The sequence below is a fragment of the Streptosporangium subroseum genome, assembly GCF_900188345.1.
GTDB lineage: Bacteria > Actinomycetota > Actinomycetes > Streptosporangiales > Streptosporangiaceae > Streptosporangium > Streptosporangium subroseum.
The window spans coordinates 1-46,731 of record NZ_FZOD01000011.1 but is presented as its reverse complement, the minus strand read 5'-3'; the positions used below and the strand labels follow the sequence as shown (position 1 = coordinate 46,731).

General features: G+C 68.9%; 42 protein-coding genes, 2 tRNA genes, 1 rRNA gene and 1 pseudogene. 9 read left to right on the top strand and 37 right to left on the bottom strand.

What is annotated here, in order from left to right:
* From CHC08_RS50680 to CHC08_RS13805, 3 genes and pseudogenes are all read left to right on the top strand, one after another.
* Positions 1-448: pseudogene (locus CHC08_RS50680) on the top strand (hypothetical protein); the annotation flags it as partial.
* Between the two features lie 856 nt (positions 449-1,304).
* Positions 1,305-2,690 carry a selenium-binding protein SBP56-related protein gene (locus CHC08_RS13810; RefSeq protein ID WP_089207662.1) on the top strand — a complete coding sequence of 462 codons (1,386 nt, stop codon included), beginning with the start codon at positions 1,305-1,307 and terminating at the stop codon, positions 2,688-2,690.
* A 37-nt stretch (positions 2,691-2,727) separates the two neighbouring features.
* Positions 2,728-3,372, top strand: coding sequence for a hypothetical protein (locus CHC08_RS13805; RefSeq protein ID WP_089207661.1), 645 nt, complete (start codon positions 2,728-2,730; stop codon positions 3,370-3,372).
* A 90-nt stretch (positions 3,373-3,462) separates the two neighbouring features.
* Here the strand turns inward: CHC08_RS13805 and CHC08_RS13800 are convergent, their stop codons facing one another.
* On the bottom strand, positions 3,463-4,299 hold the full coding sequence (locus tag CHC08_RS13800; RefSeq protein WP_089207660.1) for an SCO6745 family protein: 837 nt from the start codon (positions 4,297-4,299) through the stop codon (positions 3,463-3,465).
* Positions 4,299-4,451, bottom strand: coding sequence for a hypothetical protein (locus CHC08_RS48230; RefSeq protein WP_179282030.1), 153 nt, complete (start codon positions 4,449-4,451; stop codon positions 4,299-4,301). Before CHC08_RS48230 ends, CHC08_RS13800 begins: the two co-directional genes overlap by 1 nt.
* Positions 4,452-4,643: 192 nt before the next feature.
* On the opposite strand from CHC08_RS48230, the gene CHC08_RS13795 reads away from it, so the two are divergent.
* The gene (locus tag CHC08_RS13795; RefSeq protein ID WP_089207659.1) at positions 4,644-5,462 is read left to right on the top strand and encodes a MerR family transcriptional regulator; all 819 of its coding nucleotides are present in this window, start codon (positions 4,644-4,646) and stop codon (positions 5,460-5,462) included.
* A gap of 30 nt (positions 5,463-5,492) precedes the next feature.
* Here CHC08_RS13795 and CHC08_RS13790 read toward each other — a convergent pair whose 3' ends face one another.
* The gene (locus CHC08_RS13790) at positions 5,493-6,416 is read right to left on the bottom strand and encodes a diacylglycerol/lipid kinase family protein (RefSeq protein ID WP_089207658.1); all 924 of its coding nucleotides are present in this window, start codon (positions 6,414-6,416) and stop codon (positions 5,493-5,495) included.
* Between the two features lie 167 nt (positions 6,417-6,583).
* Here CHC08_RS13790 and CHC08_RS13785 point away from each other — a divergent pair, with 167 nt between their 5' ends.
* Positions 6,584-7,087, top strand: coding sequence for a hypothetical protein (locus CHC08_RS13785; RefSeq protein ID WP_089207657.1), 504 nt, complete (start codon positions 6,584-6,586; stop codon positions 7,085-7,087).
* 510 nt (positions 7,088-7,597) lie between these two features.
* On the opposite strand, the gene CHC08_RS13780 is transcribed toward CHC08_RS13785, so the two are convergent.
* The 7 genes from CHC08_RS13780 to CHC08_RS13750 all read right to left on the bottom strand — a co-directional run bounded on the left by CHC08_RS13780 (position 7,598) and on the right by CHC08_RS13750 (position 13,437).
* Positions 7,598-7,670, bottom strand: a tRNA-Ala gene (locus tag CHC08_RS13780).
* A 19-nt stretch (positions 7,671-7,689) separates the two neighbouring features.
* The gene (locus tag CHC08_RS13775; RefSeq protein ID WP_218825309.1) at positions 7,690-9,120 is read right to left on the bottom strand and encodes an MFS transporter; all 1,431 of its coding nucleotides are present in this window, start codon (positions 9,118-9,120) and stop codon (positions 7,690-7,692) included.
* A gap of 344 nt (positions 9,121-9,464) precedes the next feature.
* The gene (locus CHC08_RS13770) at positions 9,465-10,265 is read right to left on the bottom strand and encodes an SAM-dependent methyltransferase (RefSeq protein WP_089207655.1); all 801 of its coding nucleotides are present in this window, start codon (positions 10,263-10,265) and stop codon (positions 9,465-9,467) included.
* 234 nt (positions 10,266-10,499) lie between these two features.
* Positions 10,500-11,669 (bottom strand): CynX/NimT family MFS transporter, encoded by a 1,170-nt coding sequence (locus tag CHC08_RS13765; RefSeq protein ID WP_245878298.1) that lies wholly within the window; start codon positions 11,667-11,669, stop codon positions 10,500-10,502.
* Positions 11,670-11,955: 286 nt separating this feature from the next.
* The gene (locus CHC08_RS13760) at positions 11,956-12,642 is read right to left on the bottom strand and encodes an SRPBCC family protein (RefSeq protein ID WP_245878297.1); all 687 of its coding nucleotides are present in this window, start codon (positions 12,640-12,642) and stop codon (positions 11,956-11,958) included.
* 55 nt (positions 12,643-12,697) lie between these two features.
* A complete protein-coding gene (locus CHC08_RS13755; protein WP_089207652.1) occupies positions 12,698-13,078 on the bottom strand; it encodes a hypothetical protein in 381 nt (126 codons plus the stop codon).
* Positions 13,075-13,437: a hypothetical protein gene (locus CHC08_RS13750; protein WP_089207651.1), complete on the bottom strand. Its 363-nt coding sequence runs from the start codon at positions 13,435-13,437 to the stop codon at positions 13,075-13,077. Before CHC08_RS13750 ends, CHC08_RS13755 begins: the two co-directional genes overlap by 4 nt.
* Before the next feature lie 86 nt (positions 13,438-13,523).
* Here CHC08_RS13750 and CHC08_RS13745 point away from each other — a divergent pair, with 86 nt between their 5' ends.
* Entirely contained in the window at positions 13,524-14,024 is a 501-nt protein-coding gene (locus CHC08_RS13745; RefSeq protein WP_089207650.1) for a 2-thiouracil desulfurase family protein, read from the top strand.
* Between the two features lie 116 nt (positions 14,025-14,140).
* Here CHC08_RS13745 and CHC08_RS48225 read toward each other — a convergent pair whose 3' ends face one another.
* On the bottom strand, positions 14,141-14,845 hold the full coding sequence (locus CHC08_RS48225) for a hypothetical protein (RefSeq protein ID WP_143653212.1): 705 nt from the start codon (positions 14,843-14,845) through the stop codon (positions 14,141-14,143).
* Between the two features lie 59 nt (positions 14,846-14,904).
* Here CHC08_RS48225 and CHC08_RS13730 point away from each other — a divergent pair, with 59 nt between their 5' ends.
* Positions 14,905-15,582: a response regulator transcription factor gene (locus CHC08_RS13730; RefSeq protein WP_089207647.1), complete on the top strand. Its 678-nt coding sequence runs from the start codon at positions 14,905-14,907 to the stop codon at positions 15,580-15,582.
* Entirely contained in the window at positions 15,579-16,919 is a 1,341-nt protein-coding gene (locus CHC08_RS13725; protein WP_089207646.1) for a sensor histidine kinase, read from the top strand. The genes CHC08_RS13730 and CHC08_RS13725 overlap by 4 nt, the downstream gene beginning before the upstream one ends.
* A 412-nt stretch (positions 16,920-17,331) precedes the next feature.
* On the opposite strand, the gene CHC08_RS13720 is transcribed toward CHC08_RS13725, so the two are convergent.
* From CHC08_RS13720 to nadD, 4 genes are all read right to left on the bottom strand, one after another.
* Positions 17,332-17,404 (bottom strand) — tRNA-Ala (locus tag CHC08_RS13720).
* 125 nt (positions 17,405-17,529) lie between these two features.
* On the bottom strand, positions 17,530-18,162 hold the full coding sequence (locus tag CHC08_RS13715; RefSeq protein WP_089207645.1) for a histidine phosphatase family protein: 633 nt from the start codon (positions 18,160-18,162) through the stop codon (positions 17,530-17,532).
* Positions 18,159-18,575, bottom strand: coding sequence for a ribosome silencing factor (gene rsfS, locus CHC08_RS13710; protein WP_089207644.1), 417 nt, complete (start codon positions 18,573-18,575; stop codon positions 18,159-18,161). The genes CHC08_RS13715 and rsfS overlap by 4 nt, the downstream gene beginning before the upstream one ends.
* A gap of 442 nt (positions 18,576-19,017) precedes the next feature.
* Positions 19,018-19,638, bottom strand: coding sequence for a nicotinate-nucleotide adenylyltransferase (nadD, locus tag CHC08_RS13705; protein ID WP_089207777.1), 621 nt, complete (start codon positions 19,636-19,638; stop codon positions 19,018-19,020).
* Positions 19,639-19,712: 74 nt separating this feature from the next.
* On the opposite strand from nadD, the gene CHC08_RS13700 reads away from it, so the two are divergent.
* A complete protein-coding gene (locus tag CHC08_RS13700) occupies positions 19,713-20,738 on the top strand; it encodes a M48 family metallopeptidase (protein WP_179282029.1) in 1,026 nt (341 codons plus the stop codon).
* Between the two features lie 348 nt (positions 20,739-21,086).
* Here CHC08_RS13700 and CHC08_RS13695 read toward each other — a convergent pair whose 3' ends face one another.
* The 22 genes from CHC08_RS13695 to rrf form a co-directional block, all read right to left on the bottom strand.
* On the bottom strand, positions 21,087-22,928 hold the full coding sequence (locus CHC08_RS13695; protein WP_089207643.1) for a serine/threonine-protein kinase: 1,842 nt from the start codon (positions 22,926-22,928) through the stop codon (positions 21,087-21,089).
* A gap of 240 nt (positions 22,929-23,168) precedes the next feature.
* Positions 23,169-24,458 (bottom strand): glutamate-5-semialdehyde dehydrogenase, encoded by a 1,290-nt coding sequence (locus tag CHC08_RS13690; RefSeq protein WP_089207642.1) that lies wholly within the window; start codon positions 24,456-24,458, stop codon positions 23,169-23,171.
* A 17-nt stretch (positions 24,459-24,475) separates the two neighbouring features.
* On the bottom strand, positions 24,476-25,600 hold the full coding sequence (proB, locus tag CHC08_RS13685; RefSeq protein WP_204358379.1) for a glutamate 5-kinase: 1,125 nt from the start codon (positions 25,598-25,600) through the stop codon (positions 24,476-24,478).
* Positions 25,601-25,761: 161 nt separating this feature from the next.
* Entirely contained in the window at positions 25,762-27,114 is a 1,353-nt protein-coding gene (gene obgE / locus CHC08_RS13680) for a GTPase ObgE (protein ID WP_089207641.1), read from the bottom strand.
* Positions 27,115-27,218: 104 nt separating this feature from the next.
* Positions 27,219-27,476, bottom strand: coding sequence for a 50S ribosomal protein L27 (gene rpmA, locus CHC08_RS13675; RefSeq protein WP_089207640.1), 258 nt, complete (start codon positions 27,474-27,476; stop codon positions 27,219-27,221).
* A gap of 19 nt (positions 27,477-27,495) precedes the next feature.
* Entirely contained in the window at positions 27,496-27,798 is a 303-nt protein-coding gene (rplU, locus tag CHC08_RS13670; protein ID WP_089207639.1) for a 50S ribosomal protein L21, read from the bottom strand.
* Between the two features lie 180 nt (positions 27,799-27,978).
* Positions 27,979-30,678 (bottom strand): ribonuclease E/G, encoded by a 2,700-nt coding sequence (locus CHC08_RS13665; RefSeq protein WP_089207638.1) that lies wholly within the window; start codon positions 30,676-30,678, stop codon positions 27,979-27,981.
* A 96-nt stretch (positions 30,679-30,774) separates the two neighbouring features.
* Positions 30,775-31,551: a TIGR03936 family radical SAM-associated protein gene (locus CHC08_RS13660; protein ID WP_089207637.1), complete on the bottom strand. Its 777-nt coding sequence runs from the start codon at positions 31,549-31,551 to the stop codon at positions 30,775-30,777.
* 106 nt (positions 31,552-31,657) lie between these two features.
* On the bottom strand, positions 31,658-33,568 hold the full coding sequence (locus CHC08_RS13655) for a TIGR03960 family B12-binding radical SAM protein (protein WP_089207636.1): 1,911 nt from the start codon (positions 33,566-33,568) through the stop codon (positions 31,658-31,660).
* 18 nt (positions 33,569-33,586) lie between these two features.
* Positions 33,587-34,483 carry an aminoglycoside phosphotransferase family protein gene (locus tag CHC08_RS13650; protein WP_089207635.1) on the bottom strand — a complete coding sequence of 299 codons (897 nt, stop codon included), beginning with the start codon at positions 34,481-34,483 and terminating at the stop codon, positions 33,587-33,589.
* On the bottom strand, positions 34,480-35,907 hold the full coding sequence (locus tag CHC08_RS13645) for an NsdA family TPR-like regulatory protein (RefSeq protein WP_089207634.1): 1,428 nt from the start codon (positions 35,905-35,907) through the stop codon (positions 34,480-34,482). Before CHC08_RS13645 ends, CHC08_RS13650 begins: the two co-directional genes overlap by 4 nt.
* Positions 35,908-36,009: 102 nt before the next feature.
* On the bottom strand, positions 36,010-36,234 hold the full coding sequence (locus CHC08_RS48220; RefSeq protein ID WP_143653211.1) for a hypothetical protein: 225 nt from the start codon (positions 36,232-36,234) through the stop codon (positions 36,010-36,012).
* Between the two features lie 121 nt (positions 36,235-36,355).
* Entirely contained in the window at positions 36,356-37,516 is a 1,161-nt protein-coding gene (rodA, locus tag CHC08_RS13640; RefSeq protein ID WP_089207774.1) for a rod shape-determining protein RodA, read from the bottom strand.
* A gap of 40 nt (positions 37,517-37,556) precedes the next feature.
* Positions 37,557-39,620, bottom strand: a complete 2,064-nt coding sequence (mrdA, locus tag CHC08_RS13635; RefSeq protein WP_089207633.1) for a penicillin-binding protein 2 — start codon at positions 39,618-39,620, stop codon at positions 37,557-37,559.
* Between the two features lie 106 nt (positions 39,621-39,726).
* On the bottom strand, positions 39,727-40,254 hold the full coding sequence (mreD, locus tag CHC08_RS13630; RefSeq protein WP_089207632.1) for a rod shape-determining protein MreD: 528 nt from the start codon (positions 40,252-40,254) through the stop codon (positions 39,727-39,729).
* 3 nt (positions 40,255-40,257) lie between these two features.
* The gene (mreC, locus tag CHC08_RS13625; protein WP_245878296.1) at positions 40,258-41,145 is read right to left on the bottom strand and encodes a rod shape-determining protein MreC; all 888 of its coding nucleotides are present in this window, start codon (positions 41,143-41,145) and stop codon (positions 40,258-40,260) included.
* 23 nt (positions 41,146-41,168) lie between these two features.
* Positions 41,169-42,200, bottom strand: coding sequence for a rod shape-determining protein (locus CHC08_RS13620; RefSeq protein WP_089207630.1), 1,032 nt, complete (start codon positions 42,198-42,200; stop codon positions 41,169-41,171).
* Between the two features lie 191 nt (positions 42,201-42,391).
* On the bottom strand, positions 42,392-42,802 hold the full coding sequence (ndk, locus tag CHC08_RS13615; RefSeq protein ID WP_089207629.1) for a nucleoside-diphosphate kinase: 411 nt from the start codon (positions 42,800-42,802) through the stop codon (positions 42,392-42,394).
* A gap of 145 nt (positions 42,803-42,947) precedes the next feature.
* On the bottom strand, positions 42,948-44,570 hold the full coding sequence (locus tag CHC08_RS13610; RefSeq protein ID WP_089207628.1) for a hypothetical protein: 1,623 nt from the start codon (positions 44,568-44,570) through the stop codon (positions 42,948-42,950).
* A gap of 11 nt (positions 44,571-44,581) precedes the next feature.
* A complete protein-coding gene (locus CHC08_RS13605) occupies positions 44,582-44,920 on the bottom strand; it encodes a DUF4233 domain-containing protein (protein ID WP_089207773.1) in 339 nt (112 codons plus the stop codon).
* A gap of 57 nt (positions 44,921-44,977) precedes the next feature.
* Positions 44,978-46,270 carry a bifunctional folylpolyglutamate synthase/dihydrofolate synthase gene (locus tag CHC08_RS13600; RefSeq protein ID WP_089207627.1) on the bottom strand — a complete coding sequence of 431 codons (1,293 nt, stop codon included), beginning with the start codon at positions 46,268-46,270 and terminating at the stop codon, positions 44,978-44,980.
* Positions 46,271-46,500: 230 nt separating this feature from the next.
* Positions 46,501-46,617, bottom strand: a 5S ribosomal RNA gene (gene rrf / locus CHC08_RS13595).
* Positions 46,618-46,731: the final 114 nt, after the last annotated feature.

Genomic DNA, 46,731 nt, shown 5'->3' with positions numbered 1-46,731 from the left:
CCCGCAGGACCGGCTGGCGCTGACGGCGCCGAAGGACCGGCAGGCCCCGCAGGTCCCGCAGGTCCCGCAGGCGCTGACGGCGCTCCCGGTGCTGACGGCGCCACTGGCCCCGAGGGACCGGCAGGTCCCGCCGGCGCTGACGGCGCACCCGGACCCGAAGGACCGGCAGGACCCGAAGGACCCGCAGGACCGGCTGGCGCTGACGGCACCGACGGCGCACCCGGCGCCGACGGCCCGGCAGGACCCGAAGGCCCAGCAGGACCCGCAGGCGCTGACGGCGCCACTGGCCCCGAAGGACCGGCAGGACCAGAAGGCCCAGCAGGCGCTGACGGCGCACCCGGTGCCGAAGGACCGGCAGGCCCTGAAGGCCCCGCAGGACCTCAAGGGCCTAAGGGAGACAAGGGAGACCCGGGAGAGCCCGGCACCCCAGGCGCTGACGGTGCCGTAGGCCCGGCAGGCGCTGATGGCGCTCCCGGCGCCGAAGGACCGGCTGGTCCTGAAGGACCGGCAGGCGCCGATGGCGCCGCAGGACCGGCTGGCGCTGAAGGACCGGCAGGACCGGCTGGCGCTGACGGTGCCGTAGGCCCGGCAGGCGCCGATGGCGCCACCGGACCGGAAGGCCCCGCAGGCCCCGCAGGCCCCGCAGGCCCCGCAGGCCCCGCAGGCCCCGCAGGCCCCATAGGATCTCAGGGTCCGGTCGGCCCGCAAGGACCGATCGGTCCGCAAGGACCCGAAGGACCGCAAGGGCCCCCCGGGCCTCCCGGGAACGCCGTTGCCTCCGGTCCGGTCAATGCTCAGACAGCATGCCCGACCGCTTTTCAGGCACCTTGCCCAACCGGCTGGATCCTTCAGGCCAGCACACCGTGCTCCGTTATGTGCTAGCCACGGTCGGAAACCGGTAGGCACAGTCGAGTAGGACAGGTAACCGATAGGCAAGGCAAGAAGCACGAAGAGGTGCGGGACCATCACCGGCCCGCACCTCTTCGCTTGTCTGGAAGCCGTTCGCCGGTACGGGTTACATCACAGGATTCGCGAGAACCCCGCCGATACGATCTCACTTGACCAGATTTAGCACGCCTATTCGATAAAAATGAGCGTTACCGCGTGTTGTTATCCTGTTTCGAGGAGTTTCACCATACGCGACCGCGCCCGGAGGGCACTCTCGTACGGGCTCTTGCCTCCGGTCGGCACGCCGGAGCGCCGGCCCGCATCCCGGGTAGACGATTACACAATCCGCCCTATGGACAACAGAGAGTTTTCCCACAATGTTAGTAGGGATATTGGTTTCGGCTTAGGAGTCCACCATGGCGCTCATCCAGCCCGACCCCACCTTCTACCCGTCCGCCCGCGAGGCCATGCTGGCCCCGCGGGAAGAGGTCGCCTACGTCGCCCTGCTCGACACCGCCGGCGAAGGCCGGCCGGACGCGCTCGCCACGATCGACCTGTCGGATGGGTCAATCGTCAGCGTGCACGACATGTCCGTCCCCGGGGACGAGCTGCATCACTTCGGATGGAACGTGTGCAGCGCGGCCCTGTGCCCGTACGCCCCGCATCCACATGTGGAGCGGCGTTACCTCATCCTTCCCGGCCTGCGGTCGAGCAGGATCTACGTCTTCGACGTCAAGGACGATCCCTGGCATCCCAAGCTCGTCAAGACGATCGAGCCGGAGACGATCTTCAAGAAGACCGGTTACAGCCGGCCGCACACCGTCCACTGCGGCACCGACGCGATCTACGTCAGCGCGCTCGGCAACGTGGACGGCGACGCGCCGGGCGGGGTGTTCACGCTGGACCACGACACCTTCGAGCCCAAGGGGCGCTGGGAGGCCAACAGGGGGCCTCAGGAGCTGCACTACGACTTCTGGTGGCATCTCGGCCACGACAGGATGGTCACCAGCGAGTGGGGCACACCGAACCAGATAGAGGCCGGGCCCTCGCTGGATCTGCTGGTCGGCCGGAAGTACGGCCACCGGTTACACGTCTGGGACCTGTCCAAGCGCAAACACCTTCAGGAAATCGACCTGGGCGACCAGCACCAGATGGCCCTGGAGCTCCGCCCCGCCCATGACCCGAACAAGACTTACGGCTTCGTCAACACCGTGATCAACGTCGAGGACCTGTCCGCCAACATCTTCACCTGGTACCTGGAAGGCGAGGTCTGGAAGGCCCGCAAGATCATCACTATCCCCGCGGAACCGGCCGAGGCCGACCTGCTGCCCGAACCGCTCAAGCAGTTCGGTGCGGTGCCACCGCTGGTCAGTGACATATCGCTGACCCTCGACGACCGGATCCTGCTGGTCTCCTGCTGGGGGACGGGCGAGCTCAAGGCCTATGACGTCTCCGATCCGTTCGCCCCGCGCGAGACCGGCTCGATCAGGATCGGCGGCATCGCCCGGCGTGACTCCCACCCCGCCGCCGCCGGTCGGGCGCTGAACGGGGGACCTCAGATGGTCGAGGCCAGCCGGGACGGGCGGCGGGTCTATTTCACCAACTCGCTCTACCGCTCCTGGGACGACGTCTTCTATCCCGACGGCATCTCCGGCTGGATGGCCAAGGTCGACATCGCCGACGACGGCTCCATCTCCCTGGATCCGGGCTTTTTCGTCGACTTCGCCGCCGATGGCCGCCGCGCCCATCAGATTCGTCTGCAGGGTGGCGACTCCTCCTCCGACTCATACTGCTTCTCATGATCCGGCTCTCTTCCACGGCTTGGCCGGAGAGGGTGCGATGGACCTGACCTCCGCACTGATCCTGGCCGGGCTCGGCGCCTTCCACGGCCTGAACCCGGCCATGGGCTGGCTCTTCGCGGTCGCCCTCGGCCTGCAGGAGCACTCCCGCAACGGGGTGCTCCGTGCGCTGCCACCCATCGTGCTCGGCCACGCGGCCTCGGTGCTGGTCACGCTCGGGCTGGTGTCGGCAGCGAGCCTGGCCGCGCCGCCCAAGGCCATCTCGTACGGCGTGGCAGCCCTGGTGTGCGGGTTCGGGGTCTGGCGCCTGGTACGGCGACGCCATCCTCGCTGGGTCGGCATGAAGGTGACGAGGTGGCAACTGGCCGGATGGTCGTTCCTGATGGCCACCGCCCACGGCGCCGGTCTGATGGTGCTCCCGGTCGCCCTGCACAGCGAGCACGAAGGTCACATGGGACACAGCGCCCCCGGGGTCCCCAGCGGACACGACGTCGCCGCGCTGGCCTCGCAGAGCCTGCTCGCGACGGGCATCCATACGCTGGCCATGCTCGCGGCGACCACCGTCCTGGCGCTGCTCGTCTACGAGCGGCTGGGCGTCGCGGTGCTCCGTAAGGCGTGGTTCAACCTCGACTTCGCCTGGGCCGTGGCCCTCATCGGCGCGGGCGCCTTCGCCGCTTTCACCTGAGAACACCCGGAAGCCCGCGATGCCCTGACCCGCCCCGATGCGAACGGCGCAGGTCAGGACGGAGGCACGTCAGACGCGCCTCAGGAGGGATCAGGAGGAGGCGATGCCGAGCAGGCCCGCGTCCACCACGGCTCGGCCGAAGATCCGGGCCAGCTCGGCCAGCCGGGCGAGCTCGTCGTCGGAGAGCGCGGCATAGGCGGGCAGGGCCAACTCGTCGGTACGGTCCTCGATCCGCTGTCTGAGCGCCTGTCCCTGTTCGGTGAGCTCGTCGCCGACCAGCAGCCCACGCTCCCGCAGTCTTTCCTCCGCCGCGGCCCACTCCCCCTCCGGCCAGCCCCGGCTCGCCTTCAGGAAGATCACGGGGACGTGCCCGGTCGCGCCGTGCAGGATCAGCGCGTCCAGGGGGCCGACCCCTTCGCTCAGCAGGGCCGCCACGTGCCCGTCCCCCCGGAACTCGCGCAACAGGGTCTGGGCGTGCCAGAGCTGCAGCAGCGGCTCTGAAGGCCACGGCAGCGCGGCGTGCGCGGCGAACAACGGCCGGCCCTGAGGCTGCTCGCACGCCTTCTCGGCGGCGCGCCTGGCCAGCGCTGTCGTCTCGGCAAGGACTTCGATCTCGTGGATCCCGGCCCGGCGCAGGGCCGCGTCGGCCGCGTCCAGGCGGGCCTCGATCACCTTCTCCGGTGTCACGACCTTCCAGGCCGCAGGAAGCGCCTGCCGTACCACGGCGGGGCAGAAGTTGTAGAAGGTCGCGATGACCAGTTCCGCGGAGGCGGTCCCGAAGGCCGCTCCGCGGGAGGCGAAGTAACCGGCGTGGAAATCCAGGCCGAGTGCGGTGTAGCGCTCGGTGGCCTCGGGCACGAAATAGATCATTCCGTGGACGGGCTCCAGCCGACGCCAGGACTGGCGGGCAAGCTGAATGTCGGTCATCACGCCTCCCGGCAGTCGACGGAACGGGTCGCGCCGGTCATGCCGATCTCGTCGATGCCCGCCGCCATCACCCCGGCCGCGTAGCGCAGGGCCATCGCCGGTCCGATCCCGGCGGCCCCGGTCATCACAACGACCCTGTCGTGCACCCGCATGGAAGCTCCCTTCAGCAGCAATACCGACCAGTCGGTATCCGGGAAACCTATTCGTACCTTCAGCGCCCGTCAACGATTCACCACGGCCGCCGGACGATCGGTCATCCGTCCCGGGGACGGGGAGTTGCTCCTGACACGGTGTCAGCCCCTATACCTGAAAGCGCAATCTTCCAACGTCTACCCGGAAGCACAATGTTCAGCATCGGAGAGTTCGCTCAGCTCGGCCGCGTGTCGGTGCGCATGTTGCGCCACTATGACGCGATCGGCCTGCTCCAGCCCGCCCACGTCGACCCGGCCAGCGGCTACCGCTTCTACCAGGCCGACCAGCTGGCGCGGCTCAACCGTGTCATCGCCCTGAAGGATCTCGGCTTCACCCTGCACCAGGTCAGCTCGATCCTGGACGGGCGGATCGACACGGCCGAGCTCTACGGGATGGTGCGGTTGCGCCGCGCCGAGCTGGAGGAACAGATCGCGGCGGACACGGCGCGGCTGCTCCGGGTGGAGGTACGGCTCAAGACCATCGCAAAGGAAGGTCACATGCACACCGACGAGGTTCTTCTCAAACGGATCCCCCCGACGCGCGTGGCGGAGCTCACCGCCGTCGCGGCGAGCTACGACGGTGAGGACATCGGCCCCGTCATCCAGCCGCTCTTCACCGAGCTGTGCCGGAGAGTCGAGAACGCCGGGGTGGAGATCACCGGCTACGGCATCGCCTGTTACGAGCCCGAGGCCGATGGCCGGGTGATCGTCCGTGCGGGGGTGCAGGTCGCCGCTGAGGCGAGCGACGACCACGACTTCGCGATCGTGGACCTGCCGGAGATCGAGTCGGCCGCCACGATCATCCACCGCGGCTCGATGGAGCAGGTGGGCCCGACGTTCCAGACCCTGGCCCACTGGATCGACGAGCACGGTTATCGCGGCGTCGGGCTGGCCCGTGAGGTCTCCATCGACTGTCCTGAGGACCACGAAAAGTGGGTGACCGAGCTGCAGATGACGGTCACGACCGCGTAGTCGCTCGCCACCTGCCGTGTCCGGCGCCGGTCACGACTCATCGGGGTCGGCGGCCTTCTCGACGGGGACTCGGACGGTGATGCCACCGGGGACCACCTTGGCCTTGAGCTCGGTGACGACGCCCTTGGCGCCGCCGTCCAGCTCATAGGTCATCGGGGTGCCGAGCTTGACGGTGATCTTACGGGCCCGGGTCATCCGGACGAAAGGCGACTCGTCGGACCGCCCGGCGCTCATCCTGCCGAGCACGCGAGCCCACTGGATGGGCCCCTGCGCCGTGGTCACGCCGATCTCCAGCCACCCGTCGTCGGGACGCGCGTCGTCGAAGGCCTCGATGCCGCCGGTGATGGTGCCCACGTTGCCCAGCAGCAGGCAGCTCGCCTCCCCCTCGAACCACTTCACCCCGTCGATCTTGACCTCCATCCGCACGAGCTCACCCCGGACGTGCCGCAGTCCGGTCAAGACGTAGGCCGCCCGGCCCAGCTTGTCCTTCAGCCCGCTGTCGGCATCCTTGATCATTTCGGCGTCGAAGCCGACCCCCGCCATGACGGCGAAGTGCTCCCCGTTGACCTTGCCCAGGTCCAGCTTCCGGCTCTCACCGTGAAAGGCGATGCGCACGGCCTCGGGCAGGTCCTCGGGAATGCCGAGGTTCTGCGCGAAGAGGTTGGCCGTTCCCGCGGGGATGACGCCCACGGTCACGCCGGAGCCCGCGAGCGCGTCCACGCAACGCTGCACCATGCCGTCTCCGCCCCACACCAGGACCAGCTCGGCGCCTTCCTTGAGTGCCTTGCGCACCTGCTTGGGCGCCTTCTTGCTCTTGGGCACCTCGTACCAGAGCAGCTTCCCGACTCCTTCGTCGGCGAGGAGCCTGCGCAACTCGTCGAGTCCGCCCCCGAGCGACTTCTTCTGATGGGCGATCACCGCGACCGTGCCGACGCTCTGCTTCTGCCGCAGCATGTAGACCCTCCCGTTAGCACCGTGTTGAATATCGTCAACGGCTGCCCCCGTGCCGGATCTGCAAACGCCCGGCCTTATCCGCGCGGGCCCCCAGGCATACCGGCCCTTGTTGGTGTTCCTGACATTTCACGGATTCACCAGTCCCCTGAGTCACTATCGTCGCTGCCATGGAGCAACTGGCATTCGACTCGGCCACCTTTGTCACCTTCAAGGACAGGACTGACCGATGGGTGGACGTGAAGCACTTCCAGGTGTGCGCGCGGCCGGAGGATGACGAGCAGTTGCTCACCACGCTGATTTCACATGAGATGTACCGCGACGACTATCTGGGCTCGGACTCCTGGAAGGACACGGAGTCGTCCGTGCACGGCCCCTACCGTCTTGACGCGCTCTCGGCCACGGCTTTCGAGGGCATCGACCAGGCCACCGCCTTGGCCACGATCCGCACGTGGGCCGAGAAGTACAGGGAGCTGTCCGAAACGGTGGCCCAGGACCTGGAGAACGAGGTCCACCAACTGATCCGGACGGCCACTTCCTGTTACCGGTTGAAGGAACTCGACGAAGCGGCCCGCGACGACCGCCTGGGCTGGATCCTTGGCGAGTTCCACGAACTGGTGCTCATCGACCAGCACGAGGGGTCGCTCTCCCTGATCGTCGCCTCCGACGATTGACTCCCCGTTTTCCGCGCGCGCCGCATCATCGCCGCTCGAAGCACCAAGAGAGCCAACCTCGCGGGCAATCACCCCAGGCCAAACGGGGTTCAGGAATCCTGAGTCGGCAACTCACAAAAACCGCCAAGAGCGCGAGAATCACACCGGATGTTCCGGCCAAATCACGCGGCCGACCAGAGCCCCTACCTCACCCTGCTCCGAACCGAGCGCAGCGAGGCCCCGTCCCGAACGGCGAGCGAAGCGAAGCCCCGCATTGGGCCAAAGCGCAGCGAGGCCCGTCCGGGCGGCGAGCGAAGCAAAGCCACGTCCCGAACGGCGAGCGAAGCGAAGCCATGCGTGGGGCCAAAGCGAAGCGAGGCCCCGTCCGGGCGGCGAGCGAAGCGAGACACCGGGGGCGCGGGGGCAGAGCCCCCGCACCGGGGGGCTCGGGGGGTCGTCCCCCCGTGTAAATGACGAAGGGGCCCACCGCGAGCAAGCTCCCGCTTGCGAACAGCAGACCCCAGCCACAAGTGGAGCTATGGGGATTCGAACCCCAGACCTCCTCCATGCCATGGAGGCGCGCTACCAGCTGCGCCATAGCCCCTTGCGGTGCAGATCAAATCTTAACCGACTCCGGGCACCTCCCGCGCCATCATTCCGGAGACAAGGGCGACCACGGCGGAGCCCACGGCGCTCGCGGTGATGATCGCGAAGGACAGGACGTAGGCGCGGCGGGAGGGGATGGAGGTTCCCGCGATGGTGATCGAGGTGAGAAGGGCCGCGGTGGCCGCGCCGGAGACGCTGCCGCCGATGGAGCGGACCAGGGAGTTGATGCCGCTGGCGATACCGCTCTGGTCCATCGGCACGTGCTGTACGGCCAGCGCCCCCAGCGCCGCGAAGCCGACTCCGAAGCCCAGCCCCTGCAGGGCGTTGGAGCCGATGAGGTGGAGAACCGAGTCGTTGAAAAGGGTGAACCAGCCGAACCCGGCCGCGCACAGGGCCGCGCCGAGGGCGAGGGAGTAGGCGGGGCCGAGGCGGGTGGACAGGCGGCCGGCCATGAAGGACGCACCCAGCATGGTCACCGTGCTGGGCAGGGCGTAGAGGCCGACGTCGAGGACCGATCCGCCGAAGCCGTATCCGGCGGACGACGGGGTCTGGATGAAGCTGGAGACCAGGGCGAACGAGCCGAACATCGCGAAGCCCAGCAGCATGGACGCCAGGTTCGCCTGCAGGGAGTAGCGGCCGACGAGCAGCTGGAGCCGTACCATCGGCGCCCGGAGCCGCAGCTGGCTGAACACCCACACCGCGCAGCACACCGCCGCGGCCGCGAAGAGCCCCAGGACGCGCCCGGAGCCCCAGCCCCAGTCATTGCCCTTGGAGAGCCCCAGCATCAGGCAGATGAGCCAGGCAGACAGCAGCACGGCGCCGATGAAGTCGGGGCGCCCCCCGGCGCGGTTTCCGCTTTCGCGGGTGCTCACCGAGATGAGCGCCATCGCGATCACGGCGATCGCGGCGGTGATCCAGAAGACGGGGTGGTGACTGGGGGTCAGGTCGGCGATGAGACCGGTGACGATCATGCCGAGGCTGCCTCCGACGCCCATCGTGGCGCTGACCACACCGATGGCCATCATGACCCGGGTGCGCGGGAAACTGTCCCTGATCATGCCGATGGCCAGCGGGATCAGCGCCGACGAGGCTCCCTGGAGGGCTCGCCCGGTGATCAGCACCGGGAGGGAGCCGGACAGGGCGCAGACCACCGAGCCCAGAACGAGCAGCCCGACGGTGAACAGGATCATTCGCTTCTTGCCGTACATGTCACCGAGGCGGGACAGCAGCGGCGTGGCCACCGCGGCCGCGAGCAGCGAGGCGGTGAAGACCCAGGTGACCTCGGAGACCGACACCCCGAAGGTGGACATGAGCCGGGGCAGCAACGGGATCACCACGGTCTGCTGGACAGAGACGACCATCCCCGCCATGGAGAGCGCCAGCAGGGTCAGCCAGAGCTGCCTGCCCTGTTGTTCGGTGCCCGGCTCGACGACGGTGACGCCTGTCACGGTCCCCCCTTTGCTGCTTGCTGCCGATCTTGGCAATCGCATGGTAGATCCTGGTCGAAAATCACTTTTCGCCGGGGCATGTCACGCCAAGGGTGCCGGGATATTTCTACGGTCCCATGGCCGCCGAACATTTCGAAGGATCCCGCGACTCGCGCACCGGATCCCGACCGCTCTGGCGGACGCGGAAAACGCGGAAAACATCGTCCAGGAGGCACGGCCCGCTCCGGTCGGGGGCGACGCGTCCGGGATCGGGGATGACGGGCCCGTCCGGCCGGGGTGCCGGCACGGCTCTCCACCGACTGGTTCACGCGTCTTCGCGCGAAGAAGCCGGCACCGGCCGGATGTCAGAGTTTCCTGCCGACCCCGCTGTATCCCATGCTCGCCAGTTCCGGGCTCACGGACTCGGGCGGTTCGACGAGCGGCCAGAAGTTGACCAGGCCGGGGCCGATCATCTCGAAGTCGCCGAAGAAGCCGGAGATCGCCTCGCGCCCCCTGGGCACGAACGGCGAGTTCGCCCGCTCGTAGATCGCCGAGATGCGGGCCATGGTCTCGGGGCGTGCGTCGGTGCCCGCGTGCGAGATGGCCAGGTAGCTGCCGGCCGGGAGAGCGGCCCTGTAGGCGGCGACGATCTCCTGCGGCCCGTCCTCGTCCGGGACGAGGTGGAGCAGGAACATCATCAGCACCGCGACCGGCTCGCGGAAGTCGATGAGCGCGCGGACCTCGGGCGAGTCGACGATCTCCCGGGGCGTCCGCAGGTCCCCCTGGACCATGATCACTTTCTCGGGCTCGGCGAGGAGCGCGCGACCGTGGGCGCAGGCGACCTCGTCGTGGTCGACGTAGACCACGCGAGTGTCCGGGGCGATCCGGTGAGCGATCTCGTGCACGTTCTCCTGGGTCGGCAGGCCGGAGCCGATATCGATGATCTGACGGATTCCCATCTCGCCGACCAGATGCCGTACGACGCGGGCGATGAGCTCACGTCCCTGCCGCGCGACCTCGCGCATCTCCGGCGCCACGCTGAGCACCATGTCGCCGACCACGCGGTCGGCGGCGAAGTTGGTCTTACCGCCGAGGTAGTAGTCGTACATTCGCGCCGCGTTCGGGATGTGCGGATCGACGCCCTGGGGTGCCGTTTCTTCGGTCACAGTCACTCCTTGCCGATGATCGCCCACTCAATCGCGATCATAAGCCGACCGATCAGCAGAAAGTACTGCTGATTTCCCCGATAACGGCTTTCTCCCCCGAACTCCCCCGAATGCCGAGCGGGATCCGGCGAGGCCTTCCGTGATCTTCCGGCGCCGCCCGTGAAGCCCTTTCACGCCGGTACGGCTTGCGCCGCCCCCGAATGGGCGCAAGCCGTACCGGCGTGAAAGGAGATGTCAGCCCGCGAGGATCCGTTCGTCCTCCAGGTAACGGGAACGACCCGCGTACCATCCGGCCACCAACTGCACGGCGATCACGGCGAGCAGGAGCAGGAACGGCAGCGTCCAGTTGCCGGTCGACTCGTACAGCACGCCGATGAGCAGCGGCCCGGCACCCGCGATGAGGTATCCGGTGCTCTGCCCGAAGGCGGACAGCGCGGCCGTCGCCTCGGGAGTGCGGGTGCGCAGGGCGAGCATGGTCAGCGCGAGCGGGAACGATCCCATCCCCACGCCGACCAGGAGCGCGAAGATCCAGGCCAGGGAGGCGGGCGCGAGCCAGAGGCCGAGGAAGCCGACCGTGTAGAAGGCAACGAACGCGACCACCATGGGCAGCTGGTCGGAGAACTTGGACGCGATCCAGGGCACGACCAGCGAGACCGGGATGCCGATCGCGGTGAAGACGCCCAGCACCAGCCCGGCCTGCCCGGTGGTGTAGCCACCGTCGATGAGAATCTTGGGCAGGAAGCCGAACATGATGTAGGCGACCATGCTCTGCGTGCCGAAGTACGCGGCGACCGACCAGGCCAGCTTGCTCCGGATAAGTGTCCGGGGACCGATCAGTCCCCCGCTTGCGCTGTCCCGCTCCGGCTCACTGCGCGAGAGCGCAAGCCACGGAATGGCGGCGACAGCGGCCAGCGCCGCCCACACCCCGAGGGCAACATGCCAGTTGCCGTCGGCGGCCCGCTCGATCGGCACGGTCGCGGCGGCCGCGAGCATCGTGCCGACCGCGAGGGCGGTGGTGTAAACGGTGGTCATGGTCCCGGTCCGGCCCGGGAAGTGGCGCTTGATCAGGCTGGGGATGAGCACGTTGCCCACCGCGCCGCCGGACAGCGCCAGGGCGCTGCTGTACAGGAACACCTCGGCCGAGGCCACCATCGAGCGGATCAGCAGGCCGGCGCCGAGGACGACCAGGGCGAGCAGCAGCAGCCGGTGCTCCCCGATCTTCCTGGACAGTGCCGGGGTCACCGCGCCGACCGTGGCGAAGATGAGCACGGGGAGGGTGGTGAGCAGCCCGACCCCGACCCCGGACATGCCGAGACCGGACGAGATGTGGTTGAGGACCGGTCCGACGCTGGTGACCGCGGTGCGCAGGTTCAGTGCGGCGAGGACGATTCCCAGTACGAGCAACCAGGCGAGAGATCCAGTGGATCCACCGGTGCGGCCCCTTGTCTCATGGGTTAGCACGCTCATACGGGGCTCAGTCCTCCATCGATAGGTCATCCAATCGTAGGATGATTGGCCGACCTTGACCCTAACAGGACCGAAACGTCACTTTGTTCCTGATCACCCCAAACCCCTGACAACGTGAAAACCGGGCCACCCTCTGTCTTACAGGGCGTGACCCGGTTCTCTCATACGTCGGTCGAGGACGTCGGACACCGGATGACCAGCGCACGGACCTCAGACGCGGGTGTCAGAGGCGCGGCCCCGGGGTGGGCGGCAGTTCCTCCCCCGGGCGCCTGCCGGCCGGCGGCAGCGGGCCGCTGCCGGGCGGGGGGAGCGCGGACTCCGGCGGATACTCCTGGCCCACCGTGCGCGGAGGCGCGGGCTCGTCGAAGCCGTAACCGCCTCCGGTGCCGGGACGCTCGCCCAGATCCCGGTTTCCGAGCCCCTCATCGGCCGGGCCCTCGCCCCGCTCGTGCGGGCCGGGCACCTCGCCCCGCCACGCGCCGGTCTCGCCACCGTGCGCCTCGATGAAGGTCTTGAAACGCTCCAGGTCGCCGCGGATCCGCATGCGGACGATCTGCAGCCAGTCCCCGACGGTTTCGAGGAAGCCCTCCGGGTCGTACTCCAGCTGGAGGGTGACGCGGGTGGACTCGGGAGTGAGGTGGTGGAACGTCACCACACCGGCCTGGTGCGGCCCGTCCACCGACTTCCAGGCCACTCGCTCGTCGGGGTGCTGCTCGGTGATCTCGGCTTCGAAGTCGCGGCGGACTCCCGCGATCTCGACAACCCACGCCGTACGAGTGTCACTCAACTGCTTGATCGACTCGACGCCCTCCATGAACTCGGGAAAGCTCTCAAACTGGGTCCACTGGTTGTATGCGGTCCGGATCGGGACATTAACATCGATGGACTCTTCGATCGTGCTCACAGTCATGCCTCCCTTTTCGCGGGTTCGCGAAGCATGCCTGCCCGAGGAGATCCGGGCCTAACTACCTGCGGCGCAAAAGCCAGTAAAGGCCAAGGAGTGGCAGAACCAGGGGAATGAACAGGTAACCGCTGCCGTAACCGGACCAGACCGTGGCGCGCGGAAAAGCCTCGGAGTCCACCATGCTCAGCGTCCCGATGATGAGGACCCCGGCCAGCTCGACGCCGCAGGCGGCCAGCGCCAGCGTCCGGTTCCCCCTGACCAGCGCCACGGTGAGAACGATGTAGACGGCGGCGGCGAACGCCGACAGCGAGTAGGCCAGCGGGGCCTCCCCGAACTTCGTCGCGATCTGGACGGCCGCGCGGGACCCGGCCGCGAGGGCGAACACCCCGTAGACCGCGACCAGCGCACGCCCCGGCCCCGCTCCGATCGCCGGCTCGCTCATACCGTCCCCTGCCAGATCTGCAACATGCGCCCGATCATTCCAGGGATCGCGAAACCCGCCACCGCGATCACGGCCGGACCCCAGCGCGAGCGCTCGCCGACCCCCCAGAACACGGCCACCGGTGGGATCACCAGGGAGCCCGCGACATAGCCGATGAGAGTGGCGGTCTCGTCCGGCCCCTCTCCCCGGACCATCCCGGCGATCACGAACCCCGCCTGGACGAGCAGGCCGAGCTCCAGCACCCCGAGCCCGACGAGGAGCACGGTGCCCATCGCCCTGTTCCGCATGCTGGCCAGGAGACTGACCAGTGCGATCACCAGCGACAGCACGATCAGGCCTGTCGCGAGCGGGCCGATCATGGAGACATCAGTGGATCAGAGAACATGAGCAGCAGGGTACTGCCCGCCCTCCTCGCCCTCATCCTCGCGGCACGTAGTCTGAACCCGTGGAGAGGATCCTGGTCAGCGCCTGCCTGATGGGGCGGAAGGTCCGTTACGACGGAGCCGCCAAGGCGAGCGGCGACGCATTGCTGGCCGCCTGGCGACAGGAGGGGCGCCTCATCCCGTTCTGCCCGGAGGTCGAGGGCGGACTGCCCGTCCCCCGCCCGGCCGCCGAGATCGAGGGCGGTGCCGGGGGCGCGGCCGTGCTCGCGGGGGCGGCCCGGGTGCTGACGACCGGAGGGGCCGACGTCACGGAGGCTTTCCTGTCCGGGGCCCGATCGGCGCTCGCCGTCGCCCGGTCCTTCGACGTGAAGATGGCGATCCTGAAAGAGGGCAGCCCCTCCTGCGGCAGCCTGACCGTCTACGACGGCACCTTCAGCGGCCATCGCATGCCCGGCATCGGCGTCACCACCGCCCTTCTCGAACTGCACGGCATCACGGTGTTCGACGAGGAGCACATCACCGACGCCGGAGTACGGCTGCGCGAGCTCGGCGGAGACCGCTGAACCCCGCTGGTCCCGTTTTCCGCAGGTGCCGCATCATTGCAGGTCAGCAGCTATATCCCATCCAACGCTGTGAATGATCGCCCCAGGCCGATCGGGGCCACGTGCGGAATGCGGGGCTAGTACTCCCAGAGGTCGGTCCGGTTCTCCCCGCCGATGCAGAAGACCGACGAGCCGTGCGCCCCCTGGACGAGATCCACCCGGATCCAACCGGCGTTCTGCGACACCTGGGCCGTGTAACCCGCGTTGGGAGCGGCGGTGATCAGCCGGCACGCTCCGTCTTCTATGACAAACGAGACCGAGCCGCCCTTCACATTCACGACCCGCACGTTCTCGTTCGAGGCCGCCGCCTGGTTCTCCAATTTGGGCGCCGAGGACGACCGGGTCGCGCGGGGGGTCGAAGACGCCGACGGCGACGTGACCGCCCGGGGAACGGGGGTCGGCCGGGTCCGGACAGGATCGGGGGTCTTGGAGTTCCGCGTGCGAACCGGCGCCTGGGCGGTCTTCGCCGGGGAGCGAACCGGCTGCGGCCGAGCCGTGTTCCGAGCGGACGAGGTCGGCGTGGCACGAGGGGTCGGGCTCCGCCTGTCCGACGAGGACGAGGTGGCCGACGTGGTCGGTGTGCCGAGGGCCAGCGGTCCCGTCGGCGCCCCCTGTGGAAGCGGCGCGTTCCTGACCCCGGTGAGCGCCGCGCTGATCGGTTCGATCTTCACGTCGTCGAAGACCTGGCTGCGCAGCACGTCACGAACGCCGAACCAGGCGACCGAGATCGCCAGGACGGTGGCTCCGCACCACACCGCGATGAAACCAAGCGTTTGGCGCATGCGGTGAATTATTACCTCTGTGTCTCAATATGTCTCAATGTTCACTACGGTTACGTCGCATGGCGACGGTTCTCGTGGTGGAAGACGACGAGTATGTACGCTCCGCGATCATTCAGGAGCTGAGCAGGCGCCAACACGCCGTGCGCAGCGCGGGACGTGCTCTCGATGCGTTACGGGAGATCACTCAGGATCCTCCCGATGCGGTGATCCTCGATCTCGGTCTGCCCGACCTGGACGGGGCCGAGGTGCTGAAGATGGTCCGCAGCATCTCCAGCGTCCCGGTCATCGTGGCCACCGCCAGGGACAACGAAGCGGAGATCGTCCGGCTGCTCCATGCCGGAGCGGACGACTACCTGGTCAAACCGTTCTCCGGCGATCATCTGAACGCCCGGCTGGACGCCGTACTGCGCCGGGCCCGGAGCACGACCCCGCCGCCGGTGCTGTGCATCGGCAAGCTCGAGGTGGACCTGAACCGGCGTGAGGCCGCCGTGGACGGTGCGCCGCTCACCCTGACCCGGCGCGAGTTCGATCTGCTCGCCTACCTCGCCGCCCGCGCCGACCGGGTCATCTCCCGCAAGGAACTGCTCACCGAGGTGTGGCAGCAGTCCTACGGCGACGACCAGACGATCGACGTCCACCTGTCGTGGCTGCGCCGCAAGCTCGGCGAGAGCGCGTCCGCGCCCCGCTACCTGCACACCGTACGCGGCGTCGGCGTCATGTTGGTCACCCCGTCATGAGACGGACCCTGGCCCTGCTCGCCGTCGCCGCGACGTCGATGGTCGCCCTGGCCTTCCTGATCCCCCTCGGGCTCATCGTCAGGGAGATCGCTCACGGCCGGGCCATGGCCGAGGCCGAACGGCAGGCCTCCGCGCTGGTTCCGGTGCTGGCCATCACCGTGGACCCGGCCCGGCTGACCCACGCGGTGCTCAGCACGGGAGCACGGGACCGGATCGCGGTCCATCTGCCCGGCGGCGGCTCGGTGGGCAGGGTCAGGGCCGGCGCGGAGACCGTGGCGGCGGTCTCCCGGCTGACCCGGGCCATCACCTCGGAGACGAGCACCGGCTACCTCCTGCTGCGCCCGGTCGCCCTGGACGGAGACCGGACCGTGGTCATCGAGATCTTCGTGCCCTCGAGCGACCTCAGCCGGGGCGTCGCCACGTCGTGGGCGGTGCTGACCGGGGTCGCGACGGTGCTGGTCGTGGGCTCGGTGCTGGTCGGCGACCGGCTGGGGGTGCGGGTGGTGCGCTCGGCCCGGCGCCTCGGCCGGGCGGCGAGCTCCCTGGGCGCCGGGGACCTCAGCGTCCGCATCGAGCCCGAGGGCCCACCCGAACTGGTCGCCGCCGGGGAGGCCTTCAACACCATGGCCGACCGGGTGATCCAGTTGCTGGCCGCGGAGCGGGAGATGGCCGCCGACCTGTCGCACCGCCTGCGCACACCTCTGACCGCGCTCAGGCTGAGCCTGGACCACCTGGGGCCCGAGGCCGAGCAGAGTCGCAGGTCCCTGAGCCGGTTGGAGTCGGAGGTGGACGAGATCATCGCCGCGGCCCGGCGTCCCTCCCGAGCGCCGAAGTTCGTCTACTGCGACGCCGCCCAGGTGCTGCGCGAACGGCTGACCTTCTGGTCCGCCCTGGCGGAGGACCAGCAGCGCCCGTGGGAGCTGATCGGCGCGGACGCACCCATCCGGGTCCCGGTCGCGGCCGGCGAGCTCAACGCGGTGGTGGACGCCCTGCTCGGCAACGTCTTCCGGCACACCCCGGAAGGGACGGCGTTCACGGTGACCCTGCATCAGGGCTCCGGCACCGTCGGCATGCTGATCGCCGACGCGGGCCCCGGAATCTCCGACCCCGAGACGGCACTGCGGCGGGGGGCCAGCGGCTCGGGGTCCACCGGACTCGGCCTGGACATCGCCCGTCAGCTCGCCGAGTCCTCCGGCGGCGCGATGAGGATCGACGCGTCCTCCCTAGGAGGCGCCAGGGTGCAGCTCTGGTTCCGCACCGACCAGCGCGACCCCACGCCGCGCGCGACCCGGCGACTGGTCGGCAACCGCTGGTCACGCAAGAAGGCGACCCGCTGAAGACCCCCGCCTGCGTCTTCCACCGCGTATTTCACAACGGGAACGCCCCCGAGCGAAACAAGGCCCGTGTCGAACCAAAGCAAAGCGAAGCCATGTCCCGGACGGCGAGCAAAGCGAAGCCCCGCATCGGGCCAAAGCGCAGCGAGGCCCCGTCCGGGCGGCGAGCGAAGCGAAGCCCCTCGTTGGACCAAAGCGAAGCGAGGCCACGTCCCGGACTCCGAGCGAAGCGAGGCCATGCGTGGGGCCAAAGCGAAGCGAGGCCCCGTCCGGGCGGCGAGCGAAGCGAGACAACGGGGGCGCGGGGGCAGAGCCCCCGCACCGGGGGGCTCGGGGGGTCGTCCCCCCGTGTAAATGACGAAGGGGCCCACCGCGAGCAAGCTCCCGCTTGCGAACAGCAGACCCCAGCCACAAGTGGAGCTATGGGGATTCGAACCCCAGACCTCCTCCATGCCATGGAGGCGCGCTACCAGCTGCGCCATAGCCCCTGGTCACCGCTCCGAGTCTTCTCGTCGCGGCGCTCCGGAAGCATATAAGGACACCCGCGAGTTCACCTAATCGACGACGGTACGGCTCGCGCCCGCCATTTTCGGGCGCAAGCCGTGCTCCGAGATCACTCTTCCGTGGTCTCGGGGCTGTCGTCGCTCCGGACCGGTTCAGGCAGGGTCCCGGCGTTGTGCTCAAGCAGGCGCCAGCCCTTACGAGCCTCCTCCAGCACCGACCAGGAGCAGTTTCCCAGACCGCCGAGAGCGGGCCAGAGCTCCTGCGGCAGGTTCATCAGTCTGGCGATGCCGAGCCGGATCGCCGCCCCGTGGGAGGCGACCACCAGCAGGCCGTCGGAGTCGAGTTCCGCCGCCCAGCGGCGGATCGACGATGACACCCTTTCGGCGACGTCGGTGACCTGCTCGCCGCCCGGCGCCTCCCAGGCGGCGAACTCGCGAGGCCAGCCGGCGAAGATCTCATCGCGGGTGAGGCCCTCCCACTGACCGCCACCGCGCTCGCGCAGGTCCTTGTCCACGGAGACGTCCAGGCCGGTGATGCGGCCCAGCGCCCCGGCGGTCTCGAAGGCCCGCTGGAGGTCGGAGGAGACGATCATGCTGGGACGGAGTGCGGCGAGCAGTGAGGCCGCGCGGGCCGCCTGCGCGACGCCTGTCTCGTCCAGCGGGATGTCGGAGTGGCCCTGGAAACGGTGTTCGACGTTCCACAACGTCTGGCCATGCCTCAGGCAGACGACACGACGACTCACTCAGTTACCTCGGTTACCGCCTCGCGGGCGCGCTGAGCGGCGACCTGGGTGACGCTGTCGGGCAGGGCGATGGAGGGGCAGTCCTTCCACAGGCGCTCAAGCGCGTAGAAGGTGCGGTCCTCCTCGTGCTGGACGTGCACGACGATGTCGATGTAGTCCAGGAGGACCCAGCGCCCTTCGCGCTCTCCCTCGCGGCGGACCGGCTTGGCATCGGCCTCGATCCGCAGGCGGTCCTCGATCTCGTCGACGATGGCGTGGACCTGACGGTCGTTGGTGGCGGAGCAGAGCACAAACGCGTCGGTGATGACGAGTTGGTCGCTCACGTCATAGGCGAGGATGTCATCGGCCAGTTTGTCGGCCGCCGCCTCGGCGGCGAGCCTGACGAGCTGAACGGATCTTTCGGTTGCGGTCACGGTGTGGGTCAGTCCTCCTGCTAGTCGGCGCTGTCACCTATCAGGGTGCCCGATTCTGTGCTTCTTGAAGAGCCGTCCTCGGGACAACGCCCATCGTGCGCCACCCGATTCCGTGCCGCAAACGAATTGACGGCCGATCAGGGGCGCACCTCGCGGTACAGACCACGTTTGTTGATGTAGTGCGAATGATAACGCCTCAATCAGGGCGTACGCGCGCTATGGCTGGTCAGGGCACGTTTCCGGATTCCACCGCTTTTCGTTGATCTCGGTGGTTTTCATGGTCGCGCGACCTCTCCGTCCGCTGTCTGCGGGGCCCCGCGATCGGTGGGCCGATCTTCGGAGCGTGCCGCCCACCAGGCTCGCCCCTCCCGGACCGCGCCTCGGAGCGGATACGCGGGGAGCAGCCGTGCCCGGAGCAGAGGAAGAATGACGTATGTGCTGGTCAGGCGCCCTTTTTCTGGTAGAGACCGCGCTTGTTGATGTACTGGACGATGCCGTCGGGCACGAGGTACCAGATGGGTTGGCCCGAAGCCACCCTTTCCCGGCATTCCGAGGACGAGATGGACAGCGCCGGGATCTCCACGAGGCTGACCTTGCCCTCCGGAAGGCCGGGGTCGTGCAGGAGGTGGCCGGGCCTGGTGGCACCGACGAAGTGCGCGGTGGTGAAGAGTTCATCGACGTCACGCCAGCTCAGGATCTGGGCGAGGGCGTCGGCGCCGGTGATGAAGTACAGATCGACATCCGGCCCCCATTCGCTGGAGATCTCCCGCAGGGTGTCGATGGTGAAGGTCGGGCCGGGACGGTCGATATCAACCCGGCTCACGGAGAAGCGCGGGTTGGACGCGGTCGCGATGACCGTCATCAGGTAGCGGTCCTCGGGCGCGGAGACCGTTTTGTCGGCCTTTTGCCATGGGCGTCCGGTCGGCACGAAAACCACCTCGTCGAGGTCGAAATGGTGTGCGACTTCACTGGCCGCCACCAGGTGACCGTGGTGGATCGGGTCGAAGGTTCCGCCCATAACGCCCAGACGCCGCCGTCCTTGATCGGTAGGCGCGTTCATCATGAAACGGACCATACGCTCAAGCCGCACACAGCTTTTAATCACCCCCCGCGCATGGCAGGCGGGCCCGACGTAGCATGCCGAACATGACCACCACCCCGGATCGCAACCGCGTGCAGCTTCCCGGCATCAGCTCGCGCGCCTACGAACATCCCGCCGATCGGTCCGCGCTGGTCGCCCTGCGCACGCTCAGCGGGTTCGACACGGTGCTCAAGCAGATGTCCGGCCTGATCAGCGAGCGCCGACTGCGCCTGATCTATCTTGCCTCCGCTGTGCGCACCAGCGATACCCAGTTCCGCCTCCTGCACGACATGGGCCGCGACGCCGCCTACACGCTCGACCTCCATCGCATCCCCGAGGTCTACGTCGAGCAGAACCCGATGGTGCAGGCGAAGGCGATCGGCTTCGACGACCCGTTCATCGTCGTCACGACCGGTCTGCTCGACCTGATGGACGAGGAGGAGCAGCGCTTCGTCATCGGCCACGAGACCGCCCACATCCTGTCCGGCCACGCCGTCTACCGCACCATGCTGGACATTCTCACCCGCCTGGCCACCCGCGTGGCCTGGATCCCGCTCGGCTACATCGGCCTGCGCGCGATCGTGGCGGGGCTGGAGGAGTGGCACCGCAAGTCCGAGCTCTCCGCCGACCGTGGCGGCCTGCTCTGCGGCCAGGACCCCGACGCGGCCCTGCGCTCGCTGATGAAGCTCGCCGGCGGCTCGCGCCTGCACGAGATGAACATCGAGGCCTTCCTCGACCAGGCGCGCGAGTACGACACGGCGGGCGACGTCCGCGACGGCTTCCTCAAGGTCCTCAACCTGCTCGGCACCACCCACCCGTTCGCGGTCTCCCGGGTCGCCGAGCTCGACAAGTGGCGCCGCAGCGGCGACTACGAGGCGATCCTCGCCGGCAACTACCCCCTCCGCGCCGACGACGCCGACGCCAAGATCTCCGATGAGGTCAGGGCCGCCGCCCGCTCCTACCGCGAATCCTGGTCACAGTCCCAGGATCCCTTCATCGGCGTCCTGCGCGACGTGGCCGAGGGCGCCGTCAACGCCGGAGAGCGCATTTTCAACCGCTTCTCCCGCCGCGATGGGAATTAGACGAGAATTTCGCAAAGGGTCTGGGAGGCTGCCTCTCAGACCCTTTCTCGCGCAAGTAACGTATGACAGGGAAATATCGGTTCTCGGCCGCAGTACGTGACGGCGTCGGCCCATTGTCCGAACGTCTCCCGGAAGCCAGGCCCCATGGCGGCCGACCTGCCGTTCGGTAATCCAGTGCCCGAATTCGCCGGCAGGACGCCCAGCGATTACCGCGGTTTCGACGCGAATCTCGCGCCAAAGTCGCTGGGATAAATGCCTCGATCACGGACAATCTCTACAGCTCGGCGAGGGCCCGCTCAGAGGCGCCGACGACCTCTGGCCGGCGCGCGCAAAGGGGCTTCCTCGGTGCTAGATCATCAGGGCGATCGCGCGCACGGCCGCGGAGCACAGGGCGACGAATCCACCCAGTACGGCGAGTGCGCGCAGCCCCTCCTTGCGGAGTTCGGGGATCTCAGAACCGATCCGCTCGATCTCCCTGCCGATGAGCCCGCCGCAGACGACGCCGAACACGATGCCCGCGACGGCGACCGGAGCGGGTCGCATCCACCAGTCCGGCGGCAGCGATCCGCCGAGGATCAGCCACAGCGTGGCGCCGGCGAGCCCCGCCGCGGGCAGTCCCGGCCAGGCGAGCGCGGTCAGCAGCGCTCCCATGAAGGCGAAGGGGAAGTTCACCACGCGCAACATGCCCCGGACCCTGGCTGATTTGCGCTTCCTGACCAGCCAGTGCCCGGCCCAGAGCGTGCGGGCCAGCACGACGAACAGCCCGGTGACGGCGAAGGTGGCCAGTGGCCAGATCACCGTGGCCACCACGCAGGGAACGGCCAGCACCGCCAGCAGGAGCAGCGCCGCGTTCCCCGCGGGCAACGGTCCCGCCCTGCCCTCCGCCGCGAGCTCCACTGCCTGCGCACCGTCGGCCTGCCCGCCTTTGGACGTTCTCCCGGCGGCTCTGCTCCCCGTCCTCGTGGAAGCCGCCCGAGGCCGGGAGGGCTCACCCGCCGCGCCCCCGGACCGTCCGCCACGAGATGGATCACCCGCCGCGGAGCCCTGCCGCCCAGAACGCGGAGACTCGCCCGTCGCGGAACCCGATCGCCCGGAACGCGAGGACTCACCGGCCGCGGGAACCTGTCGTCCGCCACGGGACGTGCCGTCGCCGGTCGCCGGACGCGCTCCCCGGGCGGATCCGGCGGACTCATCCGTCCCGGTGCCCGCTCGCGGCCCGCGAGCGGGCTCTGTGAGCTTGGCAGCCTTGGCGGTCTTGGTCGCGGAGCGCCCGCCCCGTGCGGGATCCTCGGTCTTGGCTCCTGGCTTGGATCGGGGCTCCGGCTTCTTCGCCGCGCTCGAATCGGCCTTCCCGGCAGCCGGTCTGACCGCTTTGAAGGACGGCTCGGATGGGGCCGCACGGGCGAGACGGCCTATACGGCCGGCGAGGAGGGCCGCCGTAGGGCGTTTGACCGCCTCGCGGTGGAGGGCGGCGCGGATCAGGGGCAGCAAGGCCGCGGGGATGCCCTCAAGGTCGGCGAGGCCGTTGAGGATGGCATACATCTGCGCCTCGACCGTGCCTCCGCCGAACGTGGGGCGTCCCGTCGCGGCGAAGGCCACGGTGGCCGCCCAGGCGTGCACGTCGGCGGGCTCTCCCACGGGCTCGTCCGCGAACAACTCGGGAGCGGCATAACTGGGGGTGCCGAGAAAGGTGCCGGTCAGAGTGAGCCGGGTGGCGTCCAGGACGTGGGCGATGCCGAAGTCGATCAGGACGGGCTCGTCCTCCGAGTTGACCAGCACGTTGGCGGGCTTGAGGTCGCGATGGACGACCCCGGCCGCGTGAATGATCGACAGCGCTGTGGCCAGCCCCTGGGCCAGGGTGAGCAGACCGGCCCCCTCCAGCGGGCCGTCGCGCCGTACGCGCTCCAGGAGGGTGTCTCCCTCGATGTGCTCCATGACCAGATAGGGCCGGTCACCCTCGAGGTCGGCGTCGACGACGCGGGCAACATAGGGGCTCTCGACCCGGCGGAGGGCACGGACCTCCCGCTCCAGCCGGATGCGGGCCTCCGAGTCGGCGTCGACGACCTCGTGGAGCATCTTGAGTGCGACGTTCTCACCGCGCCTGCTGGAGGCCAGGTACACCTCGCCCATGCCGCCTCGACCGAGGCGGTCCAGCAACGTGTAAGGGCCGACGCGCCCCAGACGACCCATGTGACCTCCTGCGTCGGCCACATGGGTCCAGGACCGCTGCGCCTCCCGGGTTGCTCGCTCTCGCTCGCTTCCCTGCTCTTCAGCCGTAGGAGACCACACCATAGCGGGCAAGTGCGACGATTTTCCGTCGGCACGCCGTACTCACCGGAAGATGCTCTCCATCCACGGCTCAGCCGGCCGGCGGTGAACGGCAGGCGTGACCGACGGCTCGACGGCCCCGATGGCCCGTGCCGGGATGTCCTACCTGGAGCCGGCTTCACCCGAGGCGATGACCGTGCCCGCGTCGGTGCGCAGGTGGCCCTCGCCGGTGTAGACCCACTTGGTCGAGGTCAGCTCGGGCAGGCCCATGGGACCGCGCGCGTGCAGCTTCTGGGTGGAGATGCCGATCTCCGCGCCGAAGCCGAACTCGCCGCCGTCGGTGAACCTGGTCGAGGCGTTGACCGCCACGGCCGCGGAGTCGACCAGCGCGACGAATCTGCGAGAGGCGCTGACCGAGCGCGTGACGATCGCGTCGGTGTGGCCCGAACCGTACTTCCTGATGTGCGCGACCGCGTCCTCCAGCGAGTCGACCACGGCGGCGGCGATGTCCAGCGAGAGATATTCGACGCGGAAGTCCTCCTCGTCGGCGGGCACCACGGCGCCGTAGGCGGCGACACGGGCGTCGCCGTGCACCGTCACCCCCTCCGCCGCCAGCGCGGCGAGCGCGCGCGGCACGAAGCCGTCGGCGACGGCGGCGTGCACCAGGAGCGTCTCCGCGGAGTTGCACACCGAGGGCCGCTGAACCTTGGAATTGATCAGAATCTCGATCGCGAGATCCTGATCGGCGTCGGCGTCGACGTAGACGTGGCAGTTGCCCACGCCGGTCTCGATCACCGGGACCGTGGACTCCTCGACCACCGAGTTGATCAGGGAGGCGCCGCCGCGCGGGATCAGCACGTCCACCAGGCCGCGGGCCCGCATGAGCTCCTTCACCGAGTCGCGGGTCAGGCCGGGAACCAGCTGCACGGCTCCCGCGGGGACCTCGGTGCCCGCCAGGGCGTCCTGCATGATGGCGACGAGGACCGTGTTCGACTCATAGGCGCTGGACGAACCACGCAGCAGGGTGGCGTTGCCGCTCTTGAGGCAGAGCGCCGCGGCGTCCACGGTCACGTTGGGGCGGCCCTCGTAGATGATGCCGATCACCCCGAGCGGGACCCGGAGCTGGCGCAGCTCCAGCCCGTTGGGGAGCGTGTTGCCCCGGATCACCTCACCGACGGGGTCGGGCAGGTCCGCGACCTGGCGGACCGCCTCCGCGATGGCCCCGATGCGGGCTTCGTCGAGCCGGAGCCGGTCGACCATGTATTCGGAGATCCCGTTCTCCCGGGCCTTCTCCACGTCGAGCGCGTTGGCCGTGACGATCTCGGCGGACCTGGCCACGAGCGCGTCGGCGATCGCACGGAGCGCGGTGTCCTTCGGCGCCCGCGGCAGCGGGGCCAGCTCGGCGGCGGCCTCTTTAGCCGCCAGGGCTACCTTCAGGAAATCCTCGGACATCTCGCGCTCCAAAAGAACTAGTTGTGAGACTCCAGTATGACGATGTCATCACGGTGGATCAGCTCGCGTTCATATTCCGGACCCAGGCTGGCGGCCAGCTCCCGGGTGGAACGACCGAGCAGCTCCGGGATCTCCCCCGCGTCGAAGTTGACCAGGCCGCGGGCGACCACCCGGCCGAGCGGCCCGCACAGGTCGACCGGGTCCCCCGCCGCGAAGTCACCCTCGACCGCGGTGACCCCGGCGGGCAGCAGCGACTTGCGGCGGCCCACCACGGCCTCGACGGCACCGGGATCCAGGTGGAGCCGGCCGCGGCCCGTGGTGGCGTGGGCCAGCCAGAGCAGGCGGGTGCCCGGGTGACGGCCGTCGGGGTGGAAGAAGGTGCCGACATCCGTGCCCGCCAGGGCCTCGGCGGCACGCGCGGCGGCGGTCAGGACCACCGGCACCCCCGCTCCGGTCGCGATCTTGGCGGCCTGCACCTTGGTGACCATCCCCCCGGTGCCCACCGCGCCGCCCTTGCCCAGCTCGACCCCGACGAGGTCCTCGGGGCCACGCACGTCCGCGAGCCTGCGGGCGCCGGGACGGCGGGGATCTCCGTCGTAGAGGGCGTCCACGTCGGACAGGAGCACCAGCGCGTCGGCCCGGGTCAGGTGGGCGACCAGCGCGGCCAGCCGGTCGTTGTCCCCGAAGCGGATCTCGTCGGTGGCGACGGTGTCGTTCTCGTTGACCACCGGGACGATGCCGAGCTCCAGCAGCCGGGCCAGCGTGCGCTGGGCGTTGGCGTGGTGCGAGCGGCGCATCATGTCGTCGGCGGTCAGCAGCACCTGGCCGACACGCAGGCCGTACCGGGCGAAGGAGGAGGTGTAGCAGGCCACCAGCACGCCCTGGCCGACCGAGGCCGCGGCCTGCTGGGTGGCGAGGTCACGCGGCCGGGCGGACAGGCCCAGCGGGCCGAGACCGGCCGCGATCGCGCCGGAGGAGACCAGCACGACCTGCGTGCCGGTCTTTCGCCGGGTGGCGAGCACGTCGACCAGGGCGTCCACCCGGTCGACGTCGATCATCCCCTGCGTGGTCGTGAGCGAAGACGAGCCCACCTTCACGACGAGGCGCGAAGCCGTACGAATCACATCGCGCACAGACTCCACAACACGCACCTTTCACAGGAGATCACAGGAGGAGGGCCGGCCGTCCGAACCGGTCCTACCAGACGATCACCCGAATCGGTTGTACCGGCCGGCCATCCGCGCCGGCCGATCATCCGAATCGGTTGTCCGGCCGGCTCATCTGACCGGGCCGGCCCGGCCGGTCAGATGAGCCGGTTGTCCGAACCTCGCGGACCCTGATGTACGGCTTCCGCGTTGAGGGTCGGCTGCCAGTCGAAGATGTAGCCCGTCTCCATGGAACCGATGATCACCTCGGCGCCGGCCTTCGCCCCCGCCTTGGTGAGCTCCTGCTCGACGCCGAGCCGCTCCAGCCGGTCCGCCAGGTAACCCACGGCCTCGTCGTTGGTGAAGTCGGTCTGGCGGATCCACCGTTCCGGCTTCGCCCCGGTGATCTGGAAGGTCTTCTCGTCGACCATGCGCACGTTGAAGCCCGTGTCACCGAGCTGCTTGGGCCTGATGACCAGGCGGGTCGCCTCGACCACGGGCGCGGCGGCCCTGGCGGCGGCGACCATCTCGCCCATGGCGTAGGTGAGGTCCTTCAGGCCGTCGTGGGTGGCGGCGGAGACCGAGAGGACCCGCAGGCCCCGCTCCTCCAGCATCGGCCTGACGATGTCGGTCAGATCACGGGCGTCGGGCACGTCGGACTTGTTGAGCACGACCATCCGCGGCCGGTCCTCCAGCTTGCCGTACGCCTTGAGCTCGGCCTCGATCGCCTCGTAGTCGCTGATCGGGTCGCGGCCCGGCTCCATGGTGGCGCAGTCGATCACGTGCACGAGCGTGTTGCAGCGCTCGACGTGGCGCAGGAACTCGTGTCCCAGGCCCTTGCCCTCGGAGGCTCCGGGGATCAGGCCCGGCACGTCCGCGACGATGAAGATCGTCTCGCCCGCGGTGACCACACCGAGGTTGGGCACCAGCGTGGTGAACGGGTAGTCGGCGATCTTCGGCCGGGCCGCGGAGAGGGCGGCGATCAGCGAGGACTTGCCCGCGCTGGGGAAGCCGACCAGCGCCACGTCCGCGACGCTCTTCATCTCCAGCAGGACGTCGACCTCGTCGCCCGGCTCGCCGAGCAGCGCGAAGCCGGGGGCCTTGCGCTTGGTGGAGGCCAGGGCGGCGTTGCCGAGCCCGCCGTGCCCGCCCTCGGCGATCACGTAACGGGTGCCCGCGCCGACCAGGTCGATCAGGACCTCGCCGGTGTCGGCGTTCTTGACCACGGTGCCGTCGGGCACCGGGATGATGATGTCGCCGCCGTTGGCGCCGTCACGGTTGGAACCGTGTCCCTGCTTACCGTTGTCGGCCTTGCGATGCGGGCGGCGGTGATACTCCAGGAGCGTGGCGGTGTTCGCGTCGACCTCCAGGATCACGTCGCCGCCGCGACCACCGTTGCCACCGTCAGGTCCACCCAGGGGCTTGAACTTCTCCCGGTGGACAGAGGCGCAGCCATTCCCTCCGTCACCGGCCTTGATGTGCAGGACCACCTGGTCCACAAAGTCCGGCATGTCTGCTCTCCTACCCCCATCTACGGGAATTCCCGTTTAAAACATGAACAGGGGTGGACCGCGGAAGCGATCCACCCCTGCCATCAACATCTGTCGGTGCGGATCTACTCCGCGACCGGAACGATGCTCACCGCGCGGCGTCCGCGCTTGAGACCGAAAAGCACGTGGCCTGCGGCCAGTGCGAACAGCGTGTCATCGCCACCGCGGCCGACATTGTCGCCCGGGTGGAAGTGGGTGCCACGCTGGCGGACGATGATCTCGCCGGCGTTGACCAGCTGGCCGCCGAAGCGCTTCACGCCAAGCCGCTGGGAATTTGAGTCACGGCCGTTCCGAGTGGACGACGCGCCCTTCTTATGTGCCATCTCGCAAAACTCCCGAAACTCAGGCCTGGTCGATGCCGGTGATCTTCACCTGCGTGTATCGCTGGCGGTGACCCTGGCGCTTCTTGTAACCGCTCTTGTTCTTGTACTTCAGAATCCGGATCTTCGGACCCTTGGTCTCACCGAGAATCTCGGCGGCAACGGTGAACTTGCCCGCCTCGGTGGTCACGTCGCCATCGTTGACGACGAGCACCGTCGACAGCGAAATGCTGGAACCGACCTCGCCGGCGACCTTGTCCACTTCGAGGACGTCACCGACGGAGACCTTCTGCTGCCTGCCGCCGCAACGAACGATCGCGTACACCGCGGAACCCTTCTTCTGACTGCTTGCTCGCTGGATGCTGCGCCCCGCATCCGGCTATGGTCACTGAATTGACGAACCGGGTAGGCGCGCGAACAAGGCGCGCCATAAGCGCACCGGTTCACCAGGGTACCGGATTAACGGCGTCCTGGTCGAACCGGGCGGAACGTCGGAGGTGCCGGCCTAATCGGCCGACTTGGCCTTGCGGGAACGTCTCCGCCCCCGGCCAGAAGCCTGTATGGCCTGCGCGTCCTCAACCGGGACGTCATCAAGCGCATCGGTCACGGTATCACGACCAGCCTGGTCTCCGGCCGCGACAGCGTGACCGCTGTCCTTGCCGAGCTTCTCCGAGACGGCCTTCTCCACGGCCATCTTGCCCTGGGTGCCTCGCGGCTCGGGCTTGGCCTCGACCGGCTCGGACGAGACGTGCAGCCCACGGCCGTTGCAGCACTCGCAGACGGTGGAGAACGCCTCCAGGAGGCCCTGTCCGACCCTCTTACGGGTCATCTGGACCAGGCCGAGGGAGGTGACCTCGGCGACCTGGTGCTTGGTCCGGTCCCGGGCCAGGCACTCCAGCAGACGCCGCAGCACCAGGTCCCTGTTGTTCTCCAGCACCATGTCGATGAAGTCGATGACGATGATGCCGCCGATGTCGCGCAGCCTGAGCTGGCGGACGATCTCCTCGGCCGCCTCCAGGTTGTTGCGGGTGACGGTCTCCTCGAGGTTTCCGCCCTGACCGGTGAACTTGCCGGTGTTGACGTCGACCACGGTCATCGCCTCGGTCCGGTCGATCACCAGCGAGCCTCCGCTGGGCAGCCAGACCTTGCGCTCCATCGCCTTGGCGATCTGCTCGTCGATCCGGTAGGCGGCGAAGACGTCGCCGCTCTCCTCCCACTTCGAGAGCCGGTCGGCCAGATGCGGGGCGACGTAGCGGACGTATTCGTCGACCGTCTCCCACACATCCTCACCCGCGACCACGAGCGAGGCGAAATCCTCGTTGAAGACGTCCCGGACCACCCGGACGGTCAGGTCGGGCTCGGAGGAGAGCAGCTCCGGCGCGCTGGCCGGCTTGGCCTTGCGCTGGATGTTCTCCCACTGGGCCGACAGCCTCGCCACGTCGCGGTCGAGCTCGTCCTCCGACGCGCCCTCGGCGGCCGTACGGACGATGACCCCGGCGTTCTCCGGCATGACCTTCTTGAGGATGCTCTTGAGCCGCGTGCGCTCCTTGTCGGGAAGCTTGCGGCTGATCCCGGTCATCGAACCGTCTGGCACGTAGACCAGGTAGCGGCCCGGCAGGCTGATCTGCGAGGTGAGCCGCGCGCCCTTGTGGCCCATCGGGTCCTTGGTGACCTGCACCAGCACCGACTGGCCCGACTTCAGCGCCACCTCGATCCGCTTGGGCTGGCCCTCCAGCCCGGCGGTGTCGAAGTTCACCTCACCGGCGTACAGCACCGCGTTGCGGCCCTTGCCGATGTCGACGAACGCGGCCTCCATGCTCGGCAGGACGTTCTGCACCTTGCCGAGATAGACGTTGCCCACGTAGGACTGGCTCGCCTCGCGGTTGACGTAGTGCTCGACGAGGACGCCGTCCTCCAGCACCGCGATCTGGGTCCGGCCACCGGTCCTGCGCACCACCATCATGCGCTCGACGGACTCCCTGCGGGCCAGGAACTCCGACTCGGTGATGATCGGCGGACGCCTCCGGCCGAGCTCGCGCCCCTCACGACGGCGCTGCTTCTTCGCCTCCAGGCGGGTCGAGCCGCGAACGCTCTGCACCTCGTCCATCGAGGTGCTGCGCCCGGCACGGGGGGCGCGGATCCGCACCACCGTGTTCGGCGGGTCGTCCGGAACGTCGCCCGCCTCGTCCGAGCCCCTGCGACGCCGCCGACGACGCCGGCGCGAGCTGCCGCTCTCCGTCTCGTCGTCCTGCTCGGCCTCGGCCGTCTCGTCCTCGGACTGCTCGGAGTCGGTCTCCTCGGTGTCGTCGAGATCACGCGCCTTGCCCCGGCCACGGCCGCCCCTGCGGCGGCGACGGCGGCGGCTGCCTGCGTCGTCGTCGGCGTCGTCATCGTCGTCGGAGTCGTCGGCCGTCTCGGCCTCCACCGCGGCGGGCTGAGGCTCGGGCTGCGATACGGGCTGCTGGACCGGAGCGGGGCGGACGACCGCCGGCTCGGCACGGTGCTGGTCAGGTGCCTGGAACAGCGGCTGGAACACCGCCGCCGGCGCCTGGAAGGTCATCGACGGCACGCCCGAGCGATCCTGGGCGGACAGGCCGAAAGGATCGACGAACAGCCCCGGCCGCTCTTCGACGATGTCCTCGCCTGCGGGCTCGTCGTCCAGAGGCTCGTCGGCGGGCATCTCGAGCAGCAGCGCCGCCGCGACCTCCTCGGCCTCGGCCGAGGTCATGTCGGCCGGTTCCTCGGCTCCCTCGGCGATACGGTCCGCCTGGACCGGAACGTCCTGCGGGACGGCCTTCTTGCGTGTACGGGTGCGCTTCGCCGGAGCGGGCGCCTCCTGGGCGACCGGCGCGGTCGTTTCGGCGGCCGTCTCCGCGACCGGCTCTGCGACCATCTTCTTCGCACGGCTGCGCCGGGTGGTGGCACCCGTGGTGGTGCCCGCGGCCTCTGTCGTGGCCGCCTTGCGCCTGGTGGCGCGCTTGGGCGCCGCCTCCTGAACCACTTCGGGCTCGGGCGCGGCGGTCACCGCCCCGGTGGGGGCGGCCTCCGGTGCGGCGGTCGCCACCACCGGAGGGGCGGGGTCCGGATCCTCCGGCGGAGGTCCGGCGGGCCGGCTTGCGGCCCTCCGACGAGTCGTCGGCTGTGTTACTTCCGTTCTGTCCCCATCAGGGCCATTGACCCCGACATTGGGCTCGTTATCGAGCATGCGGGCGCTCTCCCGTCAGCTCCCGGGCACGTCTCCGCGCCGCGCGGGAGCTCTCGTCTTCTCACTGTCCGCCAGGCCTGGGCCCGGCGCCAAGTCCTATATGTCGCCGCCAACGTGCCTGCCCACCGGTTCCGCTTCGCCGCCGCGCGTAATGTCGCGGTCCAGGTCGAACGGATCGGCGGGCTCACCGGTGCGTACGTCCAGCGGGCCCTGCGCCAGCCTGGTTACCTCGGGGGGCACCGGCGGCGCGAAGTCAGCCACAAGACGCAATCCAGTTAGTACGTCGTCGGGTCGAACGGCAGGAGTTGCGTGCCGTACAACCATGCGAAGTATGACACATGGCTGGCTGGACGCCTGACCTGCTGTTGCCTCAGTTCCCTCAAATACCTCAAGACTCAGCACCGCCTCACGGGTATCGAAGCGGCGCAGCCCCTTCTTTGTCAGGCGCTCCACCTCGATTCGCTCGGTGGCGCCGAACCGCTCGACCGCCGCCCTGGCAAGGGCGAGATCGGCTCCCGGTAACCGCAGTTCCCATGCCGAGCACTCCAGCTGGTCGGCCAGACTTCCGGCGCCGGCCTCGATGACGGCGAGCACGTCGAGACCGGGCGGCAGCGAGGTGTCCAGAGCGGCACGGAGCAGGTCCGGGTCACATATTCGCGTCACACTGATCTCGAGGTATTCGGCCTCGCTGGCGACTCCGGTGGGGGCGACCGCACCCACGTAGGAGATCTTCGGATGGGGCGAGAAGCCCGCGCTGAACGCCACCGGGACGTCGGCTCGCCGGACCGCGCGTTCCACGGCTCGGGAGATGTCACGGTGACTGGTGAAGCGCAGGCGGCCCCGCTTGGCGTAGCGCACACTCAGGCGCTGCACCGTGGGCGCGGGCGGAGGCCCGTCGGGAGCGGGTTTCAGGGCGGTGTCGTCCTTCCCAAGTCGTGATCGTCATTTCAGGATAGGCGGTGCTCACGCACCGCCTATCTCACACAACCGTCAGTGGCAGCAGCTTCTTCCCCGTGGGCCCGATCTGGATCTCCGTTCCCATCGTGGGACAGACACCGCAGTCGTAGCACGGGGTCCAGCGGCAGTCCTCGACCTCGACGTCGTTGACGGCGTCCTGCCAGTCCTGCCAGAGCCATTCGCGGTCGAGACCGGCGTCCAGGTGATCCCAGGGCAGGACCTCGTTCTCCTCGCGTTCGCGCGTGGTGTACCAGTCGACGTCGATGCCGGCCTCGGCCGCGCCGTCCATCCACCGCTGGTAGGAGAAGTGCTCGCTCCAGCCGTCGAAACGGCCGCCGCCCTCCCACACCGCGCGGATGACCTTGCCGACCCTGCGATCACCCCGGGAGAGCAGGCCCTCCACGATCGAGGGCTTGCCGTCGTGATAGCGCAGGCCGATGGCCCGGCCGTACTGCTTGTCATTGCGCAGCGCGTCCTTCAACGCCCTGAGCCTGCGGTCCACGGTCTCGTGGTCCGCCTGACCCGCCCACTGGAACGGGGTGTGCGGTTTGGGCACGAACCCGCCGATGGAGACGGTGCAGCGGACGTCCCGCGACCCGGTGGCCTCGCGACCCGCCTTGATGACCTTCTTGGCCAGATCGGCGATGCCGAGGACGTCGGCGTCCTCCTCGGTGGGCAGGCCGCACATGAAGTAAAGCTTTACCTGCCGCCAGCCCTGCGTGTACGCCGTGGTGACGGTCCGGATCAGATCTTCCTCGGTGACCATCTTGTTGATCACCTTGCGCATCCGCTCGGAGCCGCCCTCCGGGGCGAACGTCAGGCCCGATCGGCGGCCGTTACGGGAGAACTCGTTGGCCAGGTCGATGTTGAAGGCGTCGACCCGGGTCGAGGGCAGCGAGAGCGAGGTGCTGGTGCCCTCGTAGCGGTCGGCCAGCCCCTTGGCGACCTCTCCGATCTCGGAGTGATCCGCCGACGAGAGCGACAGCAGGCCGACCTCGTTGAACCCGGAGGCCTTGACGCCCGCCTCGACCATGTCGCCGATCGTGGTGATCGAGCGCTCACGGACCGGACGCGTGATCATCCCGGCCTGGCAGAACCGGCAGCCGCGGGTGCAGCCGCGGAAGATCTCCACGCTGAACCGTTCGTGCACGGTCTCGGCCAGGGGGACCAGCGGCTTCTTCGGATAGGGCCACTCGTCCAGATCCATGACCGTGTGCTTGTGGACCCGCCACGGCACGCCCGAACGGTTCGGGGCCACGCGCTGGATCCGGCCGTCGGCGTGGTAGTCGACGTCGTAGAACTTGGGCACGTAGACCCCACCGGACTCGGCCAGCCGCATCAGCAACTCGTCGCGTCCGCCGGGCGAGCCCTCGGCCTTCCACTCGCGGATGACCTCGGTGATCGCGATGGCGATCTGCTCGCCGTCGCCCAGCACCGCGGCGTCCAGGAAGTCCGCGACCGGCTCGGGGTTGAAGGCCGCGTGGCCGCCCGCGAGGACGATCGGATCGTCATCGCCCCGATCGGCCGCCTCCAGCGGGATGCCCGCCAGGTCCAGCGCGGTCAGCATGTTGGTATAGCCGAGCTCGGTGGAGAAGGAGAGCCCGAACACATCGAACGCCCTGACGGGACGGTGCGCGTCGACCGTGAACTGGGGGACGCCCTCGGACCGCATGAGCGCCTCGAGGTCAGGCCAGACCGAGTAGGTCCGCTCGGCCAGCGTCTCCGGCAGCTCGTTGAGGATCTCGTAGAGAATCTGGACGCCCTGGTTGGGCAGGCCCACCTCGTAGGCGTCCGGATACATCAGCGCCCATCGGACCGTGGTCTCGTCCCAGTCCTTGACGGTCGAGTTGAGCTCACCTCCGACATACTGGATGGGCTTCTGCACTTTGTGCAGAAGCGCTTCCAGGCGGGGAAACAACGACTCGACAGACATGCCGTCAAGCCTATCCGCCTAGAGCGGGTGCCACAGGCGGTCGTCACCCGCCCGCAGGGAGGCGAGCCGGAGCCGCAACTCGTCGTGGGCCGTGCGGTCGCGGTGGGCGTTGCGCAGCACGGCGGTGAGGGTCTGCAGCTCCCGCATGTCGCGCAGCACCGGATAGCCCTCCCATTTTGTCGCGTCGTGACCGTAGGCCTCGCTGAAGTTGGACCGCTGGCGCTCGGTCAGGCCGAACCTGATCCCCTGCAGCGTCGGGATCAGATCGATCTCCCTCGGCCCGGCGCACACCCCGTCCCAGTCGCACAGCAGGAAGCCGTCACGAGTGCGGATCATGTTTCCGCGGTGGGCGTCCGCATGGATCAGCCCGTACGGCAGGGCGAACTCCGTCCGCTCGTAGTAGGCCTCGGACAGCGTGTCACAGCGTTCGAGCAGCCAGCGCCGGTCATCGTCGTCGATCGAGAGACTCGCGTCGATCGCCCGGCGCACCGCCCCGAACGGGTCGTGGGTCGGCAACTCGAACGGCACCGGCGGCAGGTCGTGCAGACGCCTCAGCAGCGGCCCCAGCTGCGCGGGGTCGGGCAACGGCCCGATGTGTTCCTCGTGGCGCCAGAAGGTCGCCAGGAACCCCTCCGCGACGACCGGCTGCTTCATGTCCAGCGGCCTGATGGTGGGAAAGCCCTGCTCGACGAGCCATCGCGTGACCCGGACGGAGGTCGTCAGCCGATCAAGCTTGCCCGGCGTGGTCGCCTGCGCCAGCCGTACCACCACGCCCTCGGCCTCCAGGTGGTAGACGGCGTTGGCGAAGTTGCGCAGCAGCGTGACACCCGTGGTGTCCAGCCCGGCCTCCTTGCAGGAGCGGGCGAGCGCCGCACCCGCCGGAGTGAGAAGCAACCCCTCTGCGGCAATCGTCATTGCCCGCTCCTGTCTGAAATAGCGCGCCGGGCCTGCTGTGGCAGGCCTACGGAGCAGAAGTTCTCGATCTGCCTGGCCATGTGCTCCCCGCCCGGCCTGCCGGAGAGCAGCGAACGGCCGGTGCTGAGAGTCGTACCCAGACTGCCGATGCGCCGATCCGGAGGGAGGGCGAGAATCGGCGCCATGGCACTCTCCGCCCCCTGACGATCACCCTCCATGAGGTGGGCGATCGCCAGGTGCGCGCTGGCCATGGACTCGCACCCGTAGGAGCGGTTCTCCGGCTCTCCGGAGGCGTAGAGGGACAGCGACCGGCGCGCCGACTCGATGGCCGCCGCCGAATCGCCGAGGTGCAGGTGGGTGACCGCCGCGTAGTAGTGCTCCTTGGCCGGGCGGAACGCGAACTCACCGGCGATCTCGTCGTGCAGCTCGTCGGCTCCGGCCGCGCGGACGTCGGCCGCCTGCAGAAGGGCTACCGAGGCCTCCCTGGTACGGCCCAGCAGCGCGTAGGAGCGGGCCCGCAACATGTGCAGGCGGACGGCCCCGGAACCCGCCTGCAGGCAGGTCAGACCGTCCTCGGCGTATCTGGCCGCGTCACTGTGGCGCCGGTCCCACAGCGCCACCGAGGACTGCATGCCGCGCGCCCATCCCATCAGCGCCACATGCCCCGACACCTTGCCGTAGGTCCACGCGGCGCGCGCGAGGGTGTCGGCGGGGATGCGGCGGTCCATGTCCATGCTGACGTTGGCCATCAGCCCGCACAGCGCGCCGGTGAGGAAGTAGAGCTCGCGGGCCTGACCGGGGTGGATGTGCTTCTCCAGCGCCCTGCGGGTCCGCTCCTGCAGCTCGCGCATCTCCACAAAAAGCGGCAGCGGGGCCTCCGAGACGTAGCGCTTGCCGATCCAGATCACCTGGGTGCGCAACCGCTCCAGCGCACCGGAGCCCAGCTCGCTCGCCTCCGCCTGCTCCGCGTGCGCACCGGCCTCGTCGGCCGCCACCGTGATCAGGTCCAGGACGGGGGGCGCGGACGGCACCGACCGCAGCTCTTCGGGGGTGTAGTCGCTGGCGAAGCCGAGCTGGACCGGTCCGGTCTCGAAGAGCCTGCACAGCAGATCCGTGTAGTCACGGTCGGGCCGCGCTCCCGCCTCCCACTCCCGCCAGGAGCGTTCGGTCAGCCCGCGCCGCTTGACGTTCTCCCTGTCACACATGGCGTGGAAGTGCTCGATGCTCTCCTCCACGGTCCACCCGTGCGCGAGCCTGCGGCACTTGAACCTGGTCTGCTGCGGGCAGCAGGCGTGGATCTCGTCCGTCATCTGCTGGATGACGGCCGCGGACGGCGGGCCGGAGATGGCTGCCAGCGTGCGATTACGGATGATCGTCGCGCAGGCCAGCGCGGCGCGATCTCCGCCACGCGAGCTCTGGGTCATGGGCTCTCCCAGGCGTTCCGAGAAGGGGTCGCCATCACGCTAGTGCTCTGATCGGCATCCGATGGAGCTGAGAACCGGCCGCCGATCCGGGAGAGCGCCTCCTCATGAACCACCACCCCCGATGGGCACGACCGTCCCGCCGTTGCGAAGCTGGGCCTGGAAGAGCTGTCCGCACAGGCTGCTCGGGGTCTCGGCGAACCAGACCGCCGGCGGACTGCCCGCCGACACCGCGGCCCAGCGGCCCTTGCTGAACACGATCCGGTAATCGGGAAACGCGGCTCGTAGCAGCTCGAGTGCCCGTTGCCGTTCGGCAAGCTCCGATATCACGGCTCCTCCGTCATCGCGAGTTCCGTTTTCGTTCCCAGAATGTTCGCTTGACGAACGCGCTACCAGTGAGAATCGAGGTCCGCGAACATGCGGATGACTCTCATGTCGGCAATGTCAGCACCTAGAACTGATGTTGACGTATGTGAATGGCCTGAAGTAACCCAACCGCAATCATATTGGCGAAGGTCGCGGTGCCTCCATAGGAGACAAACGGCAGGGGCAGACCGGTGATCGGCATGATCCCGACCGTCATCCCGATGTTGATGAAGGACTGGAAGGCCAGCCAGCAGACGATCCCGCCGGCCACGAGTGTGCCGAACCGGTCGTCGCACCCCTGGGCGATCCGCACCCCCCGCATCAGGATCACACCGAGCAGCGCCACCACGGTGACCGAGCCGAGGAAGCCGAACTCCTCCCCGGCCACCGTGAAGATGAAGTCGGTGTGCTGCTCGGGCACGAACCGGCCGGTGGTCTGACCGCCGTGGAACAGCCCCTTGCCGAACAGCTCTCCCGACCCGATGGCGATCAGCGACTGGGTGCTGTTGTAGCCGACGCCGCGTGGATCGCTGGCCGGGTTGAGGAAGGCGGTGAACCGCGCGATCTGGTACGGCTCCAGCACGTTGAGAAACCACACGGCCGCCGCCGCCCCGAGCACGGAGAGGGTGAGACCGCCGATCCAGCGCTTGCGGATCCCGGCGATGACGATCGCACCGGCCGTGATCACCCCGAGGACCATGGTGGTGCCGAAGTCGGGCTGGAACATCACCAGGCCCATGGTGAAGGCGGCTATCACCAGCGCGATCCAGACGTCCATGCCGCGGGGCCTGTCGGTATCCGCGGCGGGCTTGGCCAGCAGCATGGCGAGCATCATCACCAGGCCGAACTTGGCGAACTCCGACGGCTGGAAGGCGAAACCGCCGCCCAGCATGATCCACGAGTGCGCCCCGTTCACGGTGGAACCGAGCGGCGTGATCACCAGGAACAGCCCCACCAGGCTCACGACGTACACCAGCGGCGCATAGCTCCTCAGCGCCCGGTAGTTCACCATCGTCGTCGCGCCGGCCAGCACGGCCCCGATGACCAGGTTGAGGATGTGTTTCTTGACCAGCCCGGTGGCGCCGGGCGCCCAGGTCCTGGTCGACGACCAGACCAGCATCGTGCCGATCACCGCCAGCGCGGCGACCGCGACCAGCAGCACCCCGTCCATCCGGCCCACCGCGGAGAATCCCGCCATCGTCCTTCCGGTGAAGGACCGGCTCGGCGCGGCCTTCACGGAGCTCACGACGCCGCCCTGGAGGCCCGCGCCCGGCTCGTCGCGACGCTCATCGCGACACTGTCCCATCCCGTTTGATCACCGGAAGCTCGGTTGCCGGGCGCCCGCCGGGCAACGCCGCGGAGATCGACTTTCCCGCGGGCGCGAAGCCGTAGATGCCCTCGTAGATCTTCCGTACGGCGGGAGCGGCGGTCTCGCCGCCCATCCCTCCCTGGGACACCATGGCCACGACCACGAACCGCGGCTTGTCGGTCGGCGCGAACGAGGCGAACCAGGAGGTGTCCGCCTTGCCGTAGACCTCGGCGGTGCCGGTCTTACCGCCGACCTTCACCCTGTCCATGGGGAAACCCGCGAAGGCGCCGGCCGCGGTGCCGTCCGAGGCGACCTCGCTCAGCGCCCCTTTGATGTAGGCCCGTTCCTTGGGGGAGAGAGGCAGTTTGCCCACCACCGGCACCTTGATCTCCTTGACCTTGGTGCCGTCCGGCCGCACCAGCGCCCAGCCCACGCGGGGGCTGCGCAGCTTGCCGTCCCCGGTCAGCGCGGCGTAGGCCGCCGCGAGTTGCAACGGCGTCACCAGGACGTCGCCCTGCCCGATGGAGAAGTTGGCCGCGTCACCCGGCCGCAACTGGAAGCCCTCCAGGCAGTTCTCGTACGCCAGTTGCTTCAGGAAGGCGGCCCTGGCGGGATCGGTCTTCGCCACCTCCGGATACCCGGACTTGGACCGCCTGCAGTTGTTGTCCTTGGTCTCCGACCAGAGCTCCTTCTTCCATGCCCGGTCGGGGATACGCCCCGCCGACTCGCCCGGCAGGTCGATGCCCGTCGGACGGCCGAACCCGAAGGCCCGCGCCATGTTCGCCATCGGCTCCTTGGTCTTTCCCTTCGGGTTCAGCCCGCCGTCTCGCAGCCACTGCTCGTAGGCCGCCTTGTAGAAGATCGTGTCGCAGGACTTCACCAGCGCCGTGTGCAGGTCGAGCGTGCCCAGCCCGATGCCCCGGAAGTTGTTGAACGGGCGGCTGCCCACCATGTATGAGCCCGGACAGTCGTATTTGCCGTTCAGGGGGTAGCCGTCGTTGAGCATCGCGGACACCGACGACACCTTGAACGTCGAGCCGGGCGCGAACTGCCCCTTGATGGCCCGCGACACCAGCGGCTTGCCCGACTTGTCGGACAGCAGGCGCTGGTACTCGCGCTCGGAGATGCCCCCCGTCCAGATCTTCGGGTCGTAGGTCGGCGCGCTGGCCAGGGCGATGACCCGGCCGCTCCTCACGTCCAGCACCACCGCCGCCGCCCCGTCCGCACGGGGTGCGGACTTCATCGCCTCCGCCAGCGCCTTCTCCGTGATGGCCTGCACCTTGGAGTCGATGCTGGTGATGAGCGTGTCTCCGGACCGCGGCGCCACCTGCCGCTCGACCCCGATCACCTTGCCAAGCCGGTCGACCTGCACGCGCCGCATTCCCGGCACACCCCGCAGCGGCCCGTCGTAGACCGACTCCAGACCGTCCCTGCCCATCAGGTCCACTCCGGAGGTGACCGCCCTGAGACCCTCGCGCTTCTCCAACTCCTCCTGGGTGATCGGCTGCAGGTAGCCGAGTGCCTGCGCGGCCGCGCTGCTGCCCGGATACTCCCGCACCGCCTGCACCTCGGCGGTGACCCCAGGAAACTCCTCCTGACGTTCCAGGATCTGCAGGGCCTCGCGGGTGGTGACATGGTCGTCGATGGGGATCGGCTGATACGGCGAGCCGGGCCAGCACGGCCGGGCGACTCCGGGACCGCATGCCCTGATCCGCTCGCGCAGGTCGGCGGGGCGACGGTTCAGTACGGTCGCCAGCCGCTGGAGCACGGCCTGGCCGTTGCCCTCCATCCGGTTCAGGCGCGTCCGGTCCACCGAGACCACCAGCCTGGTCCGGTTGCGGACCAGCGGCCGTCCTGCCGAGTCGAGGATCTGCCCGCGCACCGCGGGAACGACCACGTCACGGGTGCGCGTCTCGGTCGCGGCGGTCACGAACTCCGCGCCGCGCACCACCTGCACCTGCCAGAGCCGCACGGAGAGCAGCGCCAGCATCGACACCACCAGCACCTGCAGCACGACCAGCCGCCCCCGCGTCCTGCTCATGCCCGCTCCCTTCCGCGTGGCTCGCAGGAGCGCGACCGGAGAGCGCCACGCTCCTCGGCTCGCTCGCTCGTATGCGGCTCCGCACGAGATGACCCGGTTTGCTCGCTCATACGCGGCTCCGCGCGAGATAACCCGACGACAGCGAGGACCGCGTCACGGGTCCCCTGACGATCCTGGCCGCCGCCCACACCACCGGGGGCGCGGCCAGCAGGTTGTAGAGCATCGCCTGGGGCAGCGTCGCCATGAGCGTGGACACCTCAACCCTGATGTCACCGAGCATGGCGCCGACCGCCACGGCGATCAGCGGCCCGGCGACCGCGCAGGCCAGCGCCACGAGCGGCCCGGCATTCGGGCGGCTCTCCATCGCCCGTCCGGCCATGAATCCGATCAGGCACAGCACCAGCGCGTTCTGACCCAGCAGATGCGCGGAGGGCGGCAGCACATCGCTGATCAGCCCCGCGGCGAACCCCATGACGGCCCCGGCCCCGGCCCCGCGGACCAGGGCGTATCCGGCCACGGCGAGCAGCACCAGATCGGGCGAGGCCTCCCCGGGCAGCCGCAACCGGTTCACGACCGTCACCTGGACGACCATGGTCAGCAGGAGCAGGCCTACGAAAACCGCATTACGACCCATCTCTCAGAGCCCCTCTCGCGCTTTGGGCTCAGCTTTGGGCTCAGCTTTGGGCTCGGGGGGGCGCACCGCGTCACGCGGGCTTCTGACCGGTGCCTGAACCACCACGCCGACCACATCCAGCGCCGTGAGGTCGGCGTACGGCCGCGCGTAGGCGACCCGGGTCAACTCGCCCGGCGTCGCCTCCACCCGCTCCACCACCCCGATCGGCACGCCCGCCACGTACGGGACACCCCGCTGGGAACCGAAGCTCACGATCCGGTGGCCCCGAGTGATCCGCGCGGTCGAGTCGAGCAGCCGGAAACGGACCAGACGTCCGCTCTCCCCCACGCCGTTCACCACGCCGATCTCGTTGCTGCCCTCCAGCCGGGCACCGGCCGCCGAGCCGGGGTCGCTGAGCAGGACCACGGTCGAGGTGGACGAGCCCGCCTGGACCACCCGGCCCACCAGGCCGTCGCCGTTCAGCACGGTCATCTCCGGCCGCACCCCGTCGGCGGTGCCCACGTCAAGCTCGACGGCCTCCTCGAACCCGGGCGTGCCGCGCCGGGCGATCACCTGGGCGGGCACGATCTTGTATCCGCCGGTTCCGGCGACTCCGAGCAGGCTGCGCAGCTCCGCGGAGCGTTTCCTGTCCAGGCTCTGCGCCGCCAGGTCATGCTTGAGCCGCTTGTTCTCCGCGCGCAGCGCCTCGATACGGCGCTGTGCCTCGGGCGCGCCCGTCACCGTCTCGAAGAACTGACCGATCGGCCGGACGACACCGGAGCCCGCGCCCTCGGCCGCGCCGAACAACACCGCCCCGACCCCCCTGAGCGGGCCGAGAGGAGAGTTCTCCCCCGTCCGATGATCCACTGTCATGAGCACGAGCGCCGCGGCCAGCAGCAGTCCCAAGCTCATCCGTGCCCGGCGCGTATCTTTCATCAGTGCCGCGGCTCCGGGACCAAGACCTGCTGCAAGGCCTCGAAGTCCTCGACGCATTTGCCCGTGCCGAGCGCGACGGAGTCAAGCGGGTTGTCCACCAGATGAATCGGCATGCCGGTCTCTTCCATGAGCCGCTCGTCCATGCCCCGCAGAAGCGCGCCGCCCCCGGTGAGCGCGATCCCGCGATCCATCAGGTCTCCCGAGAGCTCGGGCGGGCACCTGTCGAGCGTGGTCTTGACCGCGTCCACTATCGCGTTCAGAGGCTCCTCGATGGACTTGCGGACCTCGGCGGCCGACACGACGATCGTCTTGGGCAGGCCGCTGACCAGGTCGCGGCCCCGGATCTCTGCGTGGCTCTCCTCCGGGAGCAGGCAGGCGGACCCGATCGCCATCTTGATCTCCTCGGCGGTCCGCTCGCCGAGCATGAGCGAGTGTTCCTTCTTGGCGAAGGCGATGATCGCCTGGTCGAGCTCGTCACCGCCGACCCTGATCGACTGGCTGGTCACCACGCCGCCCATCGAGATGATGGCGACCTCGGTCGTGCCGCCGCCGATGTCGACCACCATGTTGCCGGTGGGCTCGTGCACGGGGAGCCCGGCGCCGATGGCGGCGGCCATGGGCTCCTCGACGATGTAGACCCGGCGCGCACCCGCCTGGTAGCCGGCTTCCTTGACCGCGCGCTGCTCGACGCCCGTGATCCCGCTCGGTACGGCGATGATGATGCGGGGCTTGGCGAAGTGGCGGCGCTTATGCACACGCTGGATGAAGTAGCGGAGCATGCGCTCGGTGATGTCGAAATCGGCGATGACGCCGTCTTTGAGCGGCCGGATGGCCACGATGTTGCCGGGAGTACGGCCGATCATCCGCTTGGCCTCGATGCCAACGGCCACGATCTTCCCTGTCGTGGTGTTGATCGCGACGACGGACGGCTCGTTGAGCACGATTCCGCGGCCCCGTACGTAGACGAGCGTGTTGGCGGTGCCGAGATCGACCGCCATGTCGCGGCCCAGGAAAGCGAGTTTGCTACCCATGAGGAAGGCGGCCCTCCTTCCGTCAGGTCGTCGGCGAAAACTACGGAACGCACTCGAATCGTAACGTGACGTACCTACCTATGAGCACAATGAGCTGTTCAACCCCAGGGAAATCTTGGGTCACGTCAAACGCACTGGGCCCCGCCATCCCGAAGGACGGCGGGGCCCAGCGCGTGAAAAAATCCGGATACTCAGAAGCGGTCCGGGAAGAAGATCTTGATCTCGCGGGCGGCGGACTCGGGCGAGTCGGAACCGTGAACCACGTTCTCGCCGATCTCCAGGGCGTGGTCGCCGCGGATGGTGCCGGGAGCGGACTTGACCGGGTCGGTCAGGCCCGCGAGGGCACGGAAGGCCTCGACGGCGCGGGGGCCCTCGAGCACCAGCGCGACCAGCGGGCCGGAGGTGATGAACTCCACCAGCTCGCCGAAGAACGGCCGCTCCGAGTGCTCGGCGTAGTGCACCTTGGCCGTGTCAACGTCCAGGGTGCGCAGCTCCAGCGCCACGACCTTCAGGCCCTTGCGCTCGACACGGGCGATCACGTCGCCGATGAGGCCACGCGCCACACCGTCGGGCTTGATCAGGACAAGAGTGCGCTCGGACACTGAAGTTCTCCTTTGAACAGGGTTGACTCGCAGGCTGCGGTAAACGCGCGAAGTTTACCGTCCTCGGCTCAATTCTCCGTGGTCGGCGAGGTCACGGACGGGCTGGGCGTCACGGACGGGCTGGGCGTCAGGGATGAACTGGGCGTCAGGGATGGACCGGGCCGTTTCCCGGATCGTCCTCGGGCGACGGCGCGGGCGGTGGCACCACCACGGGCGGCGCGGCGGTCTTCTCCGGTCCCGACCCTGGTCCTGGTCCCGGCCTCGGTTCGGGCCTCCAATCCCGCTCCGGCCTGGCTTCGGGCCACGAGGGGCTGCCCTCCCGGGCCGCGCCCGTCGTAGCCGAGGCGGCCGTCATATCCGCGGCGGCCGCCGTAGACAGGCGGACCAGCGCCGCGCCGAGCGCGATCACCACAACCACCAGGCCACCGCCGACCAGGGCCCACAGATGCAGAGCCCCCACGAAGCCGTCGACCAGAGCCTGCGGAGTCGTCGCCTCCTTCAGACGGGCGACCTGAATTCCGCTGCCCAGCAGGAAACCTCCGAGCACCGCGGGAAAGAACAGCGACAGCGCGAAGAGCGCAGCGCCCCCGCCCGCCGGACGCAACGCGCCCGTCAGCGCCACCGAGGCTCCGACCGCGAGCAGGACGAACGGGAGGATCAACATGAGCCCGCCGGAGGCCGGGAGGAGCAGTCGGACGGCGCACAGCCCGGCCACGACGACCACCAGGCCGCCCGCGGTGACCACGGGCATGGCACCGTCGCCCAGCCGGTTCGCCAGGACGGCGGCGAGGAGACCCGCGACCCCGGCGATCGTGAAGGCCGGCCACAGACCGGACAGGCCGGGACCGCCCAGCCCGCCGAGCTCGATGTAGGTGACCTGGGCGGCGGTGGGCAGGACGACGACGCCCACCGCGAGCATCGTGTAAGCCGGCGCCCGGCCGGCGGCACCGTCCACGACACCGACGGACGCCAGTCCGAGCAGCGCGAGAATGGACAGCGACGCCGCGAGGACCACCGGGCCGGGCGACCAGTCAAAGGTGCTTCCCACGGCGAGGGCGGCGATGCCCACGGCGGGCAGGGCCTCCGTCAGCAGGCGCCCGCGCCCGGAGACGGTCCGCCCGAAACCGATCACGACGCCTTCGCCGCTTCTACGCCAGAGCACGAGGTAGAGAGCGGCCAGCACGAGCGCGACGCCCGTCAGGATCGGATACGGCTGGAGCGTGACCTTCCAGGAGTCGACTTCGTCGAGGGGCCACAGCGCGAGCGCCTGCGCGGTCAGCAGGCTCGCCGCGAGCGCACCCGCCCACACCGCACGGAGGAGCCTGGAACGCTCCCAGACGGCCACCAGGGTCGCGGACACCAGCAGACCGGCACCGATCCCATGCAGGACCCTGAGGACCCCCACCACCGTCGTGGAGGCTGCGTACCCCCCGGCGGCGTCGGCGAAGGCGAGCAGGGCGAGTCCGGCGACCAGAACCGGGGCCGCTCTCACCCTGCGCAGAGCCATCGCCGCCAGGGGAACGGCCAGGGCCATCGCGGGCAGCGCCAGCCCGTGTGCCCGGATCATCTCGATCTGCGAGACGTCAGGCGGGAGCAGAGCGGCAACCACCGAGATGGTGTTGGGAATGGCAAGGATCGCCAGGGGAAGCGCCACCGCGACGAGCAGCCCGAGGACGACGTCGAGCATCAGGGAGACACCGAGGGTGCGCACCAGGCCCGTGGGCCCGGTTGCCACCGCCCGGGTCGGCTGAACGGGAGGGACGGCCATGTTGGCCGACTTTAGCGAGAAGTCACGCCCTCGACACGGCGAGCGACGAATATCGCAGTGATCCACAGTGCCGCGAAGATCGCCCCGAGGACGAACATCGTCGGAACCAGAAAGCCCGCGGCGATGGCCAGCACCTGGATCACGCTTCCCGCGATGTAGGCGAACGGCCGCTTCAACATGCCTGTGACCAGCACGCACAGGACCGCCAGGCCGATGCCGACGGTCACCGCGACGACCGGCTCGACCCCCTGCACATTGATCGCCGTCGGCGTGAACAGCCCGAGGACGATCGCCTCCATCCCGAGCACGCTGGCGCAGAGCCGTCGCATACCCGGAGTAACAGTGATCATTTCTCGCCCCTCCGTCATCGCCCTGCTCACCGTCCCTCGCTCACTGTGCCTCGTCGCTCACTGCGCCTCGTCCGCTCTGAGCAGGAGCCGCGCGTCACCGGCGGTGACCACCGATCCGGTGATCAGCACCCCGGCCCCGCTGAACTCTCCCAGAGAGTCCACCAGCCCGATCGCCCGGTCGATCGCGCCGTCCATCCGCTCGACCTGGTGGACCCGGTCCATCCCGAAGATCTCCTCGGCCAGCGCGGCGAGGTCGTCCACATCCATTGACCTGGGCGAGGAGTTGCGGGTCACCACGATCTCGTCCATCAGCGGCTCCAGCAGATCAAGCATCCCTTCGACATCCTTGTCCTCGGACACGGCCACCACACCGATGAGCTTGGCGAAGTCGAACGACTCCTGGACCGCGTCCAGGGTGGCCCGCATCCCCGCCGGGTTGTGCGCGGCGTCCACGAGCACCGTAGGACCTCGCCGCACGACCTCAAGCCTTCCCGGCGAGCGCATCTGCAGGAACGCCTGCCGCACCAGCTCGGAGTCCAGCGGTTCGTCTCCGCCGGTCAGCGCCTCGACGGCGGCCAGCGCACAGGCCGCGTTTCCGGCCTGGTACGCGCCGTACAGGGGAAGCACGATCTCTTCGTAGGTGCCCTTGAGTCCCTTGAGGTGGAGCAGCTGTCCACCGATGGCGAGCTCACGGCTGATCACACCGAACTCCAGCCCTTCGCGCGCCACGGTGGCACCCATCTCGGTCGCCCTCCGCATCAGCACCTGGGCGGCGGGAAGCTCCTGCTGCGCGATCACGGCTATGGCTCCGGGCTTGATAATGCCCGCCTTCTCCCCCGCGATCGTCTCGACGTCGGGGCCGAGGTAATTGACATGGTCGAGGGAGATGGGCGTGATCACGGCCACGGTGCCGTCCGCGACGTTGGTCGCGTCGAAGCTGCCGCCCATACCCGTCTCGATGACCGCGACGTCCACGGGGGCATCGGCGAAGGCGGCGAAGGCCATTGCGGTAAGGGTCTCAAAGAAGGAAAGCCGGCGGCCCTGAGCGTCGATCATCTCCAGGTACGGCGCTATGTCCTCGTAGACCTCGGCGAAGCGCTCCTCGCTGAGCGGGAGGCCGTCCACGGAGATACGTTCTCGCATGGACACGAGATGCGGGCTCGTGAACCGGCCGACGCGCAGGTTACGCTCGCGCAGGAGCGTCTCGATCATCCGGGTCGTACTCGACTTGCCGTTCGTGCCGGCTATGTGCACGACGGGGTAGGAGTGCTGCGGGGAGCCGAGCAGATCCATGAGCGCGGCGATCCTGTCAAGACCTGGCTCGAAGTTCCACTCGACGCCGCGTTCCATGATTGCCTGCTCAACCGCTCTATATTCCACCTCCTAAGACTACTGACCCCACCGGCGGGCCCTCGACTGACAGCCTCGCGAAACGAAAAAGGGTCCGCGCCCCGCGGTGCGGGCCCGGGCACAAAAAAGGGGGGGTTCGCACCGCATGGTGTGAACCCCCTTTTCGTGCATGCGGGTGGGTGAACGCAGAAAAGGCCACCCCTGACGGGGTGGCCTTCTCCGAAAAGATTGTCCGGCGGTGACCTACTCTCCCACACCGTCCCCGGTGCAGTACCATCGGCGCTGAAGAGCTTAACTTCCGGGTTCGGAATGTAACCGGGTGTTTCCCCTTCGCCATAACCGCCGTAACCCTATTAAACAATCAACCACACACGGCGCGAACGCCAGCGGTGTTTGCTGTTTCAGAATCACATAGTGGACGCGGGCAACACAATTTCTTTGACGGGCCACGCGCTGCTCCG

What these genes read in the sequence shown, in the direction of transcription:
- CHC08_RS13785 (WP_089207657.1), top strand. Translation starts at nt 6,584, where the DNA reads ATGGAGCAACTGGCATTCGACTCGGCCACCTTTGTCACCTTCAAGGAC.
- CHC08_RS13795 (WP_089207659.1), top strand. Translation starts at nt 4,644, where the DNA reads ATGTTCAGCATCGGAGAGTTCGCTCAGCTCGGCCGCGTGTCGGTGCGC.
- obgE (WP_089207641.1), bottom strand. Translation starts at nt 27,114, where the DNA reads ATGCCGGACTTTGTGGACCAGGTGGTCCTGCACATCAAGGCCGGTGAC.
- CHC08_RS13650 (WP_089207635.1), bottom strand. Translation starts at nt 34,483, where the DNA reads ATGACGATTGCCGCAGAGGGGTTGCTTCTCACTCCGGCGGGTGCGGCG.
- CHC08_RS13800 (WP_089207660.1), bottom strand. Translation starts at nt 4,299, where the DNA reads ATGACCGACATTCAGCTTGCCCGCCAGTCCTGGCGTCGGCTGGAGCCC.
- CHC08_RS13620 (WP_089207630.1), bottom strand. Translation starts at nt 42,200, where the DNA reads ATGGGTAGCAAACTCGCTTTCCTGGGCCGCGACATGGCGGTCGATCTC.
- CHC08_RS13805 (WP_089207661.1), top strand. Translation starts at nt 2,728, where the DNA reads ATGGACCTGACCTCCGCACTGATCCTGGCCGGGCTCGGCGCCTTCCAC.
- rpmA (WP_089207640.1), bottom strand. Translation starts at nt 27,476, where the DNA reads ATGGCACATAAGAAGGGCGCGTCGTCCACTCGGAACGGCCGTGACTCA.
- CHC08_RS13665 (WP_089207638.1), bottom strand. Translation starts at nt 30,678, where the DNA reads ATGCTCGATAACGAGCCCAATGTCGGGGTCAATGGCCCTGATGGGGAC.
- CHC08_RS13655 (WP_089207636.1), bottom strand. Translation starts at nt 33,568, where the DNA reads ATGTCTGTCGAGTCGTTGTTTCCCCGCCTGGAAGCGCTTCTGCACAAA.
- CHC08_RS13750 (WP_089207651.1), bottom strand. Translation starts at nt 13,437, where the DNA reads ATGATCGGCCCGCTCGCGACAGGCCTGATCGTGCTGTCGCTGGTGATC.
- CHC08_RS13700 (WP_179282029.1), top strand. Translation starts at nt 19,713, where the DNA reads ATGCCGAACATGACCACCACCCCGGATCGCAACCGCGTGCAGCTTCCC.
- CHC08_RS48225 (WP_143653212.1), bottom strand. Translation starts at nt 14,845, where the DNA reads ATGCGCCAAACGCTTGGTTTCATCGCGGTGTGGTGCGGAGCCACCGTC.
- CHC08_RS13730 (WP_089207647.1), top strand. Translation starts at nt 14,905, where the DNA reads ATGGCGACGGTTCTCGTGGTGGAAGACGACGAGTATGTACGCTCCGCG.
- CHC08_RS13690 (WP_089207642.1), bottom strand. Translation starts at nt 24,458, where the DNA reads ATGTCCGAGGATTTCCTGAAGGTAGCCCTGGCGGCTAAAGAGGCCGCC.
- CHC08_RS13600 (WP_089207627.1), bottom strand. Translation starts at nt 46,270, where the DNA reads ATGGAACGCGGCGTCGAGTGGAACTTCGAGCCAGGTCTTGACAGGATC.
- CHC08_RS13810 (WP_089207662.1), top strand. Translation starts at nt 1,305, where the DNA reads ATGGCGCTCATCCAGCCCGACCCCACCTTCTACCCGTCCGCCCGCGAG.
- CHC08_RS13645 (WP_089207634.1), bottom strand. Translation starts at nt 35,907, where the DNA reads ATGACCCAGAGCTCGCGTGGCGGAGATCGCGCCGCGCTGGCCTGCGCG.
- mreD (WP_089207632.1), bottom strand. Translation starts at nt 40,254, where the DNA reads ATGGGTCGTAATGCGGTTTTCGTAGGCCTGCTCCTGCTGACCATGGTC.
- CHC08_RS13695 (WP_089207643.1), bottom strand. Translation starts at nt 22,928, where the DNA reads ATGGGTCGTCTGGGGCGCGTCGGCCCTTACACGTTGCTGGACCGCCTC.
- CHC08_RS13605 (WP_089207773.1), bottom strand. Translation starts at nt 44,920, where the DNA reads ATGATCACTGTTACTCCGGGTATGCGACGGCTCTGCGCCAGCGTGCTC.
- CHC08_RS13725 (WP_089207646.1), top strand. Translation starts at nt 15,579, where the DNA reads ATGAGACGGACCCTGGCCCTGCTCGCCGTCGCCGCGACGTCGATGGTC.
- CHC08_RS48230 (WP_179282030.1), bottom strand. Translation starts at nt 4,451, where the DNA reads ATGCGGGTGCACGACAGGGTCGTTGTGATGACCGGGGCCGCCGGGATC.
- mreC (WP_245878296.1), bottom strand. Translation starts at nt 41,145, where the DNA reads ATGAGCTTGGGACTGCTGCTGGCCGCGGCGCTCGTGCTCATGACAGTG.
- CHC08_RS13755 (WP_089207652.1), bottom strand. Translation starts at nt 13,078, where the DNA reads ATGAGCGAGCCGGCGATCGGAGCGGGGCCGGGGCGTGCGCTGGTCGCG.
- nadD (WP_089207777.1), bottom strand. Translation starts at nt 19,638, where the DNA reads ATGATGAACGCGCCTACCGATCAAGGACGGCGGCGTCTGGGCGTTATG.
- CHC08_RS13760 (WP_245878297.1), bottom strand. Translation starts at nt 12,642, where the DNA reads ATGACTGTGAGCACGATCGAAGAGTCCATCGATGTTAATGTCCCGATC.
- CHC08_RS13790 (WP_089207658.1), bottom strand. Translation starts at nt 6,416, where the DNA reads ATGCTGCGGCAGAAGCAGAGCGTCGGCACGGTCGCGGTGATCGCCCAT.
- mrdA (WP_089207633.1), bottom strand. Translation starts at nt 39,620, where the DNA reads ATGAGCAGGACGCGGGGGCGGCTGGTCGTGCTGCAGGTGCTGGTGGTG.
- CHC08_RS13610 (WP_089207628.1), bottom strand. Translation starts at nt 44,570, where the DNA reads ATGGCCGTCCCTCCCGTTCAGCCGACCCGGGCGGTGGCAACCGGGCCC.